This is a genomic window from Arthrobacter sp. OAP107 (assembly GCF_040546765.1).
Lineage (GTDB): Bacteria > Actinomycetota > Actinomycetes > Actinomycetales > Micrococcaceae > Arthrobacter.
In genome coordinates this window covers 2,902,166-2,959,836 of record NZ_JBEPOK010000001.1, presented here as the reverse complement: position 1 = coordinate 2,959,836, position 57,671 = coordinate 2,902,166, and the positions used below count along the sequence as shown (strand labels likewise).

Annotated in this window: 51 protein-coding genes and 4 pseudogenes (2 of these 55 running past the window's edge); 36 read left to right on the top strand and 19 right to left on the bottom strand. The window is 62.1% G+C overall.

The genetic code is table 11. The features are described from left to right. The 13 genes from ABIE00_RS13710 to ABIE00_RS13650 form a co-directional block, all read left to right on the top strand. Window positions 1-55 carry the 3' portion of an alpha/beta fold hydrolase gene (locus tag ABIE00_RS13710; protein ID WP_354261093.1) on the top strand. It extends 1,034 nt beyond the left edge of the window, so 55 of the gene's 1,089 nt are visible here — the last part of the coding sequence; its start codon lies beyond the left edge, outside the window; it ends in the stop codon at window positions 53-55. Between the two features lie 199 nt (window positions 56-254). Next, window positions 255-1,538, top strand: coding sequence for a sugar ABC transporter substrate-binding protein (locus tag ABIE00_RS13705; protein WP_354261091.1), 1,284 nt, complete (start codon window positions 255-257; stop codon window positions 1,536-1,538). Between the two features lie 2 nt (window positions 1,539-1,540). Then, complete coding sequence (locus ABIE00_RS13700) at window positions 1,541-3,130, top strand: sugar ABC transporter ATP-binding protein (RefSeq protein ID WP_354261089.1); 1,590 nt, start codon at window positions 1,541-1,543, stop codon at window positions 3,128-3,130. Between the two features lie 98 nt (window positions 3,131-3,228). Beyond that, window positions 3,229-4,164, top strand: coding sequence for an ABC transporter permease (locus tag ABIE00_RS13695; protein WP_354261087.1), 936 nt, complete (start codon window positions 3,229-3,231; stop codon window positions 4,162-4,164). A gap of 40 nt (window positions 4,165-4,204) precedes the next feature. Continuing rightward, the gene (locus tag ABIE00_RS13690; protein ID WP_354261085.1) at window positions 4,205-5,356 is read left to right on the top strand and encodes an agarase; all 1,152 of its coding nucleotides are present in this window, start codon (window positions 4,205-4,207) and stop codon (window positions 5,354-5,356) included. A 68-nt stretch (window positions 5,357-5,424) separates the two neighbouring features. Further along, a complete protein-coding gene (locus ABIE00_RS13685; protein WP_354261083.1) occupies window positions 5,425-6,444 on the top strand; it encodes a Gfo/Idh/MocA family protein in 1,020 nt (339 codons plus the stop codon). Window positions 6,445-6,467: 23 nt separating this feature from the next. Beyond that, entirely contained in the window at window positions 6,468-7,589 is a 1,122-nt protein-coding gene (locus tag ABIE00_RS13680; protein ID WP_354261081.1) for a Gfo/Idh/MocA family oxidoreductase, read from the top strand. Then, entirely contained in the window at window positions 7,586-8,377 is a 792-nt protein-coding gene (locus tag ABIE00_RS13675; RefSeq protein ID WP_354261079.1) for a TIM barrel protein, read from the top strand. Before ABIE00_RS13680 ends, ABIE00_RS13675 begins: the two co-directional genes overlap by 4 nt. A 1,171-nt stretch (window positions 8,378-9,548) precedes the next feature. Beyond that, window positions 9,549-10,703 carry a substrate-binding domain-containing protein gene (locus ABIE00_RS13670; RefSeq protein WP_354261077.1) on the top strand — a complete coding sequence of 385 codons (1,155 nt, stop codon included), beginning with the start codon at window positions 9,549-9,551 and terminating at the stop codon, window positions 10,701-10,703. A 148-nt stretch (window positions 10,704-10,851) separates the two neighbouring features. Continuing rightward, a complete protein-coding gene (locus ABIE00_RS13665) occupies window positions 10,852-12,306 on the top strand; it encodes a sugar ABC transporter ATP-binding protein (protein ID WP_354261075.1) in 1,455 nt (484 codons plus the stop codon). After that, window positions 12,303-13,301 (top strand): ABC transporter permease, encoded by a 999-nt coding sequence (locus ABIE00_RS13660; RefSeq protein ID WP_354261073.1) that lies wholly within the window; start codon window positions 12,303-12,305, stop codon window positions 13,299-13,301. Before ABIE00_RS13665 ends, ABIE00_RS13660 begins: the two co-directional genes overlap by 4 nt. A 1,221-nt stretch (window positions 13,302-14,522) precedes the next feature. Beyond that, complete coding sequence (locus ABIE00_RS13655) at window positions 14,523-15,062, top strand: DUF488 domain-containing protein (protein ID WP_354261071.1); 540 nt, start codon at window positions 14,523-14,525, stop codon at window positions 15,060-15,062. Window positions 15,063-15,792: 730 nt separating this feature from the next. Then, entirely contained in the window at window positions 15,793-16,179 is a 387-nt protein-coding gene (locus ABIE00_RS13650; RefSeq protein WP_354261069.1) for a DUF2255 family protein, read from the top strand. Here the strand turns inward: ABIE00_RS13650 and ABIE00_RS13645 are convergent. Both ABIE00_RS13645 and ABIE00_RS13640 read right to left on the bottom strand, forming a co-directional pair. Then, complete coding sequence (locus ABIE00_RS13645; protein ID WP_354261067.1) at window positions 16,159-16,830, bottom strand: MFS transporter; 672 nt, start codon at window positions 16,828-16,830, stop codon at window positions 16,159-16,161. The two genes, ABIE00_RS13650 and ABIE00_RS13645, sit on opposite strands and share 21 nt — an antisense overlap. 51 nt (window positions 16,831-16,881) lie before the next feature. Further along, window positions 16,882-17,217, bottom strand: coding sequence for a carboxymuconolactone decarboxylase family protein (locus ABIE00_RS13640; protein WP_354261065.1), 336 nt, complete (start codon window positions 17,215-17,217; stop codon window positions 16,882-16,884). 319 nt (window positions 17,218-17,536) lie between these two features. On the opposite strand from ABIE00_RS13640, the pseudogene ABIE00_RS13635 reads away from it, so the two are divergent. From ABIE00_RS13635 to ABIE00_RS13625, 3 genes and pseudogenes are all read left to right on the top strand, one after another. After that, window positions 17,537-17,877: pseudogene (locus ABIE00_RS13635) on the top strand (MmyB family transcriptional regulator); the annotation flags it as partial. A 141-nt stretch (window positions 17,878-18,018) separates the two neighbouring features. Beyond that, on the top strand, window positions 18,019-18,453 hold the full coding sequence (locus ABIE00_RS13630) for a cupin domain-containing protein (RefSeq protein WP_354263356.1): 435 nt from the start codon (window positions 18,019-18,021) through the stop codon (window positions 18,451-18,453). Next, the gene (locus tag ABIE00_RS13625; RefSeq protein WP_354261063.1) at window positions 18,450-19,307 is read left to right on the top strand and encodes an aldo/keto reductase; all 858 of its coding nucleotides are present in this window, start codon (window positions 18,450-18,452) and stop codon (window positions 19,305-19,307) included. The genes ABIE00_RS13630 and ABIE00_RS13625 overlap by 4 nt, the downstream gene beginning before the upstream one ends. A gap of 445 nt (window positions 19,308-19,752) precedes the next feature. Here ABIE00_RS13625 and ABIE00_RS13620 read toward each other — a convergent pair whose 3' ends face one another. Next, on the bottom strand, window positions 19,753-20,628 hold the full coding sequence (locus ABIE00_RS13620; RefSeq protein ID WP_354261061.1) for a helix-turn-helix domain-containing protein: 876 nt from the start codon (window positions 20,626-20,628) through the stop codon (window positions 19,753-19,755). A gap of 157 nt (window positions 20,629-20,785) precedes the next feature. Between ABIE00_RS13620 and ABIE00_RS13615 the strand changes: the two genes are divergently transcribed. The 10 genes and pseudogenes from ABIE00_RS13615 (at window position 20,786) to ABIE00_RS13570 (ending at window position 29,475) form a co-directional block, all read left to right on the top strand. Further along, window positions 20,786-21,628, top strand: a complete 843-nt coding sequence (locus tag ABIE00_RS13615; RefSeq protein ID WP_354261059.1) for an SDR family NAD(P)-dependent oxidoreductase — start codon at window positions 20,786-20,788, stop codon at window positions 21,626-21,628. Window positions 21,629-21,710: 82 nt separating this feature from the next. Further along, window positions 21,711-22,793, top strand: a complete 1,083-nt coding sequence (locus ABIE00_RS13610) for an oxidoreductase (RefSeq protein ID WP_354261057.1) — start codon at window positions 21,711-21,713, stop codon at window positions 22,791-22,793. Between the two features lie 276 nt (window positions 22,794-23,069). Then, window positions 23,070-24,155 carry an alpha/beta hydrolase gene (locus ABIE00_RS13605; protein WP_354261055.1) on the top strand — a complete coding sequence of 362 codons (1,086 nt, stop codon included), beginning with the start codon at window positions 23,070-23,072 and terminating at the stop codon, window positions 24,153-24,155. Between the two features lie 327 nt (window positions 24,156-24,482). Beyond that, on the top strand, window positions 24,483-25,394 hold the full coding sequence (locus ABIE00_RS13600; protein ID WP_354261053.1) for a helix-turn-helix transcriptional regulator: 912 nt from the start codon (window positions 24,483-24,485) through the stop codon (window positions 25,392-25,394). Window positions 25,395-25,563: 169 nt separating this feature from the next. Beyond that, window positions 25,564-26,229, top strand: coding sequence for an SDR family NAD(P)-dependent oxidoreductase (locus ABIE00_RS13595; protein ID WP_354261051.1), 666 nt, complete (start codon window positions 25,564-25,566; stop codon window positions 26,227-26,229). A 67-nt stretch (window positions 26,230-26,296) separates the two neighbouring features. Beyond that, complete coding sequence (locus ABIE00_RS13590) at window positions 26,297-26,461, top strand: hypothetical protein (RefSeq protein WP_354261049.1); 165 nt, start codon at window positions 26,297-26,299, stop codon at window positions 26,459-26,461. Further along, a pseudogene (locus ABIE00_RS13585) lies at window positions 26,413-27,065 on the top strand (SDR family oxidoreductase). Before ABIE00_RS13590 ends, ABIE00_RS13585 begins: the two are co-directional and overlap by 49 nt. A 172-nt stretch (window positions 27,066-27,237) precedes the next feature. After that, a complete protein-coding gene (locus ABIE00_RS13580) occupies window positions 27,238-27,786 on the top strand; it encodes a cyclophilin-like fold protein (RefSeq protein ID WP_354261048.1) in 549 nt (182 codons plus the stop codon). Further along, window positions 27,783-28,160, top strand: coding sequence for a cyclophilin-like fold protein (locus tag ABIE00_RS13575; protein ID WP_354261046.1), 378 nt, complete (start codon window positions 27,783-27,785; stop codon window positions 28,158-28,160). The genes ABIE00_RS13580 and ABIE00_RS13575 overlap by 4 nt, the downstream gene beginning before the upstream one ends. Window positions 28,161-28,200: 40 nt before the next feature. Then, complete coding sequence (locus ABIE00_RS13570; RefSeq protein WP_354261044.1) at window positions 28,201-29,475, top strand: MFS transporter; 1,275 nt, start codon at window positions 28,201-28,203, stop codon at window positions 29,473-29,475. A 291-nt stretch (window positions 29,476-29,766) separates the two neighbouring features. On the opposite strand, the gene ABIE00_RS13565 is transcribed toward ABIE00_RS13570, so the two are convergent. The 3 genes and pseudogenes from ABIE00_RS13565 to ABIE00_RS13555 all read right to left on the bottom strand — a co-directional run bounded on the left by ABIE00_RS13565 (window position 29,767) and on the right by ABIE00_RS13555 (window position 32,022). Further along, window positions 29,767-29,931, bottom strand: coding sequence for an aldo/keto reductase (locus tag ABIE00_RS13565; protein ID WP_502914285.1), 165 nt, complete (start codon window positions 29,929-29,931; stop codon window positions 29,767-29,769). A 10-nt stretch (window positions 29,932-29,941) separates the two neighbouring features. Next, the gene (locus ABIE00_RS13560) at window positions 29,942-30,385 is read right to left on the bottom strand and encodes an ATP-binding protein (RefSeq protein WP_354261040.1); all 444 of its coding nucleotides are present in this window, start codon (window positions 30,383-30,385) and stop codon (window positions 29,942-29,944) included. A gap of 702 nt (window positions 30,386-31,087) precedes the next feature. Then, window positions 31,088-32,022, bottom strand: a pseudogene (locus tag ABIE00_RS13555) (aldo/keto reductase). A gap of 464 nt (window positions 32,023-32,486) precedes the next feature. Between ABIE00_RS13555 and ABIE00_RS13550 the strand changes: the two are divergent. From ABIE00_RS13550 to ABIE00_RS13520, 7 genes and pseudogenes are all read left to right on the top strand, one after another. Further along, window positions 32,487-33,359: an ABC transporter permease gene (locus ABIE00_RS13550; protein WP_354261038.1), complete on the top strand. Its 873-nt coding sequence runs from the start codon at window positions 32,487-32,489 to the stop codon at window positions 33,357-33,359. Between the two features lie 142 nt (window positions 33,360-33,501). Beyond that, window positions 33,502-34,476 (top strand): ABC transporter substrate-binding protein, encoded by a 975-nt coding sequence (locus ABIE00_RS13545; RefSeq protein ID WP_354261036.1) that lies wholly within the window; start codon window positions 33,502-33,504, stop codon window positions 34,474-34,476. Window positions 34,477-34,634: 158 nt separating this feature from the next. Then, a complete protein-coding gene (locus ABIE00_RS13540; RefSeq protein ID WP_354261034.1) occupies window positions 34,635-35,468 on the top strand; it encodes an ABC transporter ATP-binding protein in 834 nt (277 codons plus the stop codon). Between the two features lie 239 nt (window positions 35,469-35,707). After that, window positions 35,708-37,225 (top strand): aldehyde dehydrogenase family protein, encoded by a 1,518-nt coding sequence (locus ABIE00_RS13535; protein ID WP_354261016.1) that lies wholly within the window; start codon window positions 35,708-35,710, stop codon window positions 37,223-37,225. Between the two features lie 139 nt (window positions 37,226-37,364). Next, window positions 37,365-38,105 carry an SDR family NAD(P)-dependent oxidoreductase gene (locus tag ABIE00_RS13530; protein ID WP_354261032.1) on the top strand — a complete coding sequence of 247 codons (741 nt, stop codon included), beginning with the start codon at window positions 37,365-37,367 and terminating at the stop codon, window positions 38,103-38,105. A 143-nt stretch (window positions 38,106-38,248) separates the two neighbouring features. After that, window positions 38,249-39,263: pseudogene (locus ABIE00_RS13525) on the top strand (zinc-dependent alcohol dehydrogenase family protein). Between the two features lie 120 nt (window positions 39,264-39,383). Beyond that, window positions 39,384-39,578, top strand: coding sequence for an SDR family NAD(P)-dependent oxidoreductase (locus ABIE00_RS13520; protein ID WP_354261030.1), 195 nt, complete (start codon window positions 39,384-39,386; stop codon window positions 39,576-39,578). Window positions 39,579-40,299: 721 nt separating this feature from the next. Here ABIE00_RS13520 and ABIE00_RS13515 read toward each other — a convergent pair. The 6 genes from ABIE00_RS13515 to ABIE00_RS13490 form a co-directional block, all read right to left on the bottom strand. After that, on the bottom strand, window positions 40,300-40,539 hold the full coding sequence (locus ABIE00_RS13515; protein ID WP_354261028.1) for a hypothetical protein: 240 nt from the start codon (window positions 40,537-40,539) through the stop codon (window positions 40,300-40,302). 170 nt (window positions 40,540-40,709) lie between these two features. Next, complete coding sequence (locus tag ABIE00_RS13510; RefSeq protein ID WP_354261026.1) at window positions 40,710-41,696, bottom strand: ketopantoate reductase family protein; 987 nt, start codon at window positions 41,694-41,696, stop codon at window positions 40,710-40,712. 25 nt (window positions 41,697-41,721) lie between these two features. Then, on the bottom strand, window positions 41,722-42,513 hold the full coding sequence (locus tag ABIE00_RS13505) for an HpcH/HpaI aldolase family protein (RefSeq protein WP_354261024.1): 792 nt from the start codon (window positions 42,511-42,513) through the stop codon (window positions 41,722-41,724). A gap of 34 nt (window positions 42,514-42,547) precedes the next feature. Continuing rightward, window positions 42,548-43,999: an aldehyde dehydrogenase family protein gene (locus ABIE00_RS13500; protein ID WP_354261022.1), complete on the bottom strand. Its 1,452-nt coding sequence runs from the start codon at window positions 43,997-43,999 to the stop codon at window positions 42,548-42,550. Window positions 44,000-44,034: 35 nt separating this feature from the next. Beyond that, the gene (locus ABIE00_RS13495) at window positions 44,035-44,856 is read right to left on the bottom strand and encodes an SDR family NAD(P)-dependent oxidoreductase (RefSeq protein WP_354261020.1); all 822 of its coding nucleotides are present in this window, start codon (window positions 44,854-44,856) and stop codon (window positions 44,035-44,037) included. Window positions 44,857-45,295: 439 nt separating this feature from the next. Next, entirely contained in the window at window positions 45,296-46,117 is an 822-nt protein-coding gene (locus ABIE00_RS13490; RefSeq protein ID WP_354261018.1) for an IclR family transcriptional regulator, read from the bottom strand. A 434-nt stretch (window positions 46,118-46,551) separates the two neighbouring features. On the opposite strand from ABIE00_RS13490, the gene ABIE00_RS13485 reads away from it, so the two are divergent. Beyond that, entirely contained in the window at window positions 46,552-48,069 is a 1,518-nt protein-coding gene (locus ABIE00_RS13485) for an aldehyde dehydrogenase family protein (protein ID WP_354261016.1), read from the top strand. Window positions 48,070-48,346: 277 nt separating this feature from the next. On the opposite strand, the gene ABIE00_RS13480 is transcribed toward ABIE00_RS13485, so the two are convergent. Further along, the gene (locus ABIE00_RS13480; RefSeq protein ID WP_354261014.1) at window positions 48,347-48,742 is read right to left on the bottom strand and encodes a hypothetical protein; all 396 of its coding nucleotides are present in this window, start codon (window positions 48,740-48,742) and stop codon (window positions 48,347-48,349) included. A 282-nt stretch (window positions 48,743-49,024) separates the two neighbouring features. Between ABIE00_RS13480 and ABIE00_RS13475 the strand changes: the two genes are divergently transcribed. Further along, a complete protein-coding gene (locus ABIE00_RS13475; protein WP_354261012.1) occupies window positions 49,025-49,702 on the top strand; it encodes an aspartate/glutamate racemase family protein in 678 nt (225 codons plus the stop codon). 297 nt (window positions 49,703-49,999) lie between these two features. On the opposite strand, the gene ABIE00_RS13470 is transcribed toward ABIE00_RS13475, so the two are convergent. From ABIE00_RS13470 to ABIE00_RS13445, 6 genes are all read right to left on the bottom strand, one after another. Continuing rightward, window positions 50,000-50,851 (bottom strand): class II fructose-bisphosphate aldolase, encoded by an 852-nt coding sequence (locus ABIE00_RS13470; protein ID WP_354261010.1) that lies wholly within the window; start codon window positions 50,849-50,851, stop codon window positions 50,000-50,002. A 78-nt stretch (window positions 50,852-50,929) separates the two neighbouring features. Continuing rightward, window positions 50,930-52,417, bottom strand: coding sequence for a four-carbon acid sugar kinase family protein (locus tag ABIE00_RS13465; protein WP_354261008.1), 1,488 nt, complete (start codon window positions 52,415-52,417; stop codon window positions 50,930-50,932). A gap of 183 nt (window positions 52,418-52,600) precedes the next feature. Beyond that, the gene (locus ABIE00_RS13460; protein WP_354261006.1) at window positions 52,601-53,440 is read right to left on the bottom strand and encodes a hypothetical protein; all 840 of its coding nucleotides are present in this window, start codon (window positions 53,438-53,440) and stop codon (window positions 52,601-52,603) included. A gap of 495 nt (window positions 53,441-53,935) precedes the next feature. Next, window positions 53,936-54,745: an IclR family transcriptional regulator gene (locus tag ABIE00_RS13455; protein ID WP_354261004.1), complete on the bottom strand. Its 810-nt coding sequence runs from the start codon at window positions 54,743-54,745 to the stop codon at window positions 53,936-53,938. Between the two features lie 183 nt (window positions 54,746-54,928). Beyond that, window positions 54,929-55,696: an SDR family oxidoreductase gene (locus ABIE00_RS13450; RefSeq protein ID WP_354261002.1), complete on the bottom strand. Its 768-nt coding sequence runs from the start codon at window positions 55,694-55,696 to the stop codon at window positions 54,929-54,931. 102 nt (window positions 55,697-55,798) lie between these two features. After that, entirely contained in the window at window positions 55,799-57,238 is a 1,440-nt protein-coding gene (locus tag ABIE00_RS13445; protein WP_354261000.1) for a sugar porter family MFS transporter, read from the bottom strand. A gap of 340 nt (window positions 57,239-57,578) precedes the next feature. On the opposite strand from ABIE00_RS13445, the gene ABIE00_RS13440 reads away from it, so the two are divergent. Beyond that, window positions 57,579-57,671, top strand: the beginning of a protein-coding gene (locus ABIE00_RS13440) for a nuclear transport factor 2 family protein (protein ID WP_354263354.1). The gene runs 351 nt beyond the window's last position; 93 of the gene's 444 nt are visible here — the first part of the coding sequence; it begins with the start codon at window positions 57,579-57,581; its stop codon lies off the right edge, out of view.

Here is a 57,671-nt window from a genome sequence, read left to right as displayed (position 1 = left end):
AGAACCTGCGGGTGCTCTTCCGGCAGCCAGTGAAAAGTCCCCCGTTCGCCAATAAATGGCCCAAACCACGTGCAGACAGGGTACGGCGAGATGGTCGCACGCATCACCGGATGCAACCGCGTGACCTAACCACACATTTGCGCGCCCGCCAATCTGCACCCCGGCCCCGAAACCTTCGCTCGTCGCCAAGCTGCGGACTCTCGGGCCGAAGATTCCCCACCTGCTTTACTCTCCCAACCGAAACGAGAAAGAACATGCCCTCGATCGAATCAAGAATCGCCGAAATCGCTCGCAGCGACATCTTCCCGAGTGATGTCGGCCGCCGCACCTTCCTAGGACTTGCGGCCGCAGCGGGAGTATCCATCAGCTTGAGCTCGTGTTCCATCGCCTCCGGATCGAAATCGGGGTCTGACGGTCTGACTCGAGGACCGATGGCCGCGCACGTGACCACGTTGGCCAACGAGTTCTTCGTCGAGTACACCGACGGCGCCAAGCAGGCCGCGGCCGCCCTGAAGTTCGACCTCACGGCCTACGAGGAGCAAGGAAACGTCAACACCGCCCTGGGACAGCTTGGCACGGTCCGTGCGTCCGGTGGCAAGACGATGTTTGGCCACAACGCATCCGAAGCAGAATGTGCGGCAATGGTGAAATCGGCGGCTGCTGCCAACATTTTCTACGCGTGCACGTTCACCGCTCCGCCTAACTTCACTCCGGCGGACTCGCGCACTTGGGTTCGGTTCATCACGCCCTCAACACCGGAGATTGCCTATCAGACCGCCAAGACGCTGTTCGAGAAAGTCGGCGGGGAGGGAACAGTGATCCACGTTCCCGGCCAGAAAGGGTCAACGCCGGACGTACAGCGGACCGCCGGACTCAAACGAGCGTTGAAGGAATACCCGAACATAAAGATCGTCACGACCCCGGACGGCAACTGGACTGCCCAGGACGCCCGGAAGGCTTTCGAGAACACCCTGCCCAGCGTCGACGACTTTGTCGGGGTGTTCACTCAGAACGACAGTGAGGCCGAAGGGGTCATCGCGGCGCTCGATGCCCGCGGCATCAAGGGAATACAGGTCACAGGATTCGACGGAAACAAGAAAAATATCGAGTTCATCGCGGACGGCAAGCAGCTGCTGACCTCTGCAACCACGCCGGGCCTGTCCGCGGGACTTGCAGCCGTGAGCCTGTTTGACGCGGTCAACGGCGTCAAGCTCAGCCTTCCCGAATCGATGCTCTTCCAAGGTGCGGTGCTGGTGAACGCAGAGAACGCGGCCGACCTGCGAAAGAAGCTTTATTCCGGTCCTCTGCCCTTCGAGTGGGAGCGCATGAGTCGCGCGCTGCACCCCGATGACTGGGACCCGCAGACTCTCCTGACGCCCATCAAGCCACAGGAATTCTTCGCTGACGCGCCGACCGGCGACTACAAGCTGAATACGGCCTGGGATGGGATCGACCAGGAGATCACGCAGATCAAGAAGAAGTATGCCGATGCTTTCCAGGCTGGTCCACTGGCAGCATATAAGAGCGAGATGGTGTGACGATGTCCGAGCACGCCCCGGAACAAACGATCCAAGCCGAGGACACTGCCACATCGACTGACCGACACGCCATCCCCGCTATTGAACTCTCCAACGTCTCGAAGACCTACGGGCCAGTCAAGGCCCTGTCTGATGTCAGCCTGCAGCTGTTCGAGGGCGAGATCCTGGGTCTTGTCGGGGAGAACGGTGCCGGCAAGTCGACGGTCATTGGAGTCTTGAGCGGTGCCGTCAGCCCGGATGAGGGCAGTCTGACGGTGGCTGGTCAGTCGGTCGCGTTCGGCGATCCGCGACGCTTGGCTGCCAAAGGGATCGCGGTCGTCACCCAGGAGCAGTCTCTGGCCCCGTCGCTGAAGGTGTATGAGAACCTCTTCCTCGGACACGAGCGAGCCATCGCCGGCCGCAGCCCGCTGCTGCCCCATGCGGCGATGCGACGAGCCGCGCTGCAACTGCTGCAAGAGTGCGGTCTGTCATCAATACCGGTGAACGCCGAAGTGAGCAGCCTGACATACCCTCAGCGTCAGCTCATAGAGATCGCAAAAGCCTTCGCCTGGGCAAAGCTCAGCGGAGAGCGACCCATTATCCTCCTGGATGAGCCGACCAGCGGGCTGAGCGAGGCTGAGGTTGAAATGCTTTTCAACCTCGTGCGGCAGTGGCAAAGCAAGGCCGCGTTCATCTTCGTCTCCCACATTCTCCGCGACGTCCTGGCAATGTGTACGCGGCTGGTCGTCCTCAAGGACGGACGCACCGTGAAGTCGGTGCCAAATGTCGGCCTCGCCGACTCCGACCTTCACGAGCTCATGGTGGGACGCGGCCGTGCCGCGGACTATTACCACCTGGCGGCACAGGGCACCGGTAAGGAAGACACGGTGCTCCTTCAGCTCGAGCAGGCGAGCAGCGACGCCTTCCAGGATGTCTCCCTCAGCGTCCGGAAGGGTGAAGTAGTGGGCATTGCCGGCGTCATCGGCTCTGGAAAGTCAGAGGTCGCCGCTGCCCTGGCGGGAGCGGTGAAAATCTCTTCAGGGAGCCTTTCGGTGAGCGGGAGGACGTACGCGCGTTGGGACGTCCCCACCGCCATCGCACGCGGCGTGGTTTTCGTTCCGCCGGAACGGAAGAACGACTCGATCTTCGCCAACATCTCGTTAAAGGCAAACATTGCGATCGGCTTCCTCGACAAGGTGCGAAACCCCGTGACCCGACTGATCTCCGCGCGCACCGAACACCGCCTCGCCTCCGACCTCGCCTCCAGGATGGCCGTGAAGGCCGACAGCCTGACGACCCCGCTCGGAGAACTCAGCGGGGGCAACCAGCAGAAGGCGATCTTCGCTCGTTGGCTCGGGCGAGGCTGCACGGCACTCATCCTGGACGACCCGACACGTGGCATCGACGTCGGCAGTCGCGAGGACATCTACCGCCACGTGCGGACAATGGCCGCGACCGGGACCGCCGTCGTGGTGTGTTCAGAGTCCCTGGAGGAAGTCATCGGGCTCTCGGACCGAATTGTCGTAATGAAAGACGGGCGGGTCGTCGAAGAGCTCGCTGCCGATGTCGACCGCAAACCGTCCGAGCTGGACGTAGTCCGGCACATGACCTGAACAGGAAATCGAACATGAACATAACCCTTAAAGAGAAGCGAGAGCCATTCTTGCCCCCAACTTCCCCAGAGACAGGAAAGGCTGGAAGCCGATTCGGCGTGCTCCTGGAGCGCAACTTCCTCGTTCCGATTCTCGCCCTCGTGGTGCTGATCTCTTACTTCGGGATCCGGAACCCGGCCTTCGTCTCATTGGAATCAGTCGACAACATCTCACGGCAGATGTCGTTCCTGACGGTGCTCGCACTTGCTGGAACGTTCGTGATTCTGATCGGCGGCATTGACCTGAGCGTGGCAGCGAACGCGACCCTGGCCGGAATCCTGGTCGCCACCTGGATCGACGACTATGGCATCGTTGCCGCCATTGTCCTCACCGTGGCGATCAGCGCGGCCGCCGGCCTGGTCAATGGCCTGGTCACCATCTACCTGAAAGTGCCGTCCTTCCTTGTTACGCTCGGAATGCTCTCAGTGCTGGGCGGCATCTCGAACACGATCTCGCAGGGCGGACCGGTCTCCTACGCCTCAAACTCGTTGCACACCCTCATTAACGAATCTGTCCTCGCCGGCGTACCCAACGGCACGCTCATTGCGTTCGGACTGGTAGCCGTGCTCACGGTCGTCGCGTTCGGGACCCAGTACGGGCGTCACCTGTATGCGATGGGAAGCAACGAACGGGCTGCACTCCTTGTGGGCGTGAGGGTGAACCGGATGAAGCTGTCGGTCTTCGCTTTGGCTGGAGCGATCGCAGGAGCGGCCGGCATCATCTTCACGGGTCAGGCCAGCACAGGTGTACCCATGGGAGCCGACCCCAGCCTCCTGAACTCGATCGCGGCGATCGTCGTCGGGGGCACGGCCCTGTCCGGGGGAGTGGGCGGACCGCACCGCACCCTGCTCGGAGCCCTCATCATCGTGCTGCTGGGTAGCGGGATGGACATCACGGCCGTAGATCCCTACACGCAGTCCATCGTCAAGGGACTCGTGGTCATCGCCGCCGTTGCCCTCACCATCGACCGTCGTCGCTACGGCGCCATCCGCTAGATGAACTAACAAATCCCCAGAACAAAGAAAGGTCAAGAAAATGGAAACAACACTCGATGCTTTTGGTGGGCTGACATCAGTGAACGCACCCGCAACGGGAAGGTTCAACGTCGGGTTTCAGCAAGGACGCTGGTGGCTGTTCACGCCTGAAGGGAACGGATTCTTCTCCCTGGCGCTCAATCACGCCGAGGAGGCGGACCTCAAACACCCCCACAACATCGACGTCTGGACCGAGCGCTACGGGACACGCGACCGCTGGCGGGAAGCGGTCCTCCAGGATATGCGCACGTTCGGGTTCAACACCTTGGGATGGACCCAGCAGTGGGTGGCTGGAGACTACGAGATCGACGCCGACTGGCTCAACACGATCGACCTCGAGCACAGCGCGGGCTGGACGTCGGCCGAACTGCGCGGCGCCGGGATGCCCTACGTCCAGACGCTGAGGTTTGCCGAGTTCGAAAACTGGAACGGCAACCCCCAGTACCCGGACGTCTTCTCCCGCGACTTCGAAGACTACGCCACCCACCTCGCCAGGACCACAGCCGCAAACCACGCGGACGACCCGAATCTGATCGGATACTTCTTCGTCGACATTCCCGCATGGATACCTCACGCAAGCGGCCGGTACTTTACCCGGGACGGACGCCATGTCAGTGAAGGCGAACTCGCCGACATCGCCGCCCGATACTACGAAGTGACGACAGCTGCCGTCCGCTCCTTCGATGACCAGCACCTGATCATGGGGGACCGGTATAACGGCAACAAGGGGATTCCGGACGTGGTCTTGGAGGCCGCCGCCCCATACCTGGACGTGCTGTCAATCCAGTACTTCCCCGGGGCGGACGAGGCCGCGCACCGGAAGATGCGGGACGACCTGCAGAGGTGGCACGACCTGACGGGCAAGCCGATCATCAACGCCGATGCAGGCAACAGCTGCGCAACCGCGCTGCATCCTGCTCGCTGGGACTCGCTGGCGGACCAGTCGGCGCGCGGCAGGAACTATGAGGAGTCACTCAATGCGCTCATTTCCGCCCCCTGGCTCATCGGGTGGCATTGGTGCGGCTACGTCGAGAACCCCGTCCGAGGCTGGGGAATCAAGAGCGGGCTCGACGAGCCCTACGCCGACTTCGCGCCAGTTGTGACGGAAGTGAACACCTCCATCTACGACCGGCTCCTCTCCACCCGTGTGTAGGGCACTCACGTTCCTCCTGGCCATGCTCCCGGGGCTCACTTCGCTGCGACCCGGCTCCGGGGAGTCCAGTGAATACAACTGACCTGGCCATCGGGATCCTCGGGGCTTCGCGCATCGCACCCAAATCGATCATCGAGCCCGCCCGCGAACTCGGTCACACCATCATGATGGTGGCCGCACGAAACCCGGAACGCGCACGCGAGTTCGCGTCGGTCCACGCGATCCCCGTCGTGGCACTCGACTACGCGGCCCTGATCGCGGACCCTCGGGTGCAGGTGGTCTACAACGCTCTACCGAACGCCCTACACGGGCCTTGGAACGCTCGCGCACTCGAAAGCGGGAAGGCGGTGATCAGTGAAAAGCCGTTTGCCTCGAACGCGGACGAGGCGGCACACATTTTCCAACTGGCGGCGCGCACCGGCGGACGCATCGTCGAGGCATTTCATTACGCGTTCCACCCCGCGATGGCCCGCGTGAGGTCCGCGCTGGAGGCCTCAGAGCTCGGGACCGTCCGCCATGTCGAAGCCTCGCTGGACATCCCCCGTCCGACCGCCACCGATCCGCGGTTGTCGGGACGCCTGGCCGGCGGGGCACTGATGGACGTGGGGTGTTACGGCCTCCACGCGCAGCAAACCGTGGCCCGCTGGATGGGCGACACACTGGCGATTGTGGGCGCCCGAGGCCGGCCGGACCCCCAGGACGCAGGAGTCGACGCATCGTTCGAGGTAGACCTTGAATTCGGCTCCGGCGCCTCAGGAGCGGTGCGCTGCTCGATGGAAGGTGCTCGGGAGCGCCTCCAACTCACGATCATCGGCAGTTCCGCGACCTTGACGGTTCACAACTTCGTGCTGCCCCACAGCGATGATCGTGTCTCCGTACGGAGTTCAGCTGGCGTTGTTGTGGAACATGTAGGGCGGACCTCGTCGTATACCCATCAACTGGCTGCCTTCGCGCCCTATCTGGCTGGCCGGGACGACATACCTCCGGTTCATCCTGAGGAATCGCTGGCGATCATGCGGATGATAGACGAAGGCCTGCTGGCGGCCGGGTGGAAACCCCGCAAACACATTTCTACTAAACCGATCTAGATGCTCAAAACGAAGGAGTATTCATGAGTTACCTTCAATATCCGGTCAGCGAAGACCGGCCGATCCGAGTCGCCGTGATCGGCGCGGGGTGGATTGGGAGTTTCCATGCTGAGTCTGTTGCCCACCGAATTTCCGGCGCCCGTCTTGAAGCCATCGCCGATCCGGCCCTTCCGGCCGTGGAGGCCCTCGCGGGCCGGCTGGGCGTCCGCAAAATCAGTGCCGACACGGCCGATGTGATCAACGATCCGGAGGTCGACGCAGTCCTGATCGCCGCTCCAGCACGGTTCCATTCCTCTCTGATCACGGCCGCAGCACGGGCGGGAAAAGATGTCTTTTGTGAAAAGCCCGGCGGCCGCAGCATCGAGGAGCTCGACGAGGCCCTCGCTACGGCCGAAGCGGCCCGAGTCTTCGTTCAGTTCGGGTTCAACCGCCGGTACGCGGCCGATTTCGCCGCGGCACGGAAGCTCATCGATGACGGTGCAGTGGGCACCCCTCAGCTGCTGCGGTCGCTGACGCGGGATCCGGGCAGCAAGGCAGGAATCGCAAATGCCGAGCGTATCCCGTCAGGAACGATCTTCCTGGAAACACTCATCCACGACTTTGACACCCTTAACTGGCTGAACCCAGGCGCCGTTCCCGTCCGCGTCCACGCGATCGCTGACGCCCTGGTTGCGCCGGAGGCTAAGGCTGGTGGACTCCTGGACACGGCGGTTGTAACGGTCACCTACAGCAACGGCGCCATTGCGGTGGCGGAGGCCAACTTCAACGCGCTCTACGGGTATGACGTGCGTGCTGAAGTGTTCGGGTCCGCGGGTATGGTCGCCGCCGGAGGTCCGCAGGCGTCCAGCGCGACGAGCTACACCGCCGAAGGCATCCGGGCTGCCACCGTGCGGCTAAACGTGGACCTTTTCCATGACGCGTACACCGCAGAGCTGGCTCACTTTGTTGACGCCGTCAAAGCACGCCGGGACGGTGTCCGGGCTCCGGGCATTCCTGGTCCGGGCGGGGACGATGCCCGCAATGCCCTGGCGGTGGCCTTGGCGGCGCTTCGTTCTGCTGAAACCGGGCTCCCGGTCGATGTTTCGGTGATCGCCGAGCTGCGGGCAGCCGAGCGCGCGCTTGACCGGGTGGGAGGCGGCGCATGAGCTTCCGTCTGGCTGTCTGCGCCGAGATGGTCTACGGCGAGCTGCCGCTGATCGAACGTGTACAACGGATCCACGGGCAGGGCTTCGAGGTGGAGCTCTGGGATACAAGGGGACGGGATATCGGTGCCCTGGTATCCACCGGGGCCCGGTTTTCTTCCATGAGCGGATATTTCGGCGGCAGCCTCATCGACGCGGATGGCGCCCGCGAAGTGCTGGCCTCAGCGGAAAAACTGATTCCGACGGCGCTGGAACTTGGTGTCGAACGAATGGTGGTCCACTCCGCCGAGCTTGGAGAGGGCGGCCTCGCAGTCCGGCCCGTCCACCGTTCCACAGGGCAGATGTGGTTAACCGGCCTGCGCACGCTCGAAAGCCTTGCCGATCTGGGCGAGAAACACGGCGTGACCTTCGCCCTGGAGAACCTGAACACTATCCTTGACCATCCGGGCATACCACTGGCCCGCGCCAAGGACACCCTGGCTCTGGTTTCTGCCGTCGACCACCCGAACGCAAAGATGATGCTGGATCTCTACCACGCCCAGATGGGAGAGGGGAACCTGATCGAACTCGTCCGCTCGGCACTGCCTTGGACGGGGGAGATCCAGATCGCTGACGTTCCTGGCCGGTGCGAACCCGGAACCGGCGAGATCAACTACCGCGCCGTCGCGAAGGCTCTTCGGAGCGTCGGCTACTCCGGCGTCATTGGCCTGGAAGCCGGCGCGTCCGGCGGGCCGAGCCTAGAAGCAGGCGACACCGCCCTCGCAGCCTTCCGTGCAGCCTTCGAAAGCTGACTGTGTCGACCCAAACCTCCCGAACAACATGCATCTTGGGGGAACCAGCTTTTACATGACGATGGTGGTTATGACCTTTCATCATGTCCAGGGGAGGGGCCCCAACTCATGCGCCTACTTGTTTGTGAGTGCACTATCGATCGACAACGACAGAGGGGATACCGCGGTGGACGCCAATGACCTGCGGCGGACGGTTCAAGGCTGCTGAATGAGGGCGCGTTCACCCTGCTGTACCTATGGATCATGTTCCGGGCAAACGGCGGCGGTGCCCCCAGAACGAGCTTGGAGGCCTTTCTCCACGGTCTGCAGGCGCTGTCGGACAACTCGGTGCTGGGCTCGGTCGTCGAGGAACTACAAGACCCTTAGCGTCCTCAGCCAGGGCTGCGCGGACTACCACGGCGAACATACGAGTGGGGGCGCTCCTCTTCGAAAACTCAAGAAGCGGCTGACCCCTGGCAGGCTACCGACGGGATCCAAACACAATTTTCCTTCCCGCAATGATGACAGTTTGAGAACGACCGTTTACAATTGTTTTAGAACGATCAGTTGCAAACTACCGGCAGAAGGCTGCATCTCACGCCTGCGCCTATCAGTGGGAACCATTGAGAAAGGGAAGACAATGACACGTGAAGAAGCTTTCGCTACCTGCGCTCCAGACTCGTACGTCGAGTTCTACGGCGGTCGGTGGCTCGTCGTGCCGTTCGCCCAAGTGGAACAACCGCGGTTTTTTGTTTGCGCACCGCAGACGCTCCGCAGCAGTAAGCCCCCAGTGACGTGGGGGTCCGCGGGCTTTGAGGCTTCGGGTGCCGGTTAACCCGTGCCAAGTCGTCAAGTTTCTTGGGCGCCGGAGTTCACGCAGCTCCGTTCCGACATCGAGACAAGACAAGAAACACATGGCAAGCTTGATTTGCTAGAACGATCTAATGCAATTTCAGCAAGGTATTGACGAGATCGGCTCCCAGGCAGTTTGTGGCTGCTTTGAGCGATGCCTCTTACTCGGGGGCATACCGCATGAACGCCAGCGCTTAGAAGATGCACGCCACCCCGCTGCCCACTTGGCTCTCACGAAAGCACCTATTCTGCGACCGACCATCTCGGGTGTCAGCCCAGGCAAGGGGCCAATAGCTATATGAGTTCTTTGTCTAATACCTAGAATCCAAGAAAGACATTTATGAAGACATCAGCCAATGTCGCCGCGATTGTTTTCGCCGCTTCTCTCGCATTTTTAACGGGATGTGGATCCGCATCACCGGCCGGTTCCTCGGAGGAGGACCCGCTGAAGAACACGGACGCAGCCAACCTTGTCTCAAACGAGATCGTGGGGCGGGGTCCAGGTGGAGTCAAGTCCGGTGACCTAGCGGAACTTGAACTGACGCCCGACGAGGTGGCCGAGGCCAAAGCCGCAAAGTACAAGGTCGGCATCGTAATGCAGACGATGAATGTGGAGTGGTCTACGGAGCAGGTCCGGGGGATCACCGATCGGCTGAAGGAGCTCGACGCGGAGGTGGTCGGCGTCATTGACCCCGACTACAACGTTGAGAAGCAAATTGCAGGGATCGAGAACATGATCCAAAAGAAGCCGGACGCCATCCTCAGTATCCCCGTAGATGACACAGCGACTGCTGAGGCATACAAGAAGATCGGCGCGGCAGGAATCAAACTGATCCTCATGGACAACGTTCCAAAGGGTCTTAGCCACCCTACGGATTATCAATCCATCGTCTCCTCCGACAATCAAGGCAACGGTGCCGTCGCCGCAAAAGCACTGGCGGAATACATTCCGGACGGTGGAACCGTCGGTGTACTGGATTTCGGTGTCGACTTCTTTGTAACCAAGGAGAGGAAGAACGGCTTCGTCAATTGGATGAAAGAGAACCGTCCTGACATTGTGGTGAAAGTTGCCGAGTTCCTAGACCCGGCCAAAGCAGGAGACACCGCATCAAACTTCCTCACCGCCAACCCGGATGTAAAGGGAATGTTTACCGAGTGGGAGGTGCCTGCAATGGCGATTGAGAGTGCCCTCCGGAACCAGGGTAAGAACCTGCCGATCACCTCAGTCAACATAGCCTCCGACGTTGCCATTGACCTCGCTAACGGTGGAATGATCAAGGGATTCGGCGCCCAGGTTCCTTACGACCAAGGTGTCGCCGAAGCCAGCGCCGCAGTTAACGCCCTGCTCGGAAAACCCGTCCCCCAGTGGATTGCCTTCAAGTCAGTGCCGGTTATTCGCAACAACGTTCTGGACGCGTGGAAGCAGGTTTACCGCCAGGATCCACCTGCAGAGCTAGTCAAGGCCTGCGAGGACAACGACGCCTGCAAGAAATAGCTGTTCGAACCATGAAAGGCGTGACTGATGTCAGTTTCCAGACAGGCACTGTCAGATCCACCAGCTGGGAGTCGGTTTAGGTTGGACAAACCGCTACTTCAAATGATTGGGATACAAAAGAGGTATGGCCCAGTCAAGGCACTAAAAGGTGTTGATTTTGAACTGCTGCCGGGGAGAGGTTCATGGACTACTGGGACAGAACGGAGCCGGCAAGTCCACTCTGATCAAGATCCTGGCTGGAGCAGAGCAAAAGACGGGGGGACAGCAGCTGGTTCGCGGGGAGGACGTACACATACGGTCCACAGCGGAAGCGCGCAAGGCGGGCATATCAGTTGTCTACCAAGACCTCAGCCTCATCCCCTCCATGTCTGTCGCCGCGAACCTTTACCTCGGGAGAGAGCCGAAGACTAGATTGGGTCTGATAGACCACAAAAAGCTAAGAAGCGCCGCGGCGGACTTTTTAGAAGATCAGGGCTTTGATCTGAACCCCTCCGCGACAGTGGCCTCTCTGCCATTTGCCTATCGGCAAATGACTGAAATCGCGAAGGCACTACTCGACAAGGCTCAGATATTGGTCCTTGACGAGCCCACATCGGCGCTTACTTCCGAAGAGGAAAAAGTCCTGTTTCATGCCGTCCGTAAAGTGCTTGGTCAAGGAGTAGGAGTAGTTTACGTTACGCACCGTCTGTCTGAAATTTTTACGTTGACCGACAGAGTCACGGTATTCCGTGACGGCAAGAACGTTCTGACACTGCGGACCTCCGAGACCGATATGCCTCAGTTAGTGGATGCCATCGTCGGTCGTGAGCTGTCCGGCACTTTTGCGGGCAGTGAGGGAGACAAAGCCAACCGAGATTTCTCGAGGACCGGCAAGCAGGAACGTGTCATGATGCAGGGCGTCTCGAACAGGCGTCTCAACAACCTCGACCTTTCCGTAGTTTCAGGAGAGGTATACGGTCTGGCCGGAAATATTGGAAGCGGCAGAACTGAAATCCTTCAAACACTGTTCGGTCTTCTTCCCACGGACAGCGGGTCGCTGGAGTTCGATGGCGAGTCCGTCAGCTTGAAAGGCCCTTACGACGCTATTTGCCGGGGCATTGCCTTGGCTTCTGAGGACCGCCACGAGTCGGGACTTGCGCTGGAGCACTCCATTGAGCGGAACATCTCCATGCCGCAGCTGCGGCACCTTTCAAAGTTTGGGTTCTTTAAACGATCCGAGTCGCTAAACCGATCCCGCGACGCGGTTCGGCAGCTGGGCATCAAGGCACCCGACACAACAACCCAGGTTAGGTCGTTGTCCGGTGGAAACCAGCAGAAGGTCGTATTTGGAAAGTGGCTCGAGCCCACACCACGAGTACTTCTTCTCGATGAACCCTCTGTGGGTGTCGACGTGGGTGCGAGAAGCGACATCTACGACATTATCCACAAAACAGCCGAATCAGGTAGTTCGGTAATTGTTGCCTCATCAGACCTGGCTGAACTACTCCTGCTCTGCGACACGATCGCCATCGTCGTTGATGGAGCAATCAAGTCCGTGCTCCCGCGGACATCAATTTCAAGTGAACAACACCTCCACCAATTGATCCAGGAGTTTCAACCATGAGCGTTTCGGCCGTCGTTCGGGACAAGGAGACCACTCGAGGTCCCAGCCTGTTGGAGCGTCTTAAGACCCAAGCCCGCGGCGGGGAGCAACCAGTTTTCTTGTATGTGGCCTTCGTGGTCCTCATCGTGGGCTTCTCTGTTGCTTCACCAGTCTTCTTTTCAACCGATAACTTCGCAAACATCGCTCGACAGACCGCACTCGTTTCCATCATTGCAGTGGGAATGTCACTGGTCATCGTCACGGCTGAAATTGACCTATCGGTGGCCTCCAATCTCGCGCTTTCGGGGGTCATTGCAGCCCTTGCGATGAAGGAGATAGCTTCGTTCTGGCCACTAGGAGCCGTTGCTGCGATACTGTGTGGCATCTTGACCGGCTTGGTCAATGGGCTGCTGGTTGCTAGGTTCAGAATCCCCTCCTTCCTTGTGACGCTCGGGATGCTTGGTGTAGCCAGAGGCTTGGCACTGATGATTACCAACACCTCACCGGTACTCGTGACCAACAAGGATTTCTGGATAATCTTTGGCGATGGAACGCTATTCGGTATTTCAACCCCGATCCTATGGACAGCCGTCGTAATCATCGGCGGTGTGCTGGTTCTACACTTCAGTACTTTCGGCCGGAAAATTATTGCTACTGGTGGTAATGCTTTGGCGGCAAAATACTCGGGTATAAAGACTGATCGAGTAAAAATTGCCGTCTTCGCGATTACTGGAGCGCTTGCCGGACTGGCAGGACTAATCTTGACGGCTCGTGGACACGCAGCTCGGCCAGACGTAGCTGCAGGCCTGGAACTGGATGTTATTGCTGCTGTCATCCTAGGCGGTGTCAGCCTGTTCGGTGGTCGCGGAACAATTTTCGGAGTTATCTTAGGCAGCTTGATCATCGGTATCTTGAATAACGGACTTGTGCTGATGGGAGTTAGCCCCGCCGTCCAGCTGACAGTAAAAGGCATTATCATTATCGCTGCAGTTGCGTTCAATAATCGGAAAAAATAGCTCTAAGCAAGGTACGGCACTAGCGGAACCGAATCGTGGTGCCCACTTGGCCTCTTGGGCCAGGTGGGCACCTGTTTCTTGGGTTTCCCAGCAACTGCGGGACGAAGCCTTTAGGAGCCAGGCGGCGATGTCGTCCTCTGTCAGGCCGCCAATAACCTTACAGGTGCGCAGACGCGTTGGTAGCACTGACGGGCTGGCAGAAAGGCTAGGAAATGCTGACGTATGTCAGCCCAGAGGGGACTCGCCGAACGAGCCCACCTGCGATCCCCGTCCTATGTAAAACGGAAGAGATAGCACGGACATGTGCCGTACCACCCCGTCTGATTTACGCGCGCGGGAAGCCTTTTCGTCCGCCGGGACCAAATTTTCGATTCGCCGGCCCGTCGCAGCTACTTCTACTCCCGTGGTTTGAACGCCGATACTTGCCGTTTCGTCGCAAAAAAGAGGGTGTGGACACTGTCCACACCCTGGGCTTCGGATTCGGTTGTACCGGCATCGGACTGGGCCGGACTGAGGATGTTTTTGGGGGAGTGGCGGATTTTCAGGGCGAGCGGCTGGTTCGAGTCCCATCTCGGGCACGTGTTTTCCCTGTTCAGCGGCTTGTGAGCCTCTGAGTGTGGACAAATTGTGTTGTGAAGGGCCCCTTCGGGGGCCTTTTTCATTGGTGGCCGGTGCTGTGGCCCGGGACCTCCTTGCCTAGCTGGAGCGACGGTTTGTCGTTCGATACCAGTTCATGGGCGGTCATGGCTCGGCCAACATGACTTGAGAAGAATTCCGGTTGGGATTCTTTTCTGGATCCTTGGCTGTCCACTGGATTCTCCTTCGCGGCTGGTTTTGGCTGATCTGCTTCTTCATGGTGGGTCCGGGGGAGTGCGACATGACTTGTGCCGTGTTGTTTCGGATCGGTTCTCCCGGACGGCCCGGGGGCTGTCCGATACGACCCGTCGGCCAGCGAATGTTGCCTTACGCTGCAGCCCATGATGCTCACCCCCTCTTCTTCCCTGGATCCAGGGATTTTTCCGTTCATAGCTGTTCATGCCTGCCGTCGGCGCCGACTGCATGACGTGGTGGTCTTGTCCCGACTCTCCTGACCTGGGGGAGCCGCTGTTGGCTGGTCTTTCATTCCTGTTCATGGCCAGCTTGCTGAACGGCTGCATGACTGAATGAGGAGACGCCGAAGCCCAGCTGGCCATGAGCTATGACGGCAGTAGGCTCGAACCCATGAGGTCCGAACCTACGATCCTGCTCACCGTGGGGCACGGGGCCTCCAGCGAGGAGGACTTCAGGAACTTGCTTGAGGCAGCGGATGTTGCTTCCGTCGTCGATGTGCGGATCGGGCCGGGCAGTCGGAAGCATCCGCACTTTGGCAAGGATCGGTTGGAAGAATGGCTGCCGGCGGCCGGGATCGCTTACCGCTGGGAGCAGCGGCTGGGCGGCTTCCGTAAGCTGCCGCCGGATTCGCCCGACACTGCCCTGCGTAATGAGTCCTTCCGGGCCTATGCGGCCTACATGCGCACGCCGGGCTTTGCCGCGGCGCTGGCCCAGGTGCTGGCGGAGGCAGCAGAACGGCGGACGGCCATCATGTGCAGCGAAACTCTCTGGTGGCGCTGTCACCGGCGGCTCATTGCTGACCACGCGCTGCTGCTTGACGGAGCGAAACCCGTGCACTTGATGCCGGCCGGCCGAATGATGACCCATCAGCCGACCGGCGGCGTGCGGGCTGCGGGGGACCGGCTCATCTATGACGTTGTTTCCTGCTGACCGCCGATCACGTGGTGAGCACGCAGACAAGCGCCGGCAACACTGCCCTGTCATGTTGAGACCGAGGACGTTCTGGAGCCGCCGTCAGAGAAGAAAGGAACCGAACTGCTCTGACAGCCTTACAGGTTCATGCCTGACGTCAGGTTAAGGTGTGCCCCAGCCTGAACCGTATTGGCCTGAGGTTACGCGTACAGGCGCCCGTCGTTGGGGCCGAGTCCCATCGGCTGGTACACCTTCTTCGCGAAGACGATCACGTCACTGATCGGACTTGGCCAGCCAGTTGCCGATGATCTCCTCTGAGGTGCCGTACCCTTTCTGAATATCCGGTCGCTGGGACCGCCCTACACGTCCGCGGAGGCGAAGAAGTTCACCCGGAGATCGACGGCGCGGTCCATCAACGCCATCGCGTTGGGTTGGTCGGTGACATCGCCGAAGTTCACCGTGCCCAGCCCCGATCCTGCTCACCGGCAGGCAGGAGCGTCCAGATGCGAATAGTCCATCGTTATCTCCTTCATGCGAACTCAGTCCTCAACCAGCCGTCCGTCACTCCGCTTGGTGGATGCGATTCGTGAACAGTCACCGGCGGTTGATCTAGGTGGGCGATGTCCCCGGGTGGGAGTCCCTGTCGGTACCCCCACCGGCCGGGTCTCCCACGCGCGAACACAACGTGGTGGTGTTGAAGATGACCGGTCTGTGGAGGTCGAAAAAATGACAAGATGGAGGTTTCTTCATGGCATCGTGGTCTCCCCAGGAAGTAGCCCGTATCGCTGGCACCGACGATTTTCACGTCGCCCCGTACCACCCGGACGGGAAGACCACCGGCACGCTGACCTGGATCTGGTCCGTCGTGGTCGACGGGCGCGTGTTCGTGCGTGCCTGGAGCGGTACCCGCGGACGCTGGTACCGCTCCGCCATCGCTCAGAAGGTCGGCCGCATCACCGCAGCCGGCGCCGTGTACGAGGTAGAGTTCGCCCCGATCACAGACGAGGCCCTGAACGAGCGGATCGATGCCGCTTACCACCAGAAGTACGCCGGTAGCCCGTACCTGCCACCGATGGTCGCCGCCGGCCCCCGTGCCGCGACCGTCGAGGTCACCCTACGCACCAACACCGTTTGATCGAGGGAAGGAATCCGCTCCCATGAAGATCACCGGACGGATCGCCTGCGGGAGGTGCATGTGCGGCCGCATTGAGGAAAGGGCGCCCGGACGGCGCATGATCGCCTCGGGACTAGCGAGCAGCAGCACGGCACACACAGCCAGCAGCAGCGTCGCGGCGAGATAGGGGGTCTGTTCCGGCGCGGGCCCGTACTCGGCCAGCGCCCCGGACCCGACCGCCACGATGGTCAGACCGATCAGCGGTGCGACCGCAGCGGTGGTCGCGGCAAGCCAGCGCGGACGTTTTGGGGCGAGGTCGATGATGTAGGCCACGACCGCAGAGGAGCCGAGCCCGCAGGAGAGGCCCTGTAGAATACGGCCGGGAACGAGGACGACAAGGCTGGTGACATCCAGCAGGGACAGGCATCCGGCGGCGGCCAAGATGACGGCGATGATGCTGACGGCGTGCGTCCGGCCGAAGACCACGAGGGCGAGCATGACCGCCACGAAGTAGAACACCGCCGCAATGGACAGGTCCCCGGTGGTGAGTCCGTCCGCGGCGAGGTAGCGCTCAATTGGCGGGACCGGGGCACCGGACGCGGCGAACACTGCCATCAAATGACACCGCGGCGGCAACGAACCCCAGCCGTCGACGCGGCAGCTGCTGGGCATGCGTCGACTGTGTGCTGGTGGTGGGTTCGCCCATCCCGCGTGCCTCGGCGCTCAGTTCTCGCCCCCGAGGACCTGCTTGGCCACGGTCATCGCGCTCATCCCGTTGGGCCAGCCGGCGTAGAACGCGAGGTGGAGGATCGCTTCTTTGAGTTCGTCTTCGGTGACGCCGTTCTGACGTGCGTAGTCGAGGTGGAAGGTGAGCTGTTCGGCCTTTCCCATCGCGGTCAGCGCGGCGACTGTGATGAGGCTGCGGTCGCGCTTTGAGAGGCCCTCGCGTTCCCAGACCTCGTCGAATAGGACCTTATCGGTGTAGTGGACCATTCCGGGCGCGAAGTCGCCGAAGGCATTCTGCCCGCCGGTCCAGCCGGTGCTCTGCTCGTCGCTCATCATTCTTCTCCTTCCCCGAGCGGTGTGGGTCATCCGCTCGGCTCCTATTGAATCTCTCGTCGGGCGACTTGTGGGAGGCCCTGTCGTAGGGGGTACTGACAGGGTCTGGCACACACCCCGCCACCTTGTCGTAGCGTGGAAGCCGTGAGCACGAAAAGAACCGAGAACAGGAAGCGATGGCATACCCCTGCGCTGCTGATTAGCCTGCGCACGGCGTTGGCGGCCGTCTCTGACGCCTGGGCGGTCGTGTTCACCGATCGGCTCGACATCGTAGGAACCAACCCGCTCGGGCAGACGCTGCTTTCACGAATGTTCGACGATGACCGGCCCAATCTGGCCCCTGTTCCTGGACGAAGAGGCCTCGTCGGCGTTCTACCCCGATTGGGATCGGATCGCCGATGGGCACATCCCCCACCGCCTGCGCGCGGCGGCGGCACGAGACTCGCATGATAGAGCACTGCAGGAGCTGACCGGCGAGCTGTCGACGCACAGCCTCCTTCCCGGGGGCGCTGGTCCGCGCAGCGCGCCTGCGCCTGCCACCTGCCGCGCGAGAGAGTCCACCACCCTGTGGTCGCGGATCTGGAACTAACCCGTGAAGACCTCGCCCCGTCCAGAGACCGGCGCCGCACGCTCAGGGTTTACACCGCCGGGCCGGGAACGGCGACTGAGCGGCTACACGTCCTGGCCAGCGGGAGCCAGGAAGCCGCTGTCGCAGAGAGCACCGAGCCTGACGAGGGCGCACCGATCGTCCCCGGCCGACGCCTGGTGGCAACCCATCCAGAACGAACAGAAGGAAACAACATGAACGACGACGAATTCGACCAGATCTTCCCGCACGGGGAGAAGAACGACGCCTATGCCCAGTACTTCATCGGCCAGAGCTACCTGGCTCCGCTCACCTCGGGGAGCGTTCCCGTCAGCAACGTCTCCTTCGAGCCGGGTTGCCGCAACAACTGGCACATCCATCATGGCGCCGGCGGCGGCGGTGACCAGATCCTGCTGTGCACGGCAGGCAGCGGCTGGTACCAGGCCGAGGGCGAGGACCCCCTCAGCCTGGAACCGGGAACCGTGATCCATGTCCCGGCCGGAACGAAGCATTGGCACGGTGCGAAGGCCGACTCGTGGTTCTCCCACGTCGCCTTCATCACCCCGGGAGAAGACCTCAGCAACGAATGGCTCGAGCCCGTCACCGACGAGGCGTATGGCGAGCTGCCCAAGAACGGAGAGAATGCATGACCATCCTGAACGAGACCTACACCCTGTCCAATGACGTGACCGTCCCAAAGCTGGGGCTCGGCACCTGGTTCATCGACGATGACAGGGCCGCCCAAGCTGTCCGCGACGCCGTCGGGACCGGCTATCGGAACATCGACACGGCGCAGGCCTACGGCAACGAGCGCGGCGTCGGCGAAGGCGTCCGCACCAGCGGCGTCGCCCGCGAGGAGCTGTTCGTATCCACGAAGCTGGCCGCGGAGATCAAGGACTACGACGGCGCGGTGGCCGCGATCGATGGGTCGCTGAAGACGCTGGGCTTGGACTATATCGACCTGATGCTCGTTCACGCCCCGCAGCCCTGGGACGACTTCCGCGGTGGAGACTACGCTGAAGGCAACCGCGAGGCCTGGCGTGCGCTCGAGGAGGCCCACACGGCGGGCAAGCTCCGCTCCATCGGCGTCTCCAACTTCCTGCAGCAGGACCTGGAGAGCATCCTCCAGGGCAGCACCGTCGCCCCGCACGTGAACCAGCTGCTCGTCCACGCCGGCAACACCCCCACAGAGCTCATCGCGTACTGCGAGAGCAATGGCATCCTCGTGGAGGCGTACTCGCCGATCGCCCACGGTGAGATCCTCAACAACACCCATGTCGCAGCGATGGCCGAGAAGTACGGCGTGACGGTTCCGCAGCTGTGCATCCGCTACACCCTGCAGCTGGGCACCGTGTCGCTGCCGAAGACCGCGAACCCCGAGCACATGCGATCCAACGCCCAGGTGGACTTCGAGATCACCCAGCAGGACATGACCACGCTGCGAGACCTGCGCGCCCAGGACTACGGCGAGAACAGCGCCTTCCCCGTCTACAGCGGCAAGTAACGAGCTGCTGCCGCGGCGTCCAGAGGAGATCCCAGGCCGTCGCGGCAGACGTCTGCGGCAACACCGTGCCAAGGGCTGCTGTATGGCACGCGGCAACATCAGCCAGTCGGGCGCGCAATCTCCCGGGAGGCTCTTGGCAGTTTTGGCTTCAGCCCGGTTTGTTTGCGAGATAGAGAACCCCCCGTGCAATGAGGCAGCTTGGGTGAAGTGGGTCCGAGGGGGCACGGTATCGCGCCCGCTGATGCCATTACGTAGAGCGCAGACAGGTCTCACGGGCGCGGCGGAACGGACTGGACGGCACCAGGATGTCTTGTGGACGGTCCCTTGCGAGACCTCTGATAAACGCTGAGGCTGGCTGGACTAAGAGACGTTCGCTGATGCCGTTGGCCGTGGTCGATCTCGGTGTTGTGGTGCCCGGTGCAGGAGGTGGCTCGATGTGCGCTCACTACCTTTCGAGCCTAACCTCCTCGGGGGCGCGTGCCGCCAGGCTTCCGAGCAGGCGGAGTGCGTGGTCAGAGGCGGATCCTGGTTCGGCTGTGAAACCAACGAATTGGAGCCCCGGGTCGGTCATGAGCTGCATGGCCTCGTAGCTGAGATCGAGGTCGCCCACGTCGGGGTGATGGATGAGCTTGATGCCGGCAAGGTGTACCCGCACATCGTGTGCTTCCCAGAGCGCTGCGAACTCGCTGCTGCCGTTGGAGAGCTCTCCGATGAGGCTGCGGAGGGCCCTATCGGCGGGCGCGCGCCCTGATTCAGCGCGGAGCAGGGCGACGATTTGTTCGGCCGAGTCGTTCCAGTCGCGATAGGTGGCCCTGCCCCGGGGATCGAGGAAGAGGAAACGGGCAAAGTTCACCGGCCCTTGAGGCTGCACAAACATCTCTGCGAAGAGCGCACGCCCGAGGGCATTGGTGGCGATGACGTCCATCCGACCGTTCTGAATGATCGCCGGAAAAGGCATCGCGTCCAGGAGCCGCTGGGTGCCGGGCCGGATCTGCTGCGTGCGGGAGGCTGGCTTTCGACGTGGCGACCTCGCGCCCCGGTTTGCTGCGCGGACCAGGTCGTACAAGTGGGCGTGCTCGGCATCGTCGAGCTTGAGCGCCCGGCTGATGCCGTCGAGGATGGCGTCCGAGATCCCTGACGCGTTGCCCCGCTCAAGACGCACGTAGTACTCAACACTCATCCCGGCGAGCAGCGCGACTTCTTCGCGGCGGAGCCCAGGCACCCGACGGCGACCTCCGAAGTCAGGCAGTCCGGCATCGGCAGGGCTCAGCCGCGACCGGCGCGTAATAAGAAACTCGCGGATGTGGGCAGACCTGGTCATGCTCCAAATCTACGTCAGCTGGCGGCTCCGAGGGGGTCCTCCCTATTAACCCTATAAAGCGGGTCTGCCTCGCGCCTGCAGGTGATCCTTTACTGGAACTGTCACGTCAATGGATAGGCAAACGAGCCGATCTGCATAACAGGAGGAACACACAGTCATGGCAGAAAAGAACGTTTGGTTCATCACCGGAGCGAGCCGCGGTATGGGCATCGACATCGCCCAGGCCGCACTCGCCGCCGGGCACTCGGTCGTCGCCACAGGCCGCAACGCGGCCCGGGTTGGGACAGCGATCGGAGAGCATGAGAACCTGCTCAGCGTCGCACTTGACGTCACCGATGCAGGCGCCGCGGAAACCGCAGTCAAGGCTGCGGTCGACCGCTTCGGCCGCATCGACGTACTCGTCAACAATGCCGGCAACTTCTACGCCGGCCACTTCGAAACCCTCAGCCCCGAGCAGGTTCGGGCCCAAATGGAGACGAACTTCTTCGGGCCCCTGAACGTGACCCGCGCCGTCCTGCCCGTCCTGCGCGCTCAGCGCTCAGGCCAGATCATCACGATCACCTCCACAGCCGGCTTCGTCGGCGGTCCAGCCACCTCCGCGTACGCCGCATCGAAGTTCGCGCTCGAGGGCTGGATGGAATCGTTGACCGGCGAGATTGCACCCTTCGGGATCTCGACCATGACCGTCGAGCCGGGCTTCTTCCGCACCGAACTGCTGGTCGAGGGCTCGTCGACAATCTGGGCGGACCTGCAGCTTGAGGATTATGCCGAGAATGCCTCGCATACCGTCCAGGCTTTCCGGAGCATGAACGGACAGCAGCCCGGTGATCCGGCAAAACTGGCCGGCGCGCTGGTTACGCTCTCCGATGGTGGCAGCCTTCCCGGTCGCTTCGTCGCCGGGGCCGACGCCATGGAGGCCATCGAGCAGAAACAAGCCGCCGTCCAGCAGCAGATCGAAGCGAACCGCGCGCTCTCCGCGTCGCTGTCCCACGACTCCTAACCGGGAGCATCGCCCTTTCGCGCTCCACACCGAGGCGCCTGCACCCCCTCTTTTGCAACTTTTTCCACCTAAGGAAATACCGATGCCACATCTGACTGATCCGTTGACTCTCGCCACGGGTTCCGTGCTCAAGAACCGGTTTACCCTCGCCCCACTCACGAACCAGCAGAGCAACGAGGACGGCACTGCATCCGAGCATGATCTGCACTGGTTTGAGCAACTCGCCGCTGGCGGGTTCACGATGCTCACCACCTGCGCGACGAACGTGCAGTCAAACGGAAAGTCGTTCACCGGCCAGCTTGGCATCTTTGACGACCGCCACATCCCCGGACTCTCAGCCATGGCAGAAATTGCGCACCGCCGCGGCGCACTAGCATCAGTCCAGTTGCACCACGGGGGCATGTTCGCCCGTCAGGACCTTATCGGATCCGGGCCGCTCGTCGGGCCCTCCGATGACGAGAGTTCGGGTGCCCGAGCGCTGACCCTGCCGGAAGTCGAACAGCTCCGCGACGATTTCATCGCAGCAGCCGGGCGCGCCGAACGGGCCGGCTTCGACGGCGTCGAACTTCACGGGGCCTTCGGTTTCATCCCTGGCGGCGTTCCTATCCCCGGACAGGAATCGCCGCACGGATCGCTACGGCGGAAACCCGGACGGACGCTCTGCCTGCTCCGGGAGATCATCGAGGGAATCAGGGCCACCTGCGGCCCCGGCTTCCACATCGGACTGCGACTCGCTCTCAGCGGTCAGGACCCTCACCTGCCCGAACTTCAGGACACCGTCGCCGTCTTCCTGGAACACGAACTGGTCGACTACCTCGATCTGGTCGTTCGCAACCTCGGCACCCGCGTTGAGGTCGGCCTCCACACCGGCCAGGTGCTCGTCGATCTCTTCACGGATCTCCCGAGGGGGATAACCCGAGTGGGAGTCTCCGGCGACGTCATGAGCGCCGCTGGCGCCCAACGCGCCCTTGACCAAGGAAGCGATTTCGTCTTTGTCGCCAGCGGCGCTGTCGTACACCACGACTTCCCACATCGAGCCCTGGCGGATCAGGCCTACGAAACCCCGCGCCCACCGCTCCCGGCTTCGTTCTTCCGCAACCAGGGACGGAGCCCGGCTTTCGTCGAATACCTCGATGGGTCCGTGGGCTTCGTCGATGCGCACTAGCCGGACGCGGGAGAGGGGCTGACGTGAGGAGCGGCATTGACCTACGCGCTCGGGCTTTCTGAACGAGTTGTGAGCCGGTGAAGTTTTTGCTGTGGAGCCCTGGCAGTACCCCTCCCAGCAGGGGCTCCCTTGCGGAGGTGGGCTGTGGTGTGCTCGAAGGGAAGCAGGAAAGTTTCGACCTTCGTAAACGACGATCACGAGGATGACATCACGATGAGCACGAATACTGACGGAAGCAAGAAGCCGGCCTCTGGGACGAGCGGGTCGGAAGGAGGAGTGTCACGCCGGAACCTGGTGAAGCTGGCCGGTGTCGGTGCGGCAGCCGTCGGCCTGTCCGGGGCCGTGGGATTGGCAACAGGCCAGCAGGCCTTTGCATCAGGACCTGCGTCCAGGAAGGATCTCGAGCCGGGTGACACCTCGAATGGTGCAGACAACTTTTACACGAGTGACAAAGTCGCGGTCCGGAAAATCTCGTTCACGAACCAGTACGAGATGAAGGTCGTGGGTAACCTCTTCGTGCCCAGGGAACTGGACCGCCGGACGAGTCATCCGGCGCTGGTCGTCGGGCATCCCATGGGCGCCGTGAAGGAGCAAAGCGCTAACCTTTACGCGACCAAGATGGCAGAGCAGGGATTCGTCACACTGTCCTTCGACCTGTCCTTCTGGGGCGAGAGCGCGGGGAAGCCCGAGAATGGCGTCGCCCCGGATATTTACAGCGAGGACTTCAGCGCCGCGGCGGATTTTCTCCGTGCACAGTCGTTCGTTGACAAGGAACGTCTCGGGGCTATCGGGATCTGCGGCAGCGGCAGTTTTGTTCTCAGCGCGGCAAAGATCGATCCAAGGATCAAGGCCATCGCCACGGTGAGCATGTATGACATGGGCGCCGCGAACCGTGACGGGCTCCGGAAGTCCGTGACCCCGGAACAGCGCAAGACGATGATCGCGCAGGCAGCCCAGCAGCGGGATGTCGAATTCGCCGGTGGAAAGATCCAGTACACAGGCGGCACACCCGAAGAGCTCACCGCAGATTCGAGCGCGGTAGACCGGGAGTTCTACGACTTCTACCGCACCGCACGCGGATACCACCCGAACACGACGACGCATCCCACCCTGGCCACCAACGCCAAATTCATGAACTTCTATCCATTCGCGGACCTGGAAATCATCTCCCCGCGTCCGCTGCTGTTCATCACCGGTGACCAAGCGCACTCCCGTGAATTCAGTGAGAACGCCTACCGGCTTGCCTCGGAGCCGAAGGAACTTGTCCTGGTTCCGGGAGCGGGCCATGTGGACCTCTATGATCGCGTCGGCCTCATCCCATTCAACAAGATCACTGAGTTCTTCCGCGCCAATCTGAGGTAACGGCGGGGAGCCCGCTGCAATTCCTGTCCGCGGGCTCCCCAAACCCGTTCCACGTTCCCGGCAGAGACCATGGACGAAAGTTCGGGTCTGCCATACGTTGTCCCGCCGGCGGGAGGAAACTGCCGGTGTCTGGACATACTTCTGCAGCGTGTACTGCTGTCCACGCCGGGATTCAGCGGCATGGCACGGCTGGCGGTGAACTGACCGGCAAGGGGCGGCCCTGCTACGGCCAGGACCGCCCGTTGCGTCTTCCTCTAAAGGGACCCGCGTGATAGAGGTACTGGAAGGGACTCCCTCCGCCGCGAGGGTTGGCTTAGCGTGGATTATATGGACAATCGAGCGGAAGTACGCGAATTCCTTATCTCTAGGCGCGCTCAGGTCGCCCCGGAGCAGGTTGGCTTGCCCGCCGGGACGAACCGGCGTGTGAAGGGGTTGCGCCGTAGCGAGGTAGCCACGATTGCCGGTTTGAGCGTGGAGTATTACACACGTCTGGAGCGCGGTGTGATCAGCGGCGCCTCGCCCCAGGTGCTGGAGAGTATCGCCAGGGCCTTGTGCCTGGACGACGCCGAGCGGGCCCACCTGTTCGACCTCGCCCACGCGGCTGACCCGGTCGCGCGTCCGCCGCGGCGGCGGAATTCGAAGTCCTGGGTCCCGCATCAGAGCCTGCAGTGGGCGCTGGATGCGATCACAGCCGGGCCCGCGTTCGTCCGTAACGGCCGGATGGATCTGCTGGCGGCGAATCCGTTAATGCGGGCATTCTACAAGGACTGCTACGACATGCCCGGCCAACCACCGAACCTCGCCCGGTTCACCTTCCTGAATGAACGAGCCTACGAGTTCTACCCGGACTGGGAGGCCTTCGCAGAGGTGACCGTCGCCATCCTGCGTACCGAGGCCGGCCGGGACCCCCACAACAAGGAACTCCACGACCTCATTGGTGAACTCGGAACCCGCAGCGAGGAGTTCCGCCGCCGCTGGGGCGCCCACAACGTCCGCCACCACGGCGCCGGCTTCAAGACCTTCAACCACCCCATCGTGGGCGAAATGACCCTCGCGTTCGAGGGTCTGGAGATGGCCGCTGAGCCAGGGCTCACTCTCACCATTTATACCGCCGAGCCCGGGTCGTCATCGGCAGAGCGCATGCAGCTGCTCGCCTCATGGGCGGCCAGTGAGTATGGAAATGCCGTCCAGTCTGCGTCTGAAAGGACGCGGTCTGAAAGGACGCGAACGGACCGCTGACGACGGCAGCGCTGCCCGCTACCAGGCGGTATAGCCGCCGTCGACGGGAAGCGCGAACCAGGTGACATAGCTTGATGCAGGCTGCCCAACCACAGGACGGCAGCCGCCACCAGCCCCCGATCAAACGGGCACCTCGTCCTGATGTAACCTCCACGAAAGAAAGAACCCCATGAAAAGCACCATCGCGATCATCGGTGCCGGACCCGGCCTGGGTCTCGCCTCTGCCCGCCGCTTCGGAGCCGAAGGCTTCAACGTTGCCCTCCTCTCCCGCACCCAGGACCACGTCGATGCACTCGCCGCGGAACTGGCCGACGCCGGCATCACCGCCCGCGGCTACGCCGCCGACGTCCGTGACCACGACTCGCTCAACACCGCCCTTGCCCGGGCAGCCGACGAGATGGGGCCGGTCGAAATCCTCCAGTACAGCCCCGTGCCATCCAAGAAATATCTCCGGCCCGTTCTTGAAACAACGCCCGAAGAACTGCGCTCGGCGCTCGAGTTCTCCACCCTGGGAGCAGCGACCGCCATGAACGCGGTACTTCCCGGCATGCGTGCCCTCGGCCGTGGTACCGCCCTGTTCGTGAACGGCTCCAGCGCAGTCCGGCCCAACCACAACTACGCTGGCACCTCCGCCGCGTTCGCCGCCGAATCCGCATACGCCCAAATGATCCACGACGCCCTGGCCCCGGAAGGAATCCACGCAGCGCAGCTCATCATTCCCTTGGGTATCGGTGGAGGCGACCCCGCGCATGAACCGGCGGCCCTGTCCGAAACCCTCTGGCGCATCCACAGCGAAAGGAAGGACTTCCGTACCTTCGTGACACCCCTGGACTGACTCTTGGAGACACAGGGTGGAGGTGCCCGAGGGACGAGCAAAGGCGTTTTCGACGGATAGGAATGGAATGATGGACATGGTCAGCTATGACTTCAAGGGCAAGGTCGCCTTCGTCACCGGCGGGAGCGCGGGGATGGGCGCTCGACGGCGCAGGCGTTCGCCGAGGCCGGTGCCGCTGTCACGATTGTCGATCTCGACGGCGGGGCGGCGGAGCGCTTCGCGGGTGAACTGAATGCTTCGGGGTACCGTGCTCTCGCCGTGCAGTGTGACGTGACCGAAGAGGCGCAGGTGGCAAACGCGGTCGCCCGCACCGTGGAGGCTTTCGGCGGCCTCGATATGGCGTTCAACAACGCGGGCATCATGCTTCCGCGGGTGGACTCAGCGGACGAGACGGCAGAGGCTTTTGACAAGATTGTCGCGGTCAATCTGCGCGGCGTGTGGGCATCGATGAAGCACGAGTTGGTGCAGATGCGGAAGCAGGGATCCGGTGCCATAGTAAATTGTTCGTCCTCGGAGGGCTCGTGGGCGGCAGCGGGCGCGTCACTTACCACGCGACCAAGCACGGCGTGATCGGGCAGGCCAAGAGTGTTGCGTTGCAGTACGCGCCGCTCGGCGTGCGGGTCAATGCCGTCTGCCCCGGGACCATAGACACCCCGATGGTTGCGAGGATGACCGCAGGTGGTGAGCTGGATCCCGAAGCCTCGGTCGCGTCGATCCCGCTGGGCAGGCTCGGGCGGCCCGAGGAGATCGCCGCTGCTGTGTTATGGCTCTGCAGCGATGCCGCCAGCTATGTCACCGGCGTCGCCCTTCCTGTCGACGGCGGCTTCACCGCTTAGCGGCAACAGGACCTCGAGCCGTTCTGGCGGGAAGCAATCACTCCTGTCAGAACGGCCCAACCTTTTAAGGGTCCCTCCCGGTACCTGTAACAACAGAGGCTCCCCCTCTTCTCCGGTACCTGTTTTGCTGGAATTGACCAAACTTTGCCTGATTGGAAGGGGACCATCTCCCATGCGACTGAAGAAACGGGCCCTGGCTGCGACCTTCGCGCTGGTGTTGTCCCTCGCGGGGTGCAGTATCCCTTCCAAGGGGCCGGCCCCCGTCACCCCGCAGCCGTCGTCTGCGCAGCAACCATCACCTTCGGTTCCGGTAGCTCCCCGGACTTCGTCTGCCGGCTCCGCCGAGAGCGTGGCCGGCACGGTGGTCCGCTTCACGGCAGGAAAGGAGAGCGTGGACGTGACCATTGACCAGGACAGCCCTGCCACCGGGGACTTCCTGGCCATGCTGCCGCTCACGCTCACAATGAAGGAATTCAACGGCCGCGAAAAGATCGCCGATCTTCCCCGCGAACTCAACTACGAAGGTTCGCCCGGCTCCGACCCGGAGAACGGCGACCTCATCTACTACACCCCGTGGCACAACCTTGGCTTCTACTACAACGCGGCCGGGATCGGGTACTCCGATCAGACCATCCATCTGGGCCGCTACGACGCCACGGTCCAGGAGCTCGCACGCTTCGAGGGACAGAAGACCACCGTCGAGATTGCGGCCGGACCATGAGCGCCAACGTGGCAGCAGAAGGCACCCCGATCTCCATCCGGATCGACGGAAGGACCCTGACCGGAACCCTTTCCGGCAACGCGACCGCGCGCTCCCTGATCAGGCAGCTTCCCGTGACTCTTTCCTTCAGCGACTACGGCGGACAGGAAAAACTCGCCGGGCTCCCGGAATCCCTTTCGCTCGACGGCGTTCCTGCCGGCGACTACGCCGATCCGCTGACCATCGGCTACTACGCGCCCGGCCAGGTCCTCGTCCTCTACTACGAGCACGTCGGGTACTTCAGGGGAATCGTACGGATTGGAACATTCGATGACCTCGCAGCGATCCGGGGCCGCAGCGACCGTTTCACGGCCACCCTGAGCCTCAGCGCCTGACCAGGCACCCGCAAGACTTCCCCCAAAGATTGGAACCATTTTGACTCGCGCCACCCTTCAGGATGACGCCCGCGGCACAGCGCCTGTGCACGGACTGCCCCACGAAAACCCCGGCACCTATGAGGAGACGACACCTTCGGGACCGAAGAGTAATTCTTCGGACCCGGCCGGGCGCTTCCCATGGGCGGCACTGCTGATCATGGCCCTGATGGGGTTCCTGCTGATCGTGACCGAAACCATGCCCGCCGGCCTGTTGCCTCAGATCGCTGCCGGACTGAACATCACCGAGGGAACCGCGGGACAGTTCGTCAGCGCCTACGCTCTGGGAACTGTCATTGCCGCGATGCCCGCCATCGCGATGACGCGTGGCATGCGCCGTAAGCCCGTCCTTCTTGTCGGGATCCTCGGCTTCCTGGCCGCGAACCTCATTACCGCGTTCTCCACGGACATCATCCTCTCCCTCGGAGCCCGGCTCGTTGCCGGCGCGTTCTCCGGCCTGCTGTGGGGGATGCTCGCCGGCTACGCCCGCCGTATCACGGCGCGTGAGCACGCCGGCCGTGCCATGTCCGTCGCGTCCCTTGGCACCCCTGTCGGACTGGCAGTGGGGACGCCTTTTGGCTCCTGGTTGGGTACGGCCTTCGACTGGCGCTGGTCCTTCGGCGTGCTCTCTATCCTCACCATCATCACCGTTCTGCTTGCCGTCTTCCTGGTCCCGGATGCGTCTGGCCAACATGCCGCGACACGGGTGCCTCTCGTACGGGTCCTCGGCATCCCGGGCGTCGCGGTGGTGCTAGCGGTTATCGTCAGCTGGATGCTCGGGCACAACGTCCTCTACACCTACATAGGCTCCTACCTCCGCACGGCAAGTCTTCAACTCTCGGTCGACGTCGCACTGGTGACGTTCGGAGTGGCGGCCATCGCCGGGATCGCCATCACAGGCGCGGTGATCGACAAGGGCCTGCGACGCCTGGTCCTGCTCAGCCTTGGGTCCTTCATCACGGCCGGCGTGATCTTCACCGTTGGCCACGCGTCGGTGATCGCGGTGATTGCAGCGATCATTCTGTGGGGAATCGCCTTCGGCGGTGCGGCAGCCCAGCTGCAAACGGCAATCAGCGCCGCAAGCGGGGAAAATGCCGATGTCGCCAACTCAATGCTCGGTGTCGCGTTCAACCTGGCGATCTTCGCCGCCGGTGTGGCAGGCGCCGTCATGATCAGCAACTTCGATGGCCTGGTCCTGCCGGTCGTCATGGCCGGGCTGGCCGCGGTCGCGTTCTTCATCGCCGTTGCCGGGCGGCGTACAGCATTGCCCAGGTAGCCAGCAGGCAATGCCTGCTAATGCAGCAGCTGCAATTGCTTCCCCGGACCAGATCCATGGGCGACGTCATGAGTTTCAGATCGGCCGAGCCCAACAGTTCCTTTGTTGGAGCTCGGGTGCCCCGCCGGTGCAGCAGCACCTGTCTGCCGATAGGGAGAATCGCAACGCTAAAGTGCGGCGCTCCCACAGCGCCAAATGTCACATCGTTGCCCGATTGAAATTCGTTCACCGGTCGTCGCACAGGTCTTGCATCACTCTCGCAAAGCCCCGTCTAACGTGTGGATTGCAGCTTCAGATGATTCTGATTGAGCCGGAGGTACCAGGGCCACCGATGATGCTTCTGCCGGTATCGAACGCGGTGATCCGCGCCATGTCCTGATCATCGAGGGTGAAGTCGAAGACGTTGAGGTTTTCGGCCATGCGTTCGGGACGGGTGGTCTTGGGGATGACGACGATACCGTTTGGGTCAGGAACCGCAGCGCCGTCTGGGCGGCGGTCTTGCCGTGCTTTGCGCCCGTATGAATGAGTACGGGCTTGGGAAGAAGTGGTTCATTCCTTCGCCGAATGGCGCCCAGGACATGAACTTCGTCCCGTGCCGGGCGAGCAGTTCACGGGTGCGGTGTTGCTGCCAGAACACGTGATCCCGGCCATCCTGAAGTCGTCTTCGACGAAGAGAACGTTGACATGGGCGGACCTCCGGGTGGGGGAGGGTTGCCTCAAAGGCAACACCGGAGTCGTTGCGCACTGTCACTGATCCTTGCCGTTTCGCACAGACGAGACGAATCAGCGCGAGTCCGACCCCGCGCCCCGCAGCGTGTGCTTGCTTGGTACTGAAGCCACGGGTGAAGATCCGCTGTTCGCGGTCCTCAGGGGCTCCCGGGCCGGGATCGCTGACGCTGATGGTGATCACGGAATTTCTGTCGCTGATGATGGGGACAAGGACGGCGACGGTTTTGTCGAGCTACTTTCGGCGCCGTTCCGAGCTCTGCCGCGTGGGTCGGAAGGATTCAGTGCCGGATGACTTCGCCTCATCGCCGCTCATGTCGCTGACCAGGCCGGTTTCGGCGGTCTCCAGTACGGTAAATATTCCTGCCGCCGCTGCCTGTTTCGTCGGCTACGCCCGGACGTTGCCAAGTGCTCAGTTACGACGAACGGGGGATCCGTAACGAGGGTCTGCTATAACCCGTTGCAGCAAGCCCCTCCCTACGGGGTGCCGGCACACGTTCAGGACATGGCCCTAGCCGTGCATGACCGTGGGGGTGTACTGCCAGGCTTTGGTGCAGAGAGCGGTCCGGGCACTTACTTGAAATCGGCAACAGCCACAAAGACTGTGCAACAAATGCACCAGTAATCCGGATTGGCTTACGTCGCGCTGCAGGGAGCCGACGAAAACGGGTAGGTCGTCACCTGGCTCGATCACGTCACGGACGAGGAGTCCTTCGTCGCGCCGGTAATCGGACCCGTTAAGCCACCCCACTTGTTTGAAAGCCGGGGCAAGGTGCGGCGGCAGAGCGCCTCGCATCGAGACCGATTGAATCTGCTGTTCCACAGGGGGGTCGGCCACGTCCACCTCTACGATCGCCGCTGACCGTTACTGCAACCTTCCCTGTCGTTAAGGCACCCTATGGCCGGCGGCTTGAATCAGTCCGTACCACTCGCCGCGAGTCAGCGGGATATAAGAGCCTGCCGCAGCGTCGGCAATGCGCCCCGGTTTTGTAGTCCCCAGCACGACTTGGAATCCAGCCGGATGGCGGGTGATCCAGGCGGTGGCTATTGCAATTGGTGTGACCCCGTATTTCGTGGCGAGCCGCTCGAGTTCTGCATTGAGCTTAGGGTGTTCCTTTGAGCCGAAAAACACGCCGTCCGGAAGCTTTTTTGGAAGGGTGACCATGCTTGCAGGGTGATCTTATTAGTGCGGGCGTAGTCGATGATGCCGCCACCGTCGCGGGTGATTGAGTCAGCTTCGCCGGCCATGTTCGATGAAAGGCCTTGGGCGATGACCGTGGAGTGTGTGAGGGACAGTTGCACCTGATTCGCGACGATCGGCTGAGTCACGGCGGTTTTGAGCAGATCAATCTGGCGTGGCGTGTGGTTTGAAACACCAAACGCCCGGACCTTGCCGCTGGACTCCAGGTCATCAAACGCGCGTGCGACCTCTTCGGGCTCTACGAGTGCGTCCGGGCGATGCAGCAGCAGCACATCGATGTAGTCGCTGCCAAGTGCTTCCAGCGACTCCTCCACGGAGGTCACGATGTGGTCATATGAGGAATCGTAATGCCACTCCTCGGCGACGATGCCAGTCTTGGTTTGCAAGGTGATCTGCTCACGCTCAGACGAGCCCAGCTTCAACGCTGAGGCGAACCGACGCTCACAAGTGTGCCGTCGACCGCCGTACAGGTCAGCGTGGTCGAAAAAGTCGATGCCAGCTTCACGTGCCGCGGTGTACAGTGCCCGGATCTCCTCGTGGGAACTCTCCTTGATCCGCATCATGCCAGCGACGACGTTAGGCACTCGAGTGTCTGTAGGTCCAAATGGAACGGTGCGCATGATTCCTCCGAATGTTCTCGAAAGCGGTCTGCCCCAGGTGAGCAGCATTTCAATGGAGCAGGTCCTTGCCACTCCTCAAAAGTGCCCTTGTCGGCTAAACAAGCCTGGTGCTGACCAGCACCAGAATCGGCACGACCTGACCCCACAATCTCCGCGGCATTGGTGTGCGTCATCGGCAGCAGAAGGAAAAACCGCTGCCGACCAACCGATACGGCATTCAGGGCACGGTTGTAGGGGAAGGCCGCACTCCTACCTCCGTGAGGCAAATCTCATATTACAGGATTTATGTGTTGACGACGTCCCATAATGCAGGATATCGTCGCCCGAGATGGTCTTGTGATCTGTCCCATAGTCCTGCAGCGCTGAAAACGGCAGGCAAGTCACCGCGCCAGCCGCTGCTTATTCCGCGGACGCGCAGTCGGGTCGGATAGCGATTTTTGTTATTCTCAAGGAGGAGAAGGTTCATGTCGAGGAAAAACCTCACGGCCGACCGGCCGAGCCAGACAGCATCCGCCGTTGCCTTGCCAACGCCGGGAATGGCCCCACGCAAACCGCGGGAAGCATCCGCAACGAGACGGCGAATCGGCTCGGTCGCTTGGTCCTCGTTGCCGCCCCTCGTGTTCGTGGCGATCCTGTTGGCCTGGGCCGCAGCGGTGGAGCTGTTCAAGATCCCTGCCTATCTTCTTCCCGGACCCCTTGCCGTCTTCAAGCGTCTGTTCACGGATGCGGGCAGCCTTTGGATCCACACGCAATCCACTCTCGTTGTGCTCGTCGTCGGGCTGTTGCTCAGCGTTGTCATCGGCATCCCCCTCGGCTTGGTCATTGCTTTGTCCAAGACCGCAAAGCAACTGGTCTACCCGCCGGTGATAGTCCTGCAGCTGGTGCCGAAGATCGCCGTCGCTCCGCTGCTGTTGGTTTGGCTCGGTTTCAGCCTCAACACCAAGGTTGCCCTGGTCGTGCTGATAACCTTCTTTCCCTTGCTAATGGCGAGCATCAGTGGGTTCCGGATTCTTGATGACAGGTTCCTGTACCTGACGCGTTCCATGGGCGCAAGCCGCTGGCAGACGTTTTGGACGCTTCGCTTTCCTGCAGCGCTTCCCGTGATCTTCTCCGGTATCAAGACTTCGGCAACCATCGCCATCACCGGCGCCCTTGTCGCCGAATTCCTGGGCTCGAACAGCGGGCTGGGTTATGCCTTGCTGCGGGCAAGCGGTGCCATGGACACCGAGTACATGTTCGCCATCCTTGTCATCCTTACCGTCATTGGCGTGATCCTCAATTACCTCGTGGAGGCAGTCGAATGGGTGCTGACGCCGTGGCAGCGCCGCGCTGCCTAAACCGCGCGTATTCAACGCAGACAGCGGGCTAACCCAGCGTTCGCTCTCACCGCTCTTCAACTATTGGCAAACAACATCTAGAGGAATCGTTATGCAAAGAGGCATTACCAAGTTGCTCACAGCTGCGATCGCCGCGGGAGCAATGCTGCTCGCCGGCTGCGCTGCCACCCCGTCCGCCAACAACGCGGGAGGCAATGAAAACCCGGTCCGCTTTCAGATGCACTGGTCCTGGTCAGCTTCCACCGCGGGTTTCGCCGTTGCCCAGGCCGACGGACTGTACAAGGAAGCCGGCATTGACGCGAAAATTGAACAGGGCACAGGATCCGGTACAGCAGTCCAGCTCGTGGCGAATGGTCAGGCAGACATCGGCATCGCGGACGCAGTGCCCATTAGCCAGCAGATTGAAAAGGGCGCTCCGCTTGTCATCGTTGCAACTGTGAATCAGGTGACCAACATTGCGATGCAGGTCCTGGATTCATCGGGGATCAAGTCGGTCCAGGACCTCAAGGGTAAAACGGTCGCCGTTCCCCAGGGTAGCGCCCACGCTTTCCTGTTCCCCTTGTTCCTCGAAGCGAACGGCCTAACCGAGAAGGACGTCACCATATCGAACGTTCCCTTTGCCTCCATGCCGGCGGCACTGCTCCAAGGGAATGTGGACGCCATCGTGGGCGGTCAGGACACCGCCGTCTCGCTCGAACAGCAGCACGCGAACTTCAAGAACTTCCCGTTCGCTGACCATGGCGTCTCTCCTGTCGCACATTCAATATTTACCACCCAGAGCTTTGCTGAGAAGAACCCTGATGCAGTCAAGAAATTCGTTTCGGCAAGCCTCAAAGGCTGGGCTTCGGCACGGTCCAATCCCGAACACGCGGTGGCGGCCGTCAAGCAGCTTCTGCCAGACTCTGTCGACGGGACCGTACTGGCAGAACTTAAATTTCTGCTCCCCCTGCTGTGCGCTGGGGATGCAAAGGCTATCGGCCGCGCTGAGCCGGCGCACTGGCAGCAAAGCAATGACATTTTGACCAAAGCCAAGCTGCTCCCGGCTCCGTTGGACACGGCCAAATCGGTCTCCTACGACTTCCTGCCCGCGGCCAGCGACTTGAAGAGCTGCAAGTAGTTTTCCTGAGCGGGCCCGGGACGTCTACGACGGCGCCCGGGTCTGCTCAAGGTTCATGGGAGCAGAGGTAGCAACCTACAGTCTGAACTCACCTTGAGGGGTCGAGGTCAATATGAGTATTAAGATCCGCTACTGCACGGATCGAGAAAGGCACACCAGTGAACGACACAGCACTGCAGACAAGGGCGGCAGGTCTGCCCATTTCAATCAAGGGCGTCGCCAAAACGTTCAACAGCCCGTCGGGGAAATCTTTTGAGGCGCTCAAGCCCGTTTCAATGGACATCAAGCCCGGGGAATTCATTTCGATCGTCGGTCCGTCCGGTTGCGGCAAGAGCACCCTCATGCTCATGGTTGCCGGACTGCTGGATCGATCCGAGGGCGACGTCCGGGTCGGTGGAACATCGGTAAACAAGCCCTTCACCGACATCGGCATCGCCTTCCAGGACCACCTCCTGCTGGATTTCAGGACTGCGATGGAAAATGTCCTGATTCACGCAGACATACGTGGGCTGGATAAGAAGGAACTGCGGTCCCGGGCGACGGAGCTGTTCAAACAACTTCACATTGAGAAGGCCATGGATAAATATCCGCGCCAGCTGTCCGGTGGTATGCGCCAAAGGGTGTCACTTATCCGCACCATCGTCCACGAACCATCGGTACTTCTGCTTGACGAACCGTTCGGGGCACTTGATGCCCTTACCCGTCTCCAGGTCAGGGCCGACCTCGAGTCGCTGTGGCTGCGCAACAGGCCCACCGTGCTCTTCATCACTCATAGCGTTGAAGAAGCCGTCGGTCTCTCCGACCGGATTTTCGTCATGAGCCCGACTCCGGGCGAGGTTGTTGATGAGATCGTTGTCGATCTCCCGCGTCCTCGTCCGCTCGCACTCGTCGAATCCCCCGACTTCGGAACGTACGTCGACAGGATCTACACCCATTTCGAACGAATGGGAGTTCTTCACGGCATCGAAATTCCCAAACGAGGAAACGAGTAGCAAGTAGGGGTCCCGCCCGCGCAGGCACCGCCGTCGCCTTAGCGCATCGGCTCCTTGTCCGCTGGGGGTCCCGTCCAGCCCACGTGCTGCAGGGCCGCGCCATGTATTGGGCCTCACCCTCGTGTCCGACAGCAGTGAAGAGAGAGCCCACTGGGCGCTACTGAAACGAATCCAGGGCTGTAATGGCCCCACCGAATGAGTCCGGGCTTTTGCCCTTTTTTTGAAGGAGTTTGTTGAGTATGAGTACGAAGGTGTCGGAGGAGTTTGATGTGAGCGTGGGTGGGGGAGGGCGCCGGATCGGGTTGATCTCCGCGGCCGGGGTGGTGGTCCCTTCCGGTGGGTATGAGATGGAGATTCTGAATCCTGCCACGGGTCAGGTGATCGGGACCCTGTGTGAGGCCGGCCCTGCTGATATTGATGCTGTGGTGGCCGGTGCGAAGACGGCGTATGAGAAGGTGTGGCGCCGCACCGCCCCCGAGGCCAGGGCAAGGATGCTCACGGCCTGGGCCGATGCGATCAGCGCGCACCGCGAGGAACTGGCCGATCTCGAGGTCTCCGATGTGGGCCACCTGCGCCGGGAGGCCATGGCCGACATCGATAACAGCGCACGGGTGCTTCGCTATTACGCCGGGATCGCCGACAAAATCGAAGGCCGCACGTTCGCGCAGCTGCCCGACCGGCTCTCCTACGGGCTCGACGAGCCCTTCGGGGTCGTGGCCGGCGTCAGCCCCTACAACGGCAACGCGAACTTCGTCGCCCTGAAGGCGGGCCCGGCCCTCGTTGCCGGGAACTGCATCGTCATCAAGGCACCCGAGGTCGCCCCGCTGCTGAATTACCGCATGGTCGAACTCGCCCTCCAGGCGGGTCTTCCCGCCGGTGTGGTCAGCGTGGTGACCGGCCGCGGGGAGAAGGTCGGGCCGCTGCTGACCGAGCACCCGGATATTGGGATGATCGCGTTCACCGGCGGGCCGGGCTCGGGCCGGGCCATCATTCACCAGTCCGCGACGAACATTGTGCCGACGTTCCTGGAACTGGGCGGGAAGAGCCCGGCGATCCTGCTCCCGGATGCCGACCTGGACATCGCGATCCCGTCGCTGCTGCATTCGAACTTTGCCAAGAGCGGCCAGAGCTGCGTGACCGGTTCCCGGATCTTTGTTCCGGCCTCGATGTACGCCCAGGTCACCGAACGGCTCGGACAGAAAGCACAAACGGTCCGCGTCGGGCTGCCGACCAAGGAATCTTCGCAGATGGGCACGCTCATCAACCGCCAGCACCGTGCCCGGGTGGACGCCCTGGTCAAAAGCGCGATCGATGCCGGCGCCGTCGCCCTGGCCGGCGGCGGCCCGGCCGAGGACGGCGAGCTCGCGAACGGCGCGTTCTACCAGCCCACCGTCCTGGCCGACGTCACAGACGACAACCCCGCAGCCCGGACCGAGGCCTTCGGCCCGATGGCAAGCGTGCTGTCCTACACCGACACCGACGAAGTCATCGCCCGCGCCAACGCCTCGGAATTCGGTCTCAGCGCCCAGGTCTGGGGCAACGACGCACGGACCATCCAGCACCTGGCCAAAGAACTGATCGCAGGAACGGTATGGATCAACACCTACCGCTCCTTCCACCCCACCGTCCCCTTCGGCGGCATGAAACAAAGCGGCTTCGGCAAAGAAAACGGCTTCGACTCCGTCGCCATGTACACCCGCCGCAAAGCAGTCGTCTGGGACCTCACCACCGAACGCGAACTCCCCTACACCAACTAACAGCGTTGTTGGCGGCGAGTTGTGGGTTTGGCGTGTGCTTGACGAGGACGGTCGAGTACCCGAGCCGGGTGGGCCTGCCGCGTACCGGTCTTTCAGGCGGCGAAGGAAATCAAGAACTACAAACAAGGGAAAGTACGACATGAGTGACTATTCAGAGCCGCGTACTGAACGGCTCAAAGGGCGCCGGATCATTATCACGGGCGCCGCTTCCGGTATCGGGAAAAGTACCGCACAGCTGTTCGCGCGTGAAGGAGCAGCGGTTGGGCTGCTTGATCGTGACAAGGAGAAGCTGCAGGAAGCCGCTGACGAAATCGGGGGTGTGGCCTTTCCCGTCGACATTACCGACGATGAAGCGGTCGCCAGTGCCATCTCGGAAGCTGCAGCCGCTCTAAGCGGAATTGATGGTGTTGTTAATGCGGCGGGCATTATGTTTCGTGGGCACGCGGTCGACGTGCCGGCGCAGGACTGGCGCAGGGTGATCGATATCAATCTGACCGGCACCTACAACGTCGTCCGCAGCTGCATACCTTGGCTTCTGCAGGAAACGTCACCAACGGTCGTCACGATCGCTTCGGCGGCGGGGCTGCTGCCGAACTCGCCCGGGTACACGGCCTACGCCGCTTCCAAGGGCGGAGTCATTGCGCTGACGAAAGCCCTGGCGGCGGAACTGGCCCCTTCAGTCCGGGTGAACACTGTGTGTCCTGGCATGGTCGACACAGCCATGGCCGACGGGCATCGGGGGAACGTTGGAAACTATGCACTCAACCGCGTGGCCGACCCAATAGAAATCGCCCGCGCCATTCTTTTCCTCTCAACCGCAGAATCTTCTTACATCACGGGATCGGCCCTCGCAACGGACGGCGGCAGGTCCTTCCACTAATCCTTATCGCGACTATTCGATGGGATGGCAGACCCCTCTAACGGGGGTCTGCCATAACCCGTTTCAGCAGGGCCCTCGCTACGAATGCGGGGCTCCGGTTGATGGAGATAACCATTGCAGCAAGCACATAAGGAGTACCAAGCATGCGCGGAATCATTCTCCACGCCCCCGGCGACGTTCGAGTCGAGGACCGCGACAAGCCCGCCGTCCAGGAATCCACGGACGCCGTCATCAAACTCGTCGCCGCTTGTGTGTGCGGGTCGGACCTGTGGCCCTACCGCGGTGACGATACTCTGACCGAACCCGTCGCGATGGGCCACGAGTACGTGGGCACCGTGGAGGAGATCGCCCCGGACGTGCACTACGTTCAAGTGGGCCAGTTCGTCGTCGGGTCCTTCTTCGCTTCAGACAACACCTGCGAAACTTGCCGTTCCGGCTACCAAAGCGGGTGTGTGCACCGGCAGGGTGTGGGTGGCGCGCAGGCGGAGTACATGCGCGTTCCCCTGGCCGACGGCACCTTGGTGGCCACCCCTGGCATCCCCGACGCTGACAAGATCTCCTCGCTGCTCGCGGCCTCCGATGTGCTGGGCACGGGCTGGTTCGCCGCCAAGGCCGCGGAAGTGGGACCCGGCCAGACTGTTGCGGTGGTGGGTGATGGCGCCGTGGGACTCCTGGGCGTCCTGGCAGCCAAGCACATGGGCGCTGAGCGTATCATCGCCATGTCCCGCCACGCCGACCGGCAGGCTCTTGCCCGCGAGTTCGGTGCCACGGACATCGTGGAGGAACGCGGCGACGAAGGCGTGGAGAAGATCAAGGAACTTGCCGGCGGCTTGGGCGCGCATTCGGTCCTTGAAGCCGTGGGAACTCAGGAATCGATGATGCAGGCCATCCGCGCAACACGCCGGGGCGGCCTTTGGGTACGTCGGCGTTGCCCACGATGTCGCACTGCCAGGCCGCGAAATGTTCTTCTCACACGTCCACCTGCACGGCGGCCCCGCCCCCGTCCGGGATTACCTTCCCGAACTGATCGACCTCATCCTCACGGGCCGGATTAACCCGGGAAAGGTCTTCGACCTGGAACTGCCGCTTGACCAGGCAGCCGAAGGCTACGAAGCCATGGACGAACGCCGCGCCATCAAGGTGCTCCTGCGCCCCTAGTACCGGACGAGGATCAGGCGGAACGTTGCCCTGGTCTGCATACGGGGGCGAATAGGGCGCGGCTGCGTTGCTCGAATCTGGTGGACTAGCCGTGCTCAGAACCAAAGGAATGGATGACAGATGACAACTATCGCGATTATCGGTGCAGGCAGGGGACTCGGTGCCGCAACGGCGAAGCGATTCGGGCGTGGCGGCTTCGATGTCGCCTTGATTTCGCGGACACAGGAGCATGTTGATCTCCTCGCGCGCGACCTCGTCCACGAGGGATCAAGGCACAGGGCTTCGCCGCAGCCGTGGAGAACCGCCAGTCGCTGAGCGCTGCTCTGGAACGGGCGGCAGCTAAGCTCGGCCCGATCAAGAGTGCTGCAGTACAGCCCGGTTCCGCGGCAAGAGTTCCTGCGCCACGTGCTGGCAACGACAGCTGACGACCTTGCAGCAGCTGTCGCAATTTCCATTCTCGGACCGGCCGCAGCCGTCCAGCAGGTCCTTGGCGGGATGCGGGAGTTGTGTGCGGAACCATCCTCTTTGTCAATGGTTCCAGCGCCGTCAGCCCCAATGAACGCGTCGCAGGAACTTCAACGGCCCTCGCCGGTGAGTCGGCGTACACGTCAATGCTGCACACGGCACTGCAGTCTGAGGGTATCCAGGTCAGGCAGCTCATCATCCCGGGGGGCGATCGGTGGCGGTGACCCGGACTTCGCTCCGGACGCCCTGGCGGATCAGCTCTCACATGCGCTAATCGGTTTCCGGGCCTGTGCAGAAGGGACAGTCTCTGTTTCCGCCTCCATCGCAAAACTCGGTTCTGTAAACGCCGAACGTAGACGGTTCCATCGTAGTGACCTGCGTCGGGGTTTGCACTTTGCTGTCTTCCCTTCTTTCTGCACATATCAGATGATTCCCGGATGACGCTGCAGGTCCTGCTTGGGTTGCCGGGGCCGGCAGGCGGCGAGTACGGCCGGCTCCGGCAGGACTACCCGCGTCAGGAGGCCGAGCGCTTATTGCTCTGTTGATGTGCTGGTTTATACAGCTGCACGCGTCAGCCTGCACCTCCCGGCGAGGGTGCGGGTCGAATGCTTTGTTCTTTTTCCTCGAGCGGAACGAAGACGCGGGGTTCCACTCCATCGGCCGCTAACCAGAAGCCGGACTTGTCACGCATGACTGCTTCGATGGTGCCCCGGCGGGTCCCGATCCCCGCTGCCTGGACTTCGATGTATTCGCCCGGGGCCAGCTTCCAGCTGCTGCCGTTCCTGTCCTTTTGCTCATCTTCTGGAATCATTGTTTTCCCTTGAAGTCAGTGGCGGATTTTCAGGCCGGATACTTGCCCGTTGTGTGCCAGGAGACGACTTACCACGGGGGGTCCTTGAAACCCCTGACATGAGACGCCCACGAGCCAGTGTGCGGGATGCCAACAGTTGGGACAACCACCTTGTTTAGCACCCGCCACTTTCACCAGCTGGTGTCCTTGTAGAGGCCCGCAGCCCGTGCGCGTTGGGTGGCGAGCTCGATGACCAGGTCAAGGTTGGGAGTTGGGACTTGGGCCAGTTCGGCCAGGTCGAGCGGTACGCGGAACAGGCCGTCGATTTCCATCGACCGACCGGCCAGCAAATCCTGCGCGATGCTTTGCAGATGACTCGAGGTGGCGAGCTTTGCCAGGCCTTCGTCCGGATCCCCCGGGTCGCAACCAAGGGCACGGGCGATGGCGATGCCCTCGTCCGCCATTGCCTTGGCTGTGCCGGCAATCGCGGGTTTGTTGAGCACATCCTTCATGGGGGATGCGGTCAGGGCGGCCAGCGACCCCCCAATGAGGTTCATGACAAGTTTGGCCCAAATGGCGTCACGGATCCTGGTTGTGACGCTGACCTCGAGCCCGCTGGGATTCAGCAGCGATGCCAGCGCGTCCAGGCGCGGGTCAGTATTCCCGTCGGGACGACCGATGATGAGGCGGTTGCGTGCATTCTCCGCACGGACGACTCCAGGCGCAACAACGCTGCAGGCGGTGTACGCCACGGCACCTACCGCCCGTTCGGGTCGGACACGCGCCCAGAGTGCACCTTCGGGGTCGAGTCGTCGCAGCTGGGTGCCATCCAAATCTCCGCCGTGGGAGTGGAAGTACCACCAGGGGATGCCGTTCATGACGAATAGCACCAGGCTGTTCTCGTGAAGAAGCGAGTTGATGCCCTCGGCGATGGTTGGCAGGGCGGGGGCCTTGACCGTGACGATGACGACGTCCTGTGGTCCAAGGTCGGACGGACGGTCGGTAGCAACAGGGTACGAGAGGAGTGTCCCGTCCCGGGTTTCCACCCGCAACCCGTTCTGGCGGATGGCGGCCAACTGTTCACCGCGGGCGATCAGAGAGACCTCGGCGCCACTTCCGGCGAGCCGCCCGGCGATATGCCCGCCGACAGCGCCCGCACCATATATGCAGATTTTCATGTTCTCTGTTCCGTGGTTGTCTCGGCTACGCAAACTGCTGACGTTTTTGTTTTGCGGCGGTGCTGAGGAAGGTGATGTCGTTACCGGTGGATACGTAGCCGGCACCGAGCTCGAGGTACTGTCGGATCAGATCCGGCCAGCCTCCAAGGCCGCCGATTCCCACCGAAACCCCATTCGCCTGGCAGGCCTTGATGACCCGCAGGTAGGCGTCGTGCACTCTGGGGTGATCCATCTGTCCAGCGATGCCGAGCCCGACGCTGAGGTCGTTCGCTCCGACGAGGATCATGTCGAGCCCGTCCACGGCGGCGATGTCTTCGACGGCGTCCAGTCCCGTCTGGGATTCGATCATCGCGACGACCATGGAGGACTCGTCAAGCACTCGAACGACCTCGGCGGGTGGGTATGTCCGGTAGTTCAGTTGGGGGGCGGCGCCGGCGAGGGAGCGTCCCCCAAGCGGTGCGTGCTTGACCGCGCGGACGAGCGCGCGGGCCTGGTCGGCTGATTCCACGTCCGGCACGATGATGCCCATGGCGCCCGAGTCCATCACCCTGGCGATGTAGGCCGGATCCAGTCCGGGGACGCGGACTAGAGGTGTCACGCCGAGGTGGTTGCAGGCCATGCAGATTTGCCCTGCGGCTTCCAGGGAAAAGCTGCTGTGCTCCATGTCAATGTAGACGGAGTCGAATCCTGCTGTGTGGGCGATGGAGGCGATGTCCACGGTCCGCACCAAACGGACGGTCATGGAGTATACGGTTTCCCCTTTGGCCAGCTTGTCCTTGACGTGGTTTCGCAGGACGGGTGCAGCTGCAGTGTTCATTTTTTTTGCGTCTCCTGATTCGACTTGAGTGTTTTCAGCCGAAGAGAGTCGGCAATGCTTGTGCTTCGTCTTCGAAGCCGTAGACAGACTTGATTTCCAAGTATTCTTCGAGCCCGAACCGGCCCATGGACCGGCCGATGCCGGACTGCTTGTATCCGCCCATGGGGGTGTAGGAGTCGGTGGCTGCGCCGTTGTAGCTCACTCGCCCGGCACGGAGGCCGTTGGCGACGCGGCGGGCGTTGTCGCGGTCTTTGCCGAAGACGTAGCCGCCGAGTCCGTAGGGGGAGTCATTGGCGATACGAAGGGCTTCTTCCTCATCCTTGTAGGGGATGACGGCGAGGACTGGTCCGAAGATTTCCTCGCGTGCGATGGTCATCTCGGGGGTGACGCCGGTGAACACGGTGGGCTGGACGAAGTAGCCCAGGTTCAGGCCTTCGGGCCGGTCGAGGCCACCGGTGACGAGCTGGGCGCCTTCGTTGATGCCGCTTTGGATGAGGTCCCGGATGGATTTGTACTGTGCGGCGGTGACGACCGGGCCCATGGTCGTGGTGGTGTCGAGGGGATCACCGAGGCGGAACCGTCGTGCTTCGTCAACGAGGAACGGGGTGATCTGGTCGATCTGGCTTTCCTGGACCAGCATGCGGGTGGGGGCGTGGCAGGACTGGCCGGCGTTAAAGAAGGCGCGTTGGATGTTCCAGCGGGCGGCTTTTTCAAGGTCGGCGTCGGGCAGCACGATGTTGGCTGATTTTCCGCCGAGTTCGAGGCTGACGCGTTTTACGGTTTCCGCAGCGGCTGCTCCGACCTGCTGGCCGGCGCCGGTGGAACCGGTGAAGGAGATCATGTCCACGCCGGGGTGGCGGGACAGAGCATCGCCTACCTCGCGGCCGGTGCCGTTGACGAGGTTGAATACACCTGCCGGGACCTTTGCTTCGTGGAGCACCTGGGCAAGGAGCGCACCGCTGGCGGCGGAGTTGATGCTGGGCTTGGCAACGATGGTGCAGCCGGCAGCCAGGGCGTAGATGAGTTTGATGACGCCGGTTTGGATGGGCCAGTTCCAGGGGGAGATCAGGGCGCAGACGCCGATGGCTTCCCGGCGGACGATGGCGCCGCCGATACGGGTCTCGAACGGGTACTCGCGCAGGATGTCCCGGGCGACCCGCATGTGTTCGGCCGGGCCGGTGACCTGGGCACGGTTGGCGACCGGGATGCCCTCTTCGCGGGCGATCAGCTCGGAGAACTCATCAATCCGGGATTCGTAAACGTCAATGATCCGGTCGATCAGCGCGACGCGTTCTTCCACCGAGGTGGTGGAGAAAGTCTCGAATGCCTTCTGCGCCGCTGCCACCGCACGGTCAACGTCCGCGGACGTTCCCAGTGTGATCTGGGCGAAGGGCTCCTCGCGGGTGGGATCGATCAGCTCCACTACCCGGGAGCCTGCCGGTTCGGTCCACTGACCATCAATGTAAAGGTGCGGGTATTGCTTCATGAGCGGGTTCTCCTGTGGCTGGCTGTGCTTTTGGGTTAGCTGCTGTGGGTGTAGCCGCCGTCGCAGGCGATGGTCTGGCCGGTGATGAAGGCGGATGCCGGTGTTGCGAGGAAGATCATGATGCCGACCAGGTCGGTGGGGACCATGCCGCGGGGGATGCACTGCAGGGAAGCGGCGCGTTCGCGGACCTCTTGTGTGGGATTGACGGTGCGTTCGACTTCGGTGGCGACGCTGCCGGGCCGGATGCAATTCACGGTGATGCCGTAGGGGCCCAGTTCGCGGGCCAAGGAGTTGGTCATGCCGATTACTGCCGACTTTGATGTGACGTAGTGCAGGTAGTTGACCGTGCCGCGCGTGACCGCGTCGGATGAGACGTTGATGATCCGGCCGAAGCCCGCCTTGCGCATATGGTCAGCGACCGCACGCGCGCACAGGTAGGTGCCGGTGATGTTCACCTTAAGGACGTTGTCCCACTGTGCCAGGGGGATCTGGTCGAACGGGACCTTGTCCAGCGTGGCGAAGATGGAGGCGTTGTTGATCAGTACATCGATCCGGCCCCAGGTTTCGATCACGGTGTTAACCATTGCTGTGACGGACGGTTCGTCGGCGACGTTGACCTTGACGGCCAAGCCTGTGCCGCCGGCATCGTGGATTTCTTTGACGACCGATTCAGCCTTCTCAATATCCAGGTCGGCCACAACGGAAACCGCCCCAGCGGCGGCGTACTGGCGTGCCAGCTCTCGCCCGATGCCTTGGGCGGCGCCGGTGACAACGACTACCCGCCCTTCTACGCTGAAGTCCCGTGCCGACGCCGGAACGCCGGAGTCATGGGGGGTGTGAGTCAGGGGTGTCGTCATAGTTGGTCCTTGTGGCGTCGTTGTCATTATGGATTGCAGAAAGCGGTGGGCGCGGCGCCGCGGCGGGCCCTACGTCGCGCTAAGCCTCTGAGTTCCCCACGAGGAACACGGAGCGCATTTTGCCTTGCATGAACAATATCCCGTCATATGGGATTCAGTCAAGAGTTTAATTGCTGTCGCCCCTCCTAGTAAGTGAAAATTCGGCAAGTCCGCTCACAGCTCTGCTTGCCCGGGCGAGCCGGGACCAAGGGAGCAGGCAATTGCCGTACACAGGAAGGCGCCAGCCGCGCGCGGCGCCGATCAGGAGAATTGATCGCCCGTATCAGCCTCAACTGGAAATACGGGATCGGATCGACAGTTTCGGAAATATCCCGAAAGTCGGTGCGAGGAAGCCGCCGAGGGCACTTGCGCATGATGAAGCCGAGTGGATGGCGGCGGGTCAGACTGCGCGGGTTGACCTGCCCTGGTTCTCAGCGAGGCGTTGGGAGATGGTGGTTGCCGCTTGCTTGACGGCCCGTATTGCTTGGTCGACGTTGATGTCCCGGATGTTTTCATCCCAAGCGACGCCGACGCTGCCGACCGCGGTCTTCTGGTCGGTGAGGATGGGCGCCGCGACGCCATAAACTCCTGGATTAAATTCGCCCCTGGTCAGCAGGTATCCGTCTTTTTTGATCTCTCCGAGGGTCTTGCGGAATTCACCCCAGGTGGCGCCCAGTCCGGTGCGCTCAATCTCATCCTGATGACGGGGGTAGATGGCCTTAAGCCGGTGATGAGGGAGATGGGCCAGGATGACCTTCGATCCTGCACCTTGGAACATGGGGCGCCGCTGCCCGCGGCTGAACCTGTTTTCGGGGCTCGTCGGGGCGCGCGATTCACCGATGCACAGGACGGAATCCCGAAATGCCGTCAGCAAAAGGGCAGAGTGGCCGACATTCTCCACCAGATCGTCAAGAACCCCATGGCTCGCCAGTAGCAGCGGATCGGTTTGCCGGATCTGCAGGTCCATCTCGATGATTCGCGGGCCAAGGGTGTAGTAGCCGTTGCGCACCGTCGTGAGCAGGCCGGCGTCATGCAGGGTCTTGATATAGCGGTAGCCCGTGGACCTGGACGTCTCCATCGCCTCGATAAGATCGGCCGTCGACCAGACGGGACCAGCTTCGCTGAATAGCTCCAGGACTTGCAGCATTCGGGCAAGGCTGCCCACGGTGTCGGCAGTCTCGGTCACTTCGCCGGGGCCACAGACCGAACTGGGTCCACTCATGAGGCGAGTCCTTATCATTCTCGATGCAGCAAGCCTTTGGTCTGCCACATCATTTCGAGCGGTGAATAAAGTCTCATTCTACAGGATTTCTTATACTTCGACAGGGAGTTCGCAAGCATGGACAAAGTAAGCCCGGCCACTACCGCCGCACCATTGACGAGGGCCATCATATATGGAAGCATATTTTACGTATAAAACATCCTGTCAGCCGAAGCCCAAAAGTGTGTCCGGACCGATGGAGTACCGCCACGGCTGAGGAACGGATTGCATGCCTCGTATGCGGCTGAATCGGCAGGTCAGGAGCAGCAAAAAAGACCACTTCATGGACGTCGTGGTGAGAAGCACTCTGGGAACCAACTGATGTCCGGAGCCAAGCAAAACCATTCCTTGTTAAACCTTGGGATGACCCCCTTTTTTTGAAGGAGTTTTTGAGTATGAGTACGAAGGTGTCGGAGGAGTTTGATGTGAGCGTGGGTGGGGGAGGGCGCCGGATCGGGTTGATCTCCGCGGCCGGGGTGGTGGTCCCTTCCGGTGGGTATGAGATGGAGATCCTGAATCCTGCCACGGGTCAGGTGATCGGGACCCTGTGTGAGGCCGGCCCTGCTGATATTGATGCTGTGGTGGCCGGTGCGAAGACGGCGTATGAGAAGGTGTGGCGCCGCACCGCCCCCGAGGCCAGGGCAAGGATGCTCACGGCCTGGGCCGATGCGATCAGCGCGCACCGCGAGGAACTGGCCGATCTCGAGGTCTCCGATGTGGGCCACCTGCGCCGGGAGGCCATGGCCGACATCGATAACAGCGCACGGGTGCTTCGCTATTACGCCGGGATCGCCGACAAAATCGAAGGCCGCACGTTCGCGCAGCTGCCCGACCGGCTCTCCTACGGGCTCGACGAGCCCTTCGGGGTCGTGGCCGGCGTCAGCCCCTACAACGGCAACGCGAACTTCGTCGCCCTGAAGGCGGGCCCGGCCCTCGTTGCCGGGAACTGCATCGTCATCAAGGCACCCGAGGTCGCCCCGCTGCTGAATTACCGCATGGTCGAACTCGCCCTCCAGGCGGGTCTTCCCGCCGGTGTGGTCAGCGTGGTGACCGGCCGCGGGGAGAAGGTCGGGCCGCTGCTGACCGAGCACCCGGATATTGGGATGATCGCGTTCACCGGCGGGCCGGGCTCGGGCCGGGCCATCATTCACCAGTCCGCGACGAACATTGTGCCGACGTTCCTGGAACTGGGCGGGAAGAGCCCGGCGATCCTGCTCCCGGATGCCGACCTGGACATCGCGATCCCGTCGCTGCTGCATTCGAACTTTGCCAAGAGCGGCCAGAGCTGCGTGACCGGTTCCCGGATCTTTGTTCCGGCCTCGATGTACGCCCAGGTCACCGAACGGCTCGGACAGAAAGCACAAACGGTCCGCGTCGGGCTGCCGACCAAGGAATCTTCGCAGATGGGCACGCTCATCAACCGCCAGCACCGTGCCCGGGTGGACGCCCTGGTCAAAAGCGCGATCGATGCCGGCGCCGTCGCCCTGGCCGGCGGCGGCCCGGCCGAGGACGGCGAGCTCGCGAACGGCGCGTTCTACCAGCCCACCGTCCTGGCCGACGTCACAGACGACAACCCCGCAGCCCGGACCGAGGCCTTCGGCCCGATGGCAAGCGTGCTGTCCTACACCGACACCGACGAAGTCATCGCCCGCGCCAACGCCTCGGAATTCGGTCTCAGCGCCCAGGTCTGGGGCAACGACGCACGGACCATCCAGCACCTGGCCAAAGAACTGATCGCAGGAACGGTATGGATCAACACCTACCGCTCCTTCCACCCCACCGTCCCCTTCGGCGGCATGAAACAAAGCGGCTTCGGCAAAGAAAACGGCTTCGACTCCGTCGCCATGTACACCCGCCGCAAAGCAGTCGTCTGGGACCTCACCACCGAACGCGAACTCCCCTACACCAACTAACGCGCCCGGGCCGGAGCGGCCTTACGATCGAGCGCATTCCGGGCGTGGCACGAGAAGCAAAAAAGCAAAGCAGGGTTCCCGTCCATGGACGGGAACCCTACTTTGCTGGGGGAAGTGCCAGGTGCAAGCACCAGGGTGACCACGTGCCTAGTCATGGGTCCTGGTCTGGGACGCCCTCCAATAGGCGTCGGGTGCAGCATGCCCTGCGCTGGGCGAGAGGAAGTGTTGCGGGCAACCAGCACAATGCGTGCGTGGATTGCTTATGGCATGTCGCCCGTTACTGCAGGGCAGTCCTTGGCGCATTCCTGGCCGAACAGGGAACTCCGGCTGAGAGCCCGCCGTCGACTACTGCATGGACGCCGGACTTGTACAGTGCCAGGGCTCCCCCCAGACTCACCCTGAGAGCTCGCGCCCCGCCCGCTGCGGCACGTGCAACCACACTGCATTGCTCACCGCCGTCTTGGATCTTGACCGAGATGGGCCGGAGATCGTCGCCGTTAAATTCAGCTATTCCTGCAGGATCTGGAACGTCACCAACCCGGTAGTCAATAAGTTCACCCCCGAACGTCTTCAGGCGCAGAAGCGTATGGTGCGGGCCATAGGTGGCTCCCGCAACGACCGCTGATCCCACGAACTGGCCGGAATTGTGGGACGTTCCCCATGTCTCTGCCATGTTCTTCTCCTGTTTCGAGGTTCCTGCAGATGAAGGCGCCGTGTGATTTCCGCTGGGTGCCATCATCAGGGCATCCCGGTGTCCGAGAGCTCAGATGGGTTTTTAGGCTAACTGCGATCCATGATGCACCGGCGGCCGACTCTGATATTGACTTTATCCCACAGTGTGGGATATTGTCTACATGAGCTCTCATTCACTTCTGCTTCGTCGTCCCATCTGCAGCGGACCCACGCGTGATGAGCGACAGGGCATCAGAAATTCAACCAGTAAGGAAGTATTAGCGTGTCAAAGAAGATCGCGATTTTGCACACCAGCTTCGTGTTTGTCTCCGTCGAACCTGTGATCAATAACCTGATTGCTGAGCTGATTCCTGATGCTGAAGTCATGCACTTTGTTGACTCGGACGTCCTGGCCACTGTTCAGCGGGAAAACGGCATCTCGCGTAAGAGCGAGGAGCGGATGATCCACTTGGCGCAGGCTGCTGAGGCTGCGGGCGCTGACATCATCTTTTCCGCCTGTTCCTCGCTGGGACCTGCCCTGGATGTTGCTGCCCGCAATGTCCACACCCCGGTCATCAAGATTGATGAGGCGATGGCGCTTCGGGCGGCCAGCGAGGGAACCCGCATTGGGGTCCTGGCCACTGTGCCCACGACGCTTGGTCCGACCTCGGATTTGATCCAGGCCAAGGCAGACAAGATGGGGCGCAACATCACGATCGAGCAGCGGTTGTGCGAAGGAGCGTTCGCGGTCCTCATGGCAGGAGACCGGGACAAGCACGACTCCATGATCATCGAGCAGGCAACGGATCTTGCCGGAAACGTCGACCTGATCGTCCTGGCACAGGCCTCGATGAACCGCCTCGCGCCAGTCCTTCAGGAAAAGACCAATCTGACGGTGTTGTCCAGCCCTCGGATGGGCGTTGACTATCTGGCCCGGCGCGTGTCCGAGCTCCCTGCCTGACTTCCGTGTAATCAGTGGGGATCTATCAATCCCCTACGCCTGATGCCGGCGCAACCCGAACCTGTTGCGCCGGCATCAGCTTTTAACCACAGCTGTCCCGCCCTCAGCGGAGGATTCAAGGTCCCCGTCGTTCTGTCGGTCACCGCAGGACCGTTCAGAGGTCGGCTCGGAAGACGCCGCGCAATCCCGACCGCGTGTGAGCACCTGTGAGCCTCCCCTTTAATCCCTCAGAAACGGGGCTGCCCGGGACGGGCCGCGCGGCGCTGAAGTCCGAGCGGCCTCTCCCGGGCAGTTGAATTAGCGGGTGAGGGTGGCAAAGGCTCCGCTGGCGAAATCTTTGGCCGAAGTATTCCAGTGGCCGAGCAGGCCCTGCATATTCTCACCGTCTCTCCGGTGGCCCGGGAGTTCTTCCTGGAGGATCGCCAGGATTCCGGTGCGGAGCTCGGTGTTGAAGTTGACTTTGCCGACGTTCATCGCCGGCGCTTTGGCGAGTTCTTCTGGCGGGATACCTGAAGCCCCGTGCAGCACCAGTGGGACGTTGGTCTGTCCTGCGATGTCCTGTAGAATGTCCCAGCGCAGCTGCGGCTCGCCTTTGTACTTGCCGTGGACGTTGCCCACTGCCACGGCAAGCAGTTCGGCGCCGGTACGGGCGATAAATTCTTCTACCCGGGTTGCGTCAGTCAGGCCGGCCACCGGCACCCCGGACTGATCCGCGCCAAAGGCTCGGTCCTCGTCGCCCGCAAGACCCCCCAGTTCAGCTTCAAGCACGACGTCACTCCCCAGAAGAGCGCGGGCCGCCAGGACCAGCTGGGCATTGTCCTCAAGCGGCAAAGATGAACCGTCGGCAAGTACAGAGTCTGCCCCTGCAGCAACAGACTCTGCCATGACCCCAAGATTCGTAGCATGATCCAACTGCACGGCTACCGGGACACGCGCTGCATCGGCGAGTCCGCGCAGTGCGGCGATCAGGCGCAGTCCATTGGGCGTGGCCGCGGTCTTCGGCGCAACCATGAGAATCACGCCCTGGTTTGCATCCTCGGCCGCCGTTACCACCGCCAGCGCGGTGGTGAAGTCGTAACAGGTGAAGGCCGGAACAGCCGAGCCGCGCTGCAGTGCGGCGGTGACAAGGTCATCGAGCCGGGTACGCATTAAAGGCCCCTCCTTCAAGGATCCTCATGGGCGCTGCCGCCGGGACAGGTGTCTTGTGGTTGCTGCTCATGCTCTCCTTCACTTGCCCGATTCAAAGGTGTTGCTGAGTTTGCGGGTGACCTGGGCCAGGGAGTCGTCGTCGCCGACGTTGCCGGCGAAGACGATGTACGGGATCCCCTTGGCCGGGCCGTCCACGGGTTCCCACAGGCTGACGATGCCCGGCAGCATGGGTCCGCGGACGATCGCGTGCCGGATCTCCAGGCCATGGGCTGCCACGTCCGAGGACGTGATGCCGCCCTTGGCGATGACGAACCGCGGCGGGAAGGTCTTCAGTGTCCGGTTGACCACGGCGACGACGGCGGCGGACACGGTGCGCGCGATCCGCAGGCTCTCGGCGGGGTCGTCCGTCTTGATCAGCAGGCGGCTAGTGTGGACGATGACATCGCCGGCGCGGAGGGCCTCAACGACGGCGTCCACGGTCCGGTCCAGGTGTGCTGCTGCTTCTGCTTCGCTGGCGAGGAGCTTTTCGACTTCGATCTCGATGATGCTCGCGGAGCTGTGTTCGGCGGTGAGGACGTTCAACTGGCGGGTGGTGAGCCCGACGTGAGAGCCGACCACGATCAGGCCGCCGGCCGTGGAAGGGGTGTTGCCTTCGTAGGCCTCCCCGGACGTCAGGGCGGTGCGGACGTCCTGGCCGATCCGGCCGCGGACGAACGGCGGGCCGACGCGGTAGAGCAGCTTCTTGCCGCGCCGTTCGGCTTCTTCCAGGCCCAGGGCCAGGGCACGGAGGTCGTTTTCGGTGACGATGTCCGCCACGATCGGCGTGGAGTTGGTGGCGCCTTCAATGGCGTCGGCGATGGCCTTCGCCGAGATGGCAGGGTCCTGGGCGGACGCGCCGGCGCGGATGATGTTCAGGTCCAGGACGATCACGGAGTCCGCGGCGAACCGGCCCTGCGACTTCTCCTCCACGTATTTGGCCAGCTCCGAGTTGGCGAAGCCGAAGGTGGCATCCCTGGCGAACTCGGTCTCGGCGACCGGGGTGAGCTTGCCGGCGTCGTCCCCGGTACCGCGCATGTAGTGGACTCCGCCGATGGTGAGGCGGCCGGCGTCGGGAAATGCGGGAACGATGACGACGCCGTCAGTGGCCTCACCGGTTTCGGCGGTCACGGTAGCGGCAATGACATCCGGTTCCAGCGGGTAGTGGCCGCGGAGGGTGGAGTCGCTGCGGCTCACGAAGCCAACCCTGACGCTGCCTGCCGCGGCGAGGGCATTGCGAACCACTTCCTCGTTACGGGTAGCCGCCTCTTCGGGGTCAAGGCTGCGCGTGTTGGTGAGGACATACACGGCCGGCTTGGACTGGCTGAAGGCCCAGGTGAAGTCCTCAACCTCCCAGCGGGTGAGCACGGGCAAATCCGCCACGGACTGCGTGCCCGTGGGGTCATCATCGAGCACCACCAGGATGCGCGGGGTCGCCTCCGAGGACGCAGCTACGGCCGTGGCTACTGATTGTGCTGGAATCTGAAGTTCCGCCGGGAAGGGGGCTAGAACATCGGCTTCAAGTGTCACTATGCACTCCATTGTGTGGGGTTTATTGATGCAAATCGTCAGGATGGGCCGCATTCCTGTGCCCGGCTTCCGGCGAAGCTTTCAGAGCCAGGGGCGCCTGGGGTCGAATGACCTACCGACATCCTTATGCACGTCAGCGGGCAACACGGGGGTTTCCGTGTTGCCCGCTGACGTATCTGTTTTTTAGAAGGTGTGGAGGACGAAGCGGAGGAATTCGGTGGGTTCGATGGCTTCGATGGGGGCGGGGCCTTCGTTGGCAAGGAACTCGTAGCCGGTTTCGGGGCCGTACTTTTCTCCGCCTGCGGTGACCTGGCCCTTGGTCTGGAACAGGATTTCGATGGACGGGAACTGGCCAGCCTGGTAGACGGCGCCGGCGTCCAGTCGGAGGAATCCGATGCGGAAGTTGCGCTCGGTGAAGGTGCCCAGCCATTTCTCGGACACGCCCTGGTCGGCTGAGGGCAGCCAGTCGTAGGCGTCGGGGTTCATGGCGATGACGTCTTCGTAGCGCGGGGTGGCGAACTCGAGCTTGCCGCCCGTAGCGTGTTCGAAGATCGCCTGCGATCCGTCCACGGCCTGCGCTTCGCCGTTGGAGTCCGTGTAGTGGTAGAGGCCCTTCTTGAATTCGCCGGTCTTTTCCAGTTCGGCATTGGTCGCTTCGCGCTGGGCCACCGACAGGTAGCCCTGGCCGCTGGCGCCGCCGGCCTGGAGTACGAGGGTGCGGAGGCCTTCGGCGCGTTCCTGAGGTCCGTAGTGGACGCTTTCGGGGAAGTACCCTACCCAGCCTTCCTCCAGGAAATCTTCCTCGGAGTACGGCAGCCGGCCCTGGATAACGTAGCGGACCTGGTCGAAGTTGTGCCGATGACGCGGGGTCCGCCAACCACCACCGCCGGTGTGGCCCATGTTCAGGTCGTAGTTGTTCGGCGAGCCGTCCTCACCGAACAGCAGGTGCTTCTGGTCCAGCTTCCCCTCACGCATGGATCCGACTGCTTCGATGTCGGTCTCCGCTGCTTTGCTTACGCGCATCTCCTGCTCCTTCACAAAAGTCGATTCATCCCCACCAAGAACCGGTAGGGGGTGGCGGTCCTCCGCTGCATTACATGCCAGCCAACCGCTCTAAATTCACCATATCCCACATGACGGGATATCGTCAACGACGATTTATAGACCGATGCCAGCTCAGAGTTTCGAGTGGTCAAGCGTTTTCTACAGACCGCAACCCGGGAGCAAAAGCGGGCGGTGTTGCAGTATGGCCGTAGCTGCGGGCGGGGTGTGGCGCCGCCAGGGCAATGGATCCCGCGCTGTCGTGAGCCGGGCATCATGTGCTGCAATCCGTGATGCGGGGAGAGCGCATACCCCTCGGCCGACCGTGCCTGCCGTTTCCACCGAGGGAGCCCCGTGGACGCTGAAAGGCTTGCGCTGGGCGGAGACTCCCCGGCCCGTATACCGGAAATATGGACAGGGCCAAAGGTTTTGGCACGCCGATGCGTGCCTTTCGGGCAGCTCGTCAGCGGTTTGGATCTATGAGTCGTTCTGGTTCTGCGTGAGTCGCCAGGAGACAGTGGCCGCAGCTTCCTTTACGGCCTTTATCGCCTGCTCGACGTTGATGTCACGGACGTGTTCATCCCAGGCGACGCCCACGCTGCCCACAGACGTCTTTTGGTCGGTGAGGATAGGCGCGGCGACGCCGTAGACACCGGGGTTGAACTCCCCGCGCGTCAGTAGGTAACCGTCTTTTTTGATTTCACCCAGGGCTTTGCGGAACTCACTCCAGGAGGCGCCCAGCCCGGCCTTCTCAATCTCGTCACTGTAGCGGGGGTAGATCGCCTTCAGCCGGTGGTGGGGGAGATAGGCGAGGATGACTTTTGAACCGGCCCCCTGGAACATCGGCCGGCGCTGCCCGCGGCTGAACCGATTTGCCGGACTCGACGGTGCGCGGACTTCCCCTACGCACAGCACCGAGTCACGGAACGCGGTCAGCAGCAGAGCGGAGTGTCCGACGTTCTCGACAAGTTCTTCCAGGACGCCCTGGCTGGCGAGGAGCAAGGGGTCCGTTTGCCTGATCTGCAGGTCCATCTCGATGATCCTGGGACCAAGGCTGTAGTACCCGTTGCGGACCGTGGTGAGCAGACCCGCGTCATGCAGGGTTTTGATGTAGCGGTAGCCCGTGGAACGCGAGGTCTCGAGGGCATCAATGAGGTCCGCCGTTGACCAGACAGGGTCTTGCTCTGTGAAGAGGTCCAGGATGGTCAGCATCCTGGCCAGACTTCCAGCGCTGTCCGGAGTGCCACTCAGTTCCGCAACATTCTCCGGCAAACCGCTTCCGCTCATGACGTGAGGCCCCATCCTTCTCTACAAGCCGTATGCCAGGACCATGGAAGGCAGCCTCACGAACGGCGGTATTACTGCCATTAGGCGGTATTACTGCCATTATAGGCGCGGCAAGGTGGCGGGCACCGGGTTGAGGTCCAGTGCCCGCCACAGTCCTGGAGGTCTTGTGGATGGTGTTACCGGTTAGATACCTACGGTCTGGCCGCCATCGATCACCATTGCGTGACCGGTTGCAAAGCTGCCGAGGTCTGAGGAAAGCCACAGCACGGCGGAGGCGATTTCTTCAGGTTTGCCCATCCGGCCGACGGGTTCCTGGCCAATCACCCGTTCCCGGCCCTCGGGGGTGCCGCCGGAGAACCTGTCCATCATTGGTGTCTCGATGATGCCTGGGCAGATGGCATTGACCCTGATGCCCTGTGCTGCGTAGTCCAATGCCGCCGACTTCGTCAGGCCGATCAATCCGTGTTTTGCTGCGACGTAGGCGGCCTGCCCCTGGATTCCGACAACGCCCGCGCCCGAGGACGTGTTGACGATGGAGCCGCCGCCACTGTTGAGCATTGCAGGGATCTGGTACTTCATGCAGAGGAATGCGCTGCGCAGGTTGATGTCGAGCAGTCGTGCCCACTCATCCTCGGAGATGTCGACGAGTGCTGCGGGCGGCTGTTCTATCCCGGCGTTGTTGAAGGCGATATCAAGGCGGCCAAATTCTTGGACGGTCTGTTCGATGACCGCTTGAATCTCCTGTGAGGACGTTACGTCGCATTTGACGGCGAGCACCTGCCCGCCGTGTTCGGCGACCAGGCGAGCGGTTTCTTCGTTGCCGGCGGCGTCAATATCGGCCAACACTACCGTTGCTCCTTCAGCCGCAAATGCTATCGCCGTTGCCCGGCCGATGCCGCTTCCGGAGCCGGTCACGAAGGCTACCTTTCCGGCGAACCTGGACTCAGTCATTGCTGGTCTCACTTTCTGTTGATGAGGTGGTGGAATCAGGTGCGAACCGACCGAATCGGCCCGGTCGGCCCGCAACCAGGAAGAGGAGAGCGCCTACTCGGGTCACGGGCGGGCAGTCACCGAACCCGTGTAACGGTCACGCAGTTCAACCTCAAGCTCTTCCAAGGTGCGCCCCTTGGTTTCCGGAATGTAGCGGAACGCGAACAGCGCTGCCAGCACATTGAGCACCAGGAATCCGGAGAAAACGGCCACCGAACCGAACTGCTCGGCGAGGATCGGGAAGAGGAATGAAATGAGGGAGTTAGCCACCCAGAGCCCACCCAGGGAAGCGCCCATGGCGAAACCGCGGATTGGCAGCGGGAACAACTCGGAGAGGACCAGGAAACCTGTCGTGCCCAGGAAGGTCACCATGAAGGCGGTCACCAGCAGCATGAACAACAGAATAAGGTACGAACGCAGGGTGGACTCGGGCAGCATGTAGGTAGCGAGGAGCCCCAGGTGGGAGGCGGCGACGCCCCCGAAACCGAGCAGCATCATCTTGCGGCGCCCCATCAGACCGAGAATCCACATGCCCACTATCGTGAAGACGATCATCGCGATTCCAACGGTGACGGAGGCCAGCAGCGACGCGGACCGGGTCAGGCCTGAGCTCTCCAGCACAGTCGGCGCATAGTACATCACGACGTTGATTCCGGTCGTCTGCTGGGCGATCGCCAGGATGATACCGACCGCGATCAAAAGCTTCATCCACGGTTCACTGCGAAGTGTTGCCAGGACCGAGACCTTGCCCTTGATGTGGTCAGTTTCGACGATGGCTGCGATCTGCCGGTACTCGTCCTCAACCCGGTCCGCGGCATGCGCCCGCTGCAAAGTGCGCCTGGCCTCCGCCCACATCTGCTTGCTGGCATACCAGCGAGGGGTATCGGGCAGGGTGAGCATGCCGACGAGAAGCCCCGCGGCCGGAACGAGGGCGATGCCAAGCATGTAGCGCCACACGACGGTGTCGTGGATCAGGTTGGCAAGGACCGCGTTGATCACGAATGCCAGGAACAGGCCGATGACCAGCATCAGCTGGTTCACGGTGACGATGCGGCCTCGCTGCGAGGCCGGAGCCATCTCGGCCAGATACAACGGAACGACGACGGAGGCGACGCCGACGGCATAACCGAGCGCGATGCGCCCCGCGACCAGAATCCCCACACTGGGAGCCAAAGCACATGTGACCGTACTGAGGACGAAGATAACACCTGCAATGACCAGCGACTTCTTCCGTCCCAGGCGGTCAGCGATGGGACCGCCCAGAAGCGCGCCTGCCGTCGCGCCGGGGAACAACAGAGAAGTGACAACCAGCCCCTCGGCAACGGCAGTCAACTGGAAGTCTTCCCGGAGATACACCAGCGCCCCGGCGATCACGCCAGTATCGAAACCGAACAGCAGGCCGCCGAGACTGGCGATCAGGGTTAGCCGGAACATGAAAGTTCTCGGGTCTTCGCGGCCACCTGTGGTGGTCAGCGCTCCTGTCGAGTGGAATTTTTCGGACACTGGGTCTCCTTATTGGTGAGCAAGGCTCCGGGAGCAAGTCCCCCGGGGCCGATCGGCATCGATCGGTCATGCGCCATGCTGCCTTGGCTTGATTCCGGTTCCATGCGGCAGCAGGAACCCGACGTTGCATACGGACTGACCTTCGAGGGGGGTGGATCCCATCGTCGAGATCAATGGCTATTAGCTTTCGCCCGGACTCTTTTCGGCCTGCGGCTCGGCTGTGACACTGCACACACTTCTTTGGTGCTGGATTTGAGAATATCCTGTATTGTGAGACTTAGTCAACAGCCAAAGAAGTCTGCCACTTGACCTGCCGCCTGATAAGGGGACACCTCAAGTGATGACACCGATTGAGACGGAAGGTCTGACAACAATGCGTGCAAGCACCGAGATGACAAAGATGCTGACCGAGTACTACGCGGCCATGGAAGCA

Excerpts from the sequence above, each read along its gene's own strand:
- ABIE00_RS13705 (WP_354261091.1), top strand. The coding sequence starts at position 255 with ATGCCCTCGATCGAATCAAGAATCGCCGAAATCGCTCGCAGCGACATC.
- ABIE00_RS13580 (WP_354261048.1), top strand. The coding sequence starts at position 27,238 with ATGCGACTGAAGAAACGGGCCCTGGCTGCGACCTTCGCGCTGGTGTTG.
- ABIE00_RS13610 (WP_354261057.1), top strand. The coding sequence starts at position 21,711 with ATGCCACATCTGACTGATCCGTTGACTCTCGCCACGGGTTCCGTGCTC.
- ABIE00_RS13520 (WP_354261030.1), top strand. The coding sequence starts at position 39,384 with ATGACAACTATCGCGATTATCGGTGCAGGCAGGGGACTCGGTGCCGCA.
- ABIE00_RS13480 (WP_354261014.1), bottom strand. The coding sequence starts at position 48,742 with ATGGCAGAGACATGGGGAACGTCCCACAATTCCGGCCAGTTCGTGGGA.
- ABIE00_RS13690 (WP_354261085.1), top strand. The coding sequence starts at position 4,205 with ATGGAAACAACACTCGATGCTTTTGGTGGGCTGACATCAGTGAACGCA.
- ABIE00_RS13530 (WP_354261032.1), top strand. The coding sequence starts at position 37,365 with ATGAGTGACTATTCAGAGCCGCGTACTGAACGGCTCAAAGGGCGCCGG.
- ABIE00_RS13675 (WP_354261079.1), top strand. The coding sequence starts at position 7,586 with ATGAGCTTCCGTCTGGCTGTCTGCGCCGAGATGGTCTACGGCGAGCTG.
- ABIE00_RS13600 (WP_354261053.1), top strand. The coding sequence starts at position 24,483 with ATGGACAATCGAGCGGAAGTACGCGAATTCCTTATCTCTAGGCGCGCT.
- ABIE00_RS13625 (WP_354261063.1), top strand. The coding sequence starts at position 18,450 with ATGACCATCCTGAACGAGACCTACACCCTGTCCAATGACGTGACCGTC.
- ABIE00_RS13505 (WP_354261024.1), bottom strand. The coding sequence starts at position 42,513 with ATGAACACTGCAGCTGCACCCGTCCTGCGAAACCACGTCAAGGACAAG.
- ABIE00_RS13670 (WP_354261077.1), top strand. The coding sequence starts at position 9,549 with ATGAAGACATCAGCCAATGTCGCCGCGATTGTTTTCGCCGCTTCTCTC.
- ABIE00_RS13470 (WP_354261010.1), bottom strand. The coding sequence starts at position 50,851 with ATGCGTACCCGGCTCGATGACCTTGTCACCGCCGCACTGCAGCGCGGC.
- ABIE00_RS13510 (WP_354261026.1), bottom strand. The coding sequence starts at position 41,696 with ATGAAAATCTGCATATATGGTGCGGGCGCTGTCGGCGGGCATATCGCC.
- ABIE00_RS13450 (WP_354261002.1), bottom strand. The coding sequence starts at position 55,696 with ATGACTGAGTCCAGGTTCGCCGGAAAGGTAGCCTTCGTGACCGGCTCC.
- ABIE00_RS13615 (WP_354261059.1), top strand. The coding sequence starts at position 20,786 with ATGGCAGAAAAGAACGTTTGGTTCATCACCGGAGCGAGCCGCGGTATG.
- ABIE00_RS13545 (WP_354261036.1), top strand. The coding sequence starts at position 33,502 with ATGCTGCTCGCCGGCTGCGCTGCCACCCCGTCCGCCAACAACGCGGGA.
- ABIE00_RS13660 (WP_354261073.1), top strand. The coding sequence starts at position 12,303 with ATGAGCGTTTCGGCCGTCGTTCGGGACAAGGAGACCACTCGAGGTCCC.
- ABIE00_RS13590 (WP_354261049.1), top strand. The coding sequence starts at position 26,297 with ATGATGGACATGGTCAGCTATGACTTCAAGGGCAAGGTCGCCTTCGTC.
- ABIE00_RS13595 (WP_354261051.1), top strand. The coding sequence starts at position 25,564 with ATGAAAAGCACCATCGCGATCATCGGTGCCGGACCCGGCCTGGGTCTC.
- ABIE00_RS13535 (WP_354261016.1), top strand. The coding sequence starts at position 35,708 with ATGAGTACGAAGGTGTCGGAGGAGTTTGATGTGAGCGTGGGTGGGGGA.
- ABIE00_RS13490 (WP_354261018.1), bottom strand. The coding sequence starts at position 46,117 with ATGAGTGGACCCAGTTCGGTCTGTGGCCCCGGCGAAGTGACCGAGACT.
- ABIE00_RS13500 (WP_354261022.1), bottom strand. The coding sequence starts at position 43,999 with ATGAAGCAATACCCGCACCTTTACATTGATGGTCAGTGGACCGAACCG.
- ABIE00_RS13460 (WP_354261006.1), bottom strand. The coding sequence starts at position 53,440 with ATGCGCGTAAGCAAAGCAGCGGAGACCGACATCGAAGCAGTCGGATCC.
- ABIE00_RS13515 (WP_354261028.1), bottom strand. The coding sequence starts at position 40,539 with ATGATTCCAGAAGATGAGCAAAAGGACAGGAACGGCAGCAGCTGGAAG.
- ABIE00_RS13575 (WP_354261046.1), top strand. The coding sequence starts at position 27,783 with ATGAGCGCCAACGTGGCAGCAGAAGGCACCCCGATCTCCATCCGGATC.
- ABIE00_RS13630 (WP_354263356.1), top strand. The coding sequence starts at position 18,019 with ATGAACGACGACGAATTCGACCAGATCTTCCCGCACGGGGAGAAGAAC.
- ABIE00_RS13495 (WP_354261020.1), bottom strand. The coding sequence starts at position 44,856 with ATGACGACACCCCTGACTCACACCCCCCATGACTCCGGCGTTCCGGCG.
- ABIE00_RS13655 (WP_354261071.1), top strand. The coding sequence starts at position 14,523 with ATGAGGTCCGAACCTACGATCCTGCTCACCGTGGGGCACGGGGCCTCC.
- ABIE00_RS13700 (WP_354261089.1), top strand. The coding sequence starts at position 1,541 with ATGTCCGAGCACGCCCCGGAACAAACGATCCAAGCCGAGGACACTGCC.
- ABIE00_RS13620 (WP_354261061.1), bottom strand. The coding sequence starts at position 20,628 with ATGACCAGGTCTGCCCACATCCGCGAGTTTCTTATTACGCGCCGGTCG.
- ABIE00_RS13645 (WP_354261067.1), bottom strand. The coding sequence starts at position 16,830 with ATGCCCAGCAGCTGCCGCGTCGACGGCTGGGGTTCGTTGCCGCCGCGG.
- ABIE00_RS13550 (WP_354261038.1), top strand. The coding sequence starts at position 32,487 with ATGTCGAGGAAAAACCTCACGGCCGACCGGCCGAGCCAGACAGCATCC.
- ABIE00_RS13680 (WP_354261081.1), top strand. The coding sequence starts at position 6,468 with ATGAGTTACCTTCAATATCCGGTCAGCGAAGACCGGCCGATCCGAGTC.
- ABIE00_RS13640 (WP_354261065.1), bottom strand. The coding sequence starts at position 17,217 with ATGAGCGACGAGCAGAGCACCGGCTGGACCGGCGGGCAGAATGCCTTC.
- ABIE00_RS13455 (WP_354261004.1), bottom strand. The coding sequence starts at position 54,745 with ATGAGCGGAAGCGGTTTGCCGGAGAATGTTGCGGAACTGAGTGGCACT.
- ABIE00_RS13650 (WP_354261069.1), top strand. The coding sequence starts at position 15,793 with ATGGCATCGTGGTCTCCCCAGGAAGTAGCCCGTATCGCTGGCACCGAC.
- ABIE00_RS13485 (WP_354261016.1), top strand. The coding sequence starts at position 46,552 with ATGAGTACGAAGGTGTCGGAGGAGTTTGATGTGAGCGTGGGTGGGGGA.